The following is a 55,263-nucleotide window of genomic DNA, read 5'->3' as shown; positions in this document are numbered from 1 at the left end:
GTGGCCTCGTCCATCTCCGGGTGGTCAAACAAGTCGCGCATGCACTCAATGCCGGTGCGGCCGGTCGTGCGGCGCATCAGGTCATCAATGTCCACCTGCAACTGTTTGCGGCGCGCGAACTCCACCCAGCTGTGTTTGTGCGAGGGCATGGAGTCGATCATGGTGCCGTCCATATCGAAAATAAAGGCCCCCACGCTTGTCATATGCCCTGCTTCAACGACGCCTGGATGAACACATCCAAGTCACCGTCCAGCACCTTCTGGGTGGCAGACACTTCCACGTTGGTGCGCAAGTCCTTGATACGGCTGTTGTCCAGCACATAAGAGCGGATCTGGTGGCCCCAGCCCACGTCGGTCTTGGTGTCTTCCAGCTTTTGCTGTTCTTCCTGGCGCTTGCGCAACTCGAAGTCGTACAAGCGGCTGCGCAGGCGCTTCCAGGCTACGTCCCGGTTGCTGTGTTGGCTGCGTCCGTCCTGGCACTGCACCACGATGCCGGTAGGGATGTGCGTCAAGCGGACCGCAGAGTCAGTCTTGTTGATGTGCTGACCACCGGCGCCGGATGCGCGGAAAGTGTCGGTACGCACGTCGGCGGGGTTGATATCGATCTCGATCGAGTCGTCAATTTCCGGATACACAAACACCGACGCAAACGAGGTGTGGCGGCCGCCTGAGCTGTCGAACGGGCTCTTGCGCACCAGTCGGTGCACACCGGTTTCGGTCCGCAGGTGGCCGAAGGCGTACTCGCCGTCGATCTTGATGGTGGCGCTCTTGATGCCGGCGGTATCGCCGTCGGTCAGGTCTTCCACATTGGCGGTAAAGCCCTTGCGCTCGGCGTACTTCAGGTATTGGCGCAGCAACATGCTGGCCCAATCGCAGGCCTCGGTGCCGCCAGCGCCGGCCTGGATATCCAGGAAGCAGGGCAGGGGGTCGGCCGGGTTGTTGAACATGCGTCGGAACTCCAGGCCTTCAACGATTTCGGTGAGCTTGGCGGTTTCCGTTTCAATGGTGAGCAGGCTCTCTTCGTCGCCTTCTTCTTTGCTCATCTCGTACAACTCGGTGTTGTCAGAGAGGTTGCTGGTCAGGTCGTTCAGGGTGACGACCACGCCATCGAGCATCTTCTTTTCTTTGCCCAGTTCCTGGGCTTTCTTGGGGTCGTTCCAGACCGAAGGATCTTCTAGCGATGCATTGACGGTGCGCAGGCGCTCGGCTTTGGCATCGTAGTCAAAGATACCCCCTGAGTTCCTGGGTCCTGCTTGTCAGATCTGCCAGGGTGGTGCCGATGAGGTTGATGCGTTCTGCTTCCATGATGCGGGTCCTGCTTGCTGTGTATATGGTTAACCCGCTATTTTAGTTGCCATCACCCCGTTGGGCTTTCGCTGGCAAAGGTGACGACGTGGTCCACCTCCGGCCGGATGCCAATCCACTCGCCGATGCGGTGGTCGTGGTGGCTGGGCACATGGGCCATGACCAGCTCGCCGGTGCGCAGTTCCAGGGTGTACAGAAACTCGTTACCGCGGAAGGCCTTGCTGACGATCCGGGCCTGCACCTCCGCCGTATCGTCGTGCACGATGTCATCCGCCCGCAGCAGGATGTCGCAAGGGCCAAGGCTCAGCCGGTCCTGCTCGTGCTGGTGGATTCCGTGCAGTTCGCCCAAGGGCGTGATCACGTGTTTGTGAGTGATGCCGTGTTCCTCGTGCAACTCGACCCGGGCGGAGGTGAAAACGCCGTGGCCGATGAAGTCGGCCACAAAGCGCGTCGCCGGCCGGTGGTAGAGCGTGTAAGCATCGGCCCATTGGTGCAGGCGCCCCTGGTGCATCACACCGATGAGGTCTCCGATGGCGAAGGCCTCTAATTGATCATGGGTGACAAACAGCGCCGTGGCGCCAGCGGCCTTGAGAATGGTGCGCAACTCCTGGGCCAGGCGCTCGCGCAGGTCCACGTCCAGGTTGGAGAATGGTTCGTCTAGCAACAGCAATTGGGGCTGCGGTGCCAAGGCCCGTGCCAGCGCTACCCGTTGTTGCTGGCCGCCTGACAGCTCATGGGGGTAGCGCGCGGCGTGTTCTTCCAACCCGACCAGGCGCAGCACCTCCTGCACACGGTCCCGCCGTTGCACCACAGGCAGTGCGTGGATGCCGAAAGCAATGTTTTTGCTCACATCCATATGCGGGAACAGGGCGTAATCCTGAAACACCATGCCCATTTGGCGGCGCTCGGGCGGCAAGGCCTTTCCGTCGCCACTGACCGTGACGCCACCGAGCGAAATCCGACCGGCGTGGGTTGCCTCCAGGCCGGCAATTGCGCGCAGCAACGTGGTCTTGCCGCAGCCTGAAGGGCCGATCAGTACACCGATTTCCCCGGCGCGCAGGCCAAAGCTCACACTGTCCACCGCAAGGGGCTGGGATGGGCGGTAGCGCACGCTGAGGTCTTGGAGTTCGAGGTACATGGGGAAAATTGTAGATATTTACAATTCTCATTCAGAGCCGCAGGGTCCCTCCGGGCTGTTCATCTCTTCGATTGCCCGTCCGTGCTTGCTCTTTTTTCCGACAAACTAACCTTTGCTTTGCGTGCGGTGCCAGCCAGGTTGGCCTTGATCCTGATGGGGGCACTGGTATCCCTACCGGTGCTGGCGCTGGTGGCCGCGGTGCTGCAGTGGGATGCGGTAGCGCTGGGACTTTTGCGTGAGATGGCCGCCACGGTGCTGCCCGACTATGCGGGTACGACGCTGTTCCTGTGCGTCGCGGTAGCACTCGGTGTGGGTGTGGTCGGAACAGCCAGCGCCTGTGCCGTGACTTTGTTTGACTTCCAGGGGCGCCGCCATTGGGAATGGGCCTTGCTATTGCCCCTTGCGATGCCTGCTTACGTGGTCGCGTATGCCTACACTGACTTTCTGCAGTTCAGTGGCCCGGCCCAAACCTGGATGCGAGACACCTTAGGGCTGGAAGGGCGCTTATTCCCTGAAGTGCGCAGCCTTGGGGGCGCAGCCCTTGTCTTCGTTTTTACCCTTTATCCCTATGTGTATCTGCTCGTGCGGGTAGCCCTGCTGGAGCGCGCTGCACACCTGATGGATGCGGCCCGCCTCATGGGCGCATCCCTCGGGCGCCGGGTGACACTCGTAGCCATTCCGCTCGCGCGGCCCGCCATCATGGCGGGTGTCGCACTGGCACTGATGGAAACACTGGCGGACTACGGAGTCTCCAGCTACTTCGGCATTCAGACCTTTACCGCAGGCATCTACAAGGCCTGGCTGGTACTGGACAGCCGGATTGCGGCGGCCCAGTTGGCCACGGCCCTGCTGGTGCTGATGGCTCTATTGCTGCGCCTGGAACTGCACGCCCGCCGTAACCTGCGCTATGCCAATGCCAAGGGACGCAGGGTTGCGGCGCAACCGGTCGCTTTGCAAGGCAGACGCGCACTGCTGGCCACGCTGCTGTGTTGCCTGCCCGTAATGCTCGGCTTTGTTTTGCCGGTCGTGTTTATGTTGCGTCCCTTGTGGCAAGCCTGGGGGCTGGAAGACAGCCCTCTGCCCTGGAGCAGCTTTGTGGGCTGGAGCTTCAATAGCTTCAAGCTCGCCGCGTTGACCGCAGTGCTGGCGAGTGCACTGGCGCTAGCGTTGGCGTTTGCCGCAAGGCGTAGCCCGACCCGCTTGACCCGCACCGTGGTCAGCCTGGCCGGCATGGGGTATGCGGTGCCGGGTGCGGTCATCGTGGTGGGCCTGCTGATTCCGGTGGCTTGGCTACAGGCTGCACGGCCGGAGTGGCAGGTGGGTTTCTGGATCAGCACCACCGTGATCGGCGTTGTCTGGGCCTATCTGGTGCGCTTTACGGCGGTGGCCTTGCACACCGTCCAGAGTGGCTACAACCAACTGCCGGCCACTCTGGACGAAACAGCCCGCATGCTGGGCGTGACCGGCTGGAGCCTGTGGTGGCGTGTGCATCGGCCCTTGCTAGTGCGCAGCAGCCTGGTGGCCGGGTTGCTGGTGTTTGTGGATGTGATGAAAGAGCTGCCAGCCACCTTGGTGCTGCGGCCCTTTGATCACGACACCCTGGCCGTGGTGGCCTTTCAGCTGGCGAAAGACGAGCGCTTGGGTGAAGCGGCGTTACCGGCCCTGGTGCTGGTGCTGGTGGGCCTGATCCCGGTGATATTTTTGAGTCGCACGCTCAATAAAAAAGCGGCCTGACCGCATTGCGCAGTCAAGCCGCCTGAGCGAAGTGCTTTGAGGCTTATTTGTAGCCCACGCGGTCCAGCATCTGCTGCACTTTGACCTGGTTCATGCCGACGATGCTCACGGGAATGGTTTCCGCCTTGAAGTTGCCACCGCTCATGCTTTCCAGTGCCGGGTTGCTGATCTTGATGCCCTTGGCGACCGGCCATTCGTTGTTGCCGTTGGCGAAGTACTCCTGTGCCTGGGGACTGGCCAGAAACTCGAGGAACTGCTGGGCGTAGGCCGGGTTCTTGGAGTTTTTCGCCATGGCGCCACCGGCAATGTTCACATGGGTGCCCCAGCTGCTTTGGTTGGGGAATACCACGCCGACCTTGTCCATCACCGCACGGTCTTCCGGCTTGTCACTGCGCATCAGGCGGGCGAGGTAGTAGGTGTTGGTCAACGCCACGCCGCATTCGCCGGAGGCTGTTGCCTTGATCTGGTCGGTATCGCCACCCACGGGATTGCGGGCCATGTTGCTGACCAAGCCCTTGAGCCAGGTTTCAGTGGTGGCGCTGCCCAGGTGCTCGTTCATGGCTCCGAACAAGCTCAGGTTGTAGGGGTGCGAACCGGAGCGGGTGCACAGCAAGCCCTTATTTTTTGGGTCTGACAGTTCTTCGTAGGTGTCCACATTCTCTTTGGACACGCGGGCCTTGTTGTACACAATCACGCGAGCACGGGTACTGAATCCATACCAATAAGTACCTTCAGCACTGGTCTTGCCGCGCAACTGGGCAGGAATGGCGGTATCCAGCGCCTTGGACTTCACGGGGGCAAACAAGCCGTCCACCTCGGCACGCCACAGGCGCGAAGCATCCACCAGCAGGATCACGTCGGCGGGAGACGCAGTGCCTTCGGCTTTCAGGCGCTGCAGAATGCCCGCATCATCCGCATCCACGCGCTTGATCTGGATGCCCGTGGCCTGGGTGAATGCGGAGTAGAGCTGCACGTCACCGGGGTAGTGGCGGGCGGAATACACATTGAGCACCTTGTCTTGTGCCTGGATGGCGGGCGAACAAACGCCGAGAACGGCAGCGGCAAGCGCAAGGCGGCGGACAGAAAGCTTATTCATGTGGATGAAGCGAGGTAGTTGCGAATCAAAATGAGAGACGTTCTCATTTTAGGAGCCGCAATTCAGCCCCACAAAATCAACGGATAAAGCGTTCGATCAGGGCTGCCAGCACCTCCGGTTGGTCGTGGTGCATCATGTGGCCGGCGTCCTCGATGCGGGCGATTTCCACCTGCGGCACCACCTTCAGGCGCTCATGGTATTCGGCCAGGGTGAACTTGCCTTTCCACCACATTTCCAGGCTGTTGTCGGAGGCCTCCACGGCCAGCACCGGCATGCTCAGGCGCTGGTAAATGGCCAGCACTTCTTCCACGCGATAGAGCTGCGCGCTGGTGACCTTGTGGGCCGCATCGCCCAGGATGGACCAACTGCCATCGGCGTTTTCAGCGGCCCAATGGCGGGCCAGCCAAGCGGCTTTGTCGGCCCCCAAGCGCGGGTTGGTTTTCATGAGGCGGCGGGCTACCCCGTCTGCGCTGTCATACGCCTTGAGCTCCATATCGCCTGCATGCAGCTTTTTGAGTTCATCCATCCAGGTGGCAAAGCGGCCGGGTGCTTGGGCAGGAATGGTGGCCGGCATGCCGAAGCCTTCCAGGTTCACCAACCGGCGTATGCGCTGGGGCCGCACGCCCCCGTAAAGCATGACCACGTTACCGCCCATGCTGTGACCCACCAGGTTCACTGGTTGGTCAGGGGCGTAGTGGTCGAGCAAAAAATCCAAGTCGGCCAGGTAGTCGGGCACCCAATAGTTGTCCGTTCTCGGCACTTTGGTTTTGCCGTAGCCCCGCCAGTCGGGGGCAATGATGTAGTGGTCCTCGCTGAAGGCATCCACCACAAACTGGTAGCTCGCAGCCACGTCCATCCAGCCGTGCACCATCACCAAGGGCGTTTTATCCGGGCCGGGCTCTCCCCACACTTGCACGTGGTAATCCAGGTTGCGGATGGGAATGAATTCGCTTTGATGCGGGCGTCGGGCTTGGTACATTGTGCAAATCATAAGGACATAAGAGGAGACAAGGCATGGCCGTCAGTCAAGGCAGAGACACATCCAAGGGGTCACAACTTCCCGCAGGCTACGCAGCCTTGCACAGCCAATTTCGCTGGGAGGTACCGCAGCACTTCAACATGGCTCAGGTGTGCAGCCGGCGCTGGGCAGAGCTGCCGGATGCTACGAAAAGAGTAGCTGTCCGCGCATATTCCTCGGGCGCTAGCGATACTTTTTATACTTATTCGCAACTGCAGGAGCAGGCCAACCGTCTCTCCAACGCGCTGTCCAAGCTGGGCGTGCAGCGCGGGGACCGCGTGGGCATCGTGCTGCCCCAGCGGTTTGAGACCGCAGTGGCCTACATGGCGGTGCTGCAACTGGGGGCAGTGGCCATGCCCCTGTCCATGTTGTTCGGGCCGGAGGCGCTGGAGTTCCGCTTGCAGGACAGTGAAGCGGTCGTCGCCATTTGCGATGCCGGCTCACTGCCTGCGCTGGCCAGCGTGCGCCAGACTTGCCCGCAATTGCGCGCGGTCTTGGGTGTGGGCTTGCAGGAGGCAGACGCAGTTTTGTTGACCGGGCCTCAAGATGCCCGCTTTGAGGTTGTTTTGCAGGCAGAGCCCGCCATGTTTGAGCTGGTGAACACCTTGGCCGAGGAACCCGCAGTGCTCATCTACACCAGCGGCACCACCGGCAACCCCAAGGGTGCGCTGATTCCCCACCGCGCGCTCATCGGCAACCTGAGTGGTTTTGTGGCCAGCCAGAACTGGTTTGGCTTCGACGGCAAAAAGAACCGCAGCTCCAAGGCCGTGTTCTGGTCGCCGGCCGACTGGGCGTGGACAGGCGGGTTGATGGATGCCTTGCTGCCTACGTTGTACTTCGGCCGCCCCATCGTGGCTTACAACGGCCGCTTCAGCCCGCAAACCGCGTTGGAGCTGATGCGCGACTGTGGTGTGACCCACACCTTTTTGTTTCCCACTGCCCTCAAAGCCATGATGAAGGCCTACCCGGGAGCCAAGGGCAAGACGGTGCGCAGACAGTTCAAGCTTCAGCTCGACGCCATCATGAGCGCGGGGGAAGCGGTGGGCGACGCTGTTTTTGGCTATTGCGAGCAGCAGCTGGGTGTTACGCCGAACGAGATGTTCGGCCAGACAGAGATGAACTACATCGTCGGCAACTCCAGCCGCCACTGGCCTGCCAAGGGGGGCAGCATGGGCATGGGCTACCCCGGCCACCGCGTGGCGGTGATTGACGACGCCGGCAAGGAATGCCCCGTAGGCGTGCCCGGCGACGTGGCACTCCACCGATTCGATGTGCACGGCCAACCTGACCCCATCTTCTTTTTGGGCTATTGGAAGAACCAGAAAGCTACGGATGCCAAGTTCACCGGCGATTGGTGCCGCACCGGCGACCTCGCAGTGCGCGATGCCGAAGGCTATCTCTGGTACCAGGGCCGGAGTGATGATGTGTTCAAAGCGGCTGGCTACCGCATCGGCCCCGGCGAGATCGAGAACTGTCTGGTCAAACACCCTGCTGTCATCAACGCCGCCGTGGTGCCCAAGCCCGACCCAGAGCGGGGTGCGCTGGTCAAAGCCTATGTGGTCATTGCTACTGATTTCATAGCTGCTTGCGCAGAAGATACGGGGGCCAAGGCCCGTTTGCATGCCCAACTGACCCTGGACCTGCAAGCGCACGTCAAAGGCCAGTTGGCGCCCTACGAGTACCCCAAAGAGATCGAGTTTGTCGACGCTTTGCCAATGACCACCACTGGCAAAGTGCAGCGCCGCGTGCTGCGTCTGCAAGAGGAGGCACGCGCGAAGGCGCTTGCCGCTTAGAAGGTTTCCCAGTCGTCATCCCCTCCAGCCTTGGCGGTCACTGCCTTGGCTGGGGCGGGCGCAGCGGGCTTGGGCAAGGCTTGCGCTGCTTTGGGGCTTGCGGTAGGCGTTGGTTTTGGCGGAGTTTTCGCATGAAGTGCACGGCGCTCTTCACCCGCAAATGGCTGCTTGGCCGACTCCGGAGCACGTACCTGTACCTTGCGCGTGCTCTGCGCGCCGTCTAGCTTGAAAATGGAAACCGTGCTCACCAACTCGGCCGATTGCGACTTCAGGCTGCTCGCGGCGGCGGCAATTTGTTCCACCAAGGCAGCGTTCTGCTGGGTGGCACGGTCCATATGCGCAACCGCCTCGCCCACCTGTGCCACGCCCAGAGACTGCTCGTTGCTGGCGGAGCTGATCTCGCCCATCATGTCGGTCACACGTCGGATGGAGGTGACCACCTCGGTCATGGTGGCTCCCGCCTCATTGACAAGGGCGGAGCCTTGTTCCACCCGCTCCACACTGGCGTTGATGAGGGACTTGATTTCCTTAGCCGCCTCAGCGCTGCGGCCAGCCAATGCGCGTACTTCGGAAGCTACCACCGCGAATCCACGGCCTTGCTCCCCCGCGCGAGCAGCCTCGACGGCGGCATTCAGGGCCAGGATATTGGTCTGAAAGGCAATGCCGTCAATCACGGCGATGATGTCCGAGATCTTGCGTGAGGAGTCATTGATCTCTTTCATGGTGTCCACCACCCGACCCACCACATCGCCGCCGCGTGCGGCCACCGTAGAGGCGCTGGACGCCAGCTGATTCGCCTGGAGTGCGTTTTCTGCGTTGTGCTTGACCTGTGCGCTCAGCTCCTCCATGGACGCAGCAGTCTCTTCCAAGGAGCTCGCTTGCTGCTCAGTACGCGCACTCAGGTCATTGTTACCCTGGGCAATCTCTGAGCTGGCAGACTCCACACTTTCGGAACCTTGCCGCACTGTTTGCACCACTTTGGCGAGGCTCTGGCGCATGGACTCCAAGGACTGCAACAGCACTGCTATTTCATCCCGACCATTGGCGACGAGTGCGCGTGTCATGTCGCCGGTGGACATTTCCTGAGCTGCCTTCACTGCATCTTCAACAGGTTTGGTGATCGCACGGGAGATCAGGATGGCGAGGGCAGCACCAATGACCAGAGCAGTTACCAATGCACAGATCACTGTGATCTTGCCGGTTTTAACTACTGCCTGGGTCTCGCTCCAAACGGTCTCACCATCCTTGGCGTTGTAGGCCGAGACGATGTCCAGTTCCTTCATGGCCGCCTCAAATGCTTTGCCCACCTGTTCCCGGAACATCTCTTCGGCCATAGTGGCGTTGTTGACACTGGACAGCTCCAGCATCTTGGCGTCTGCCGCAGCCCAGTCGGCGAAATGCTTTTGAAAGTTGGTGAGTGCTTTGGCCTCTTCCTCAGAGTCCAGTACAGCACCGGCGCGCGCAACGACTGCTTCCACCGATTTGCGGGACTCTGCGATGCGTTTTTCCTGCTCTTTCTTGACGTTGGGGTCGGAGGTCAACAAATGGAGCGCCTCTGCACGCCGGATGGCGCCAAGCATGTTGTTCAAGTCAGACGTGTACTGGACGCTGGGCAGATTGTTGGTCGCAATCCGCTCCGTTTTGACCGAGAGGTTGGATAGCTGGAGCAATGCCATAACCCCCAGCAATGTGGTCAGAGCCAGCACACTGGCAAAACCCAGCATGAGCTTGGTACCGATTTTCAGATTTGAGAGATTCATGGATGCGAGGGCCTGCGAACTTCTTGGGCTGCAGGGGTTATTGTTTTCACGACGAACAAATGCTAGCGCGTTGCGACATCCCACACGCAAGGGTTATCCCTGCACCGAACGACGATGCGTGGGATACTGCGCGCGCTGGCATTTATCCAACCCTTTTTACTTCGGCATTTCCCATGAATCTTGTACCCCTCGGTCAAAGCGATCTGCGCGTAACGCCCATCTGCCTGGGCACCATGACATTCGGCGAGCAGGTGGATGAACCCACCTCACACGCCATCCTGAGCCGCTCGCTGGAGCGGGGCGTGAACTTCATCGATACGGCAGAGATGTACTCGGTGCCTCCGCGCGCTGAGACCTTTAACCTGACCGAAAAAATCATCGGCAATTGGCTCAAGGCCAACCCCGGTGTCCGCGAAAAGCTGGTGATCGCCACCAAAGTAGCCGGCCCCTCGCGCGGCATGCCCTGGGTGCGCAATGGCAGCAGCAACCTGACTGCAGAAGACATCGTGGCAGCTTGCGATGGCAGCCTGCAGCGCATGAATATCGACGTCATCGATCTGTATCAGATCCATTGGCCGGTGCGCCATGTGCCCATGTTCGGCGGCATGTACTACAACCCCGCCAACGAAAACGTAGGCGGCAGCGCTATCGAAGAGCAGTTGCGCGCTATGGATACTTTGGTCAAGGCTGGCAAGGTGCGCGCAATCGGTCTGTCGAACGAAACTTCGTATGGGGTGCATGAGTTTGTGCGCCTGGCAGAGCAGCATGGCCTGCCCCGCATTGCCACCGTGCAGAACAACTATGGCCTGCTCGCCCGCACGGCTGAGAACGGTCTGGACGAAACCATGCACCGTCTGGGTGTCTCTCTGTTGCCTTATTCGCCTTTGGCGTTTGGTTTGCTTACCGGCAAATACGACGAGGAAGGCCTGCTGGGCGAGAACGTGTCGCCCGATGTGCGCCTGCGCAAGTTCGAGTCCACCCGCAAGCAGCGATGGGGCCGCCCCGACGCGCTGAAGGCAGCCCGCAAGTACAACGCGCTGGCCCGCGAGTACGGCTTCACGCCCAGCCAGATGGCTTTGGCTTTCTGTTACACCAAGTGGCAGGTGGCCAGCACGATCATCGGTGTGCGCACCTTGGAGCAGCTTGATGAAAACATCGAGGCTTGGGGCACGGTGCTGCCCGAAGAGCTGCTCAAAAAGATCGACGAAGTCCGCTGGGAAATCCGCGATCCGGCGGTGTAACGCGAACAGAGGCGCAAGGCGTATGAAAATATGCCCCTATGGCCAAAAAAGACCACGTCTCTGAAACCCCTGCCACCCAGCTGCTCAAAGCGAACAAAGTGGCATTCACCGAGCACCCCTACGAATATCTGGAGCATGGCGGCGCTCAGCACAGCGCGGCGGTGCTGGGCTTCGATCCGTTTACCGTCGTCAAAACCCTGATCATGCAAGACCAGGACGCCAAGCCCCTGGTGGTGCTGATGCACGGCAACCGCAAGGTGTCCACCAAGAACCTGGCGCGCCAGATTGGCGCCAAGTCGGTAGAGCCTTGCGCGCCGGAGGTGGCCAATCGTCACAGCGGTTATCTGGTGGGCGGAACCTCCCCATTCGGCACGCGCAAAACCATGCCTGTGTTTATTGAGTCCACCATTCTGGAGTTGCCCCGCATCTGCATCAATGGCGGCCGGCGCGGGTACCTCGTAGGTATTGATCCCCAGGTTTGTAGGGAGTTACTGGGCGCCAAGCCTGTACAGTGCGCGCTGGAAGAGTGATTGGAGAACCTGTTTTGAATCCTGTTTTGTACCCCTTGTTGGCCACGGTAGCCTCTTACCTGATCGGCTCTTTGTCGTTTGCCGTCATCGTCAGCCGTCTGATGGGGCTGAACGACCCGCGCACCTACGGCAGCAAAAACCCCGGCGCCACCAATGTGCTGCGCTCCGGCTCCAAGGCAGCTGCAGTTGTTACGCTGCTGCTCGATGCCGTCAAAGGCTGGTTGCCCGTGGCTGCCATCCAGTGGTGGGGCCAGCCTTATGGCTTGGGCGAGGGCACCATGGCCTTGGCAGGTTTTGCTGCCTTCATCGGCCACCTGTACCCGGTGTTCTTCAGGTTTGTGGGTGGAAAAGGTGTGGCGACTGCACTGGGTGTGTTGGTCGCCACCAGCGGCTGGCTGGCGCTGGCGACAGGCCTCACTTGGCTCATCGTGGCGTATGCTTTCCGCTACTCGTCTTTGGCGTCTTTGGTGGCAGCATTGTTTGCGCCCGCGTATTACGCCTTTGGCGATGGCGTGGCGTGGGTAACGGACCGCAACCTATTGCTCTCCACTGCAGTGATGTCCATCTTTCTGATTTGGCGCCACTCGGAAAACATCTCCCGCCTGGTCAAAGGCACTGAGTCCAAACTGGGCAAGAAGAAAGAAGCGGCCAGGTAAGCCGCCGCAGCCGCGAGGCAGGTTCAGGCCATGCTCAGGGCTTGGCTACCCAGCTGCAGCAGAAAGAAGTGGTTGAGCGGCGTGCGCACCGCCACCGAAGGCAGGGCCGAACGGATGCGCGGTGGAGTGTCACCCGTGGCATGCAGGCGAGGGTTGTTGTGGAACTCGCCGTTTGCCTTGCCGATGATCACCACAAAAGGCTGATTGGCCTTGATGCTGCGCCGGACGACCACTGCCAGCTCGTCGTTGTCCAGCCGTACATAGGTTCCGGGCGGGCACAAGCCCACAGCACGTACAAGCGCCTGGCCGATTTCGTCAACCCCTGCAGTGGCACGTGCCATCACCGAACGGGCTGATTCAATGGCGCTGCGGCCGGTACGGGAGGCCCGTGGGGAGATCATCGCCGCGTACCGGTCCACCACTTTCAGGATACGCGTCAGCCGCAGTGTGCCGTTGGCGTTCTCCGGGGTGTCGCGGTCTACGGCATCGTCGTGATGGCTGGAGACAATGTCCAGCCAATCATCATCTGCCACCCCCAAATTGGCCAGCATCATGGCGCCTTTGATAGGGTGGGCACGAATGGCATCCTGCTGAACTTGGTTGGGGCGCTCCGTTTGCGTGGCCAACTGGTCTTGCAGCGCCGTCATGGCCACGTTCATCGTGAGCGCAGCATGCACCAGGCTGTTGCGCTCTTTGAGCGGCAACCGCAGTTCACCAGCTACCAGGTGGCACAGCACTGCGCATACCAGCGCGTGAGATGCGCTGTAGCCCACAGGCGAATTGCTTGCCAGCTGGAACAAGAGATAAAGGCCCACATCCGGGTCCCGTTGCAGCAGGCCTTGCATCCACCGGTCGTACTGGAGCACGCGGTGTGCAAACTGCTGCGTGGTGCCGGGGCTGCCCAGAATCACGCCAAGGCCAGACTCCAGGTCCGACCACTGGCCTAGCAAATCTTCGTAAGCGTTCTCGTCCTGCACGTCCATGCTGTTGGTCAAAAGCGTTTTTCCAGCACCATCTGGTCGTTGGTACGGTTCATTTGGAAGCGATTCAGGAAACTGTTGCCAAGCAATACGTAAGGCATAGGAGAGGGCGTGATAACAGCTTCCACGCCTCCTACGGTGATATCGCCTAAGCGGACGTTGTCCAATGTCATGCGCCAGCCTGGAACTACGCCATTGGCGGTGTTCATTTGCACCCGATCACCGTTTTGGTACTTCAGACCAATGCGATCTGCCTCTGAAATGCTCAGTGCAATGGAAGTAGCACCCGTGTCCACCATGAACCGAACGATACGGCCATTGATCTGGCCTTCACTGGTGAAGTGACCTCCGGGGCCCGCAGTCAACACGACCCGAGAACCGCTGGACTGTTGTCCAGCATTGCTACCCACGCTGGCCGGCGCATCGCCCACCCGCAGCGTCATGCGCTTGCCGGCAACTTCGACGACCACCGAGTCACCCTGCATGGAAACCACCTTCACACCCTTGTGCGTGGCGCCAATAGCCACGCTTTTGGGGAAACCGCCGTCCACAATCAGCAGCGCCTTGTCGCCCAGCGTTCCATTAATGGCTACCGTCTGGCCCCATACAGTGGGGGCCAGCAGCAGGGCGAACAGAAAGCGGGCGGCGGTGCGCATCAGTCGCGGAAGTTATTGAAATCCAGAGGCGTATCTTTGAGCGCGCCCTTGTCACCGGTCATCTCTTTCTTCATCAACGCGATGGCAGCTTGCAAGTCATCACGCTTTGCGCCAGTGACGCGCACTTTTTCTTCTTGGATAGCGGCTTGCACTTTGATTTTGCTATCTTTAATGAGGCGCTGGATCTTCTTGGCCAAATCGGCCTGAATGCCGTCTTTCACCTTGACGACCCGCTTGACCTTATCCCCGCCCATCTTCTGCATGTCACCAATGTCGAGGAACCGCACGTCCACGCTTTGTTTTGCGAGTTTGCTACGCAGCACATCCAGAATTTGCTCCAGCTGGAAATCGGCATCACCAATGATCGTGATTTCCTTGTCCTTGATTTCAATACTGGCAGAGGTGCCTTTAAAGTCAAAGCGGGTGCTAATTTCTTTGGCAGAGTTTTCTACGCCGTTCTTGACCTTGACCAAGTCGGCTTCGCATACGGTATCAAATGAGGGCATGGGCTCGCTCTAAAAAATGCAATGAGACAATCTGGGAATGGTAGTCGAGAAAAACATTCCCCTGCAGGCGTTTAACACGTTCCGTATCGTCGCCAAGGCCCATGCCCTGGCCCGAATCACCCACGAACAGGACGTCCGGGACCTGTTGGCCGACCCCGAATGGGCCGCCACGCCCAAGTTTGTGCTGGGCGGTGGCAGCAATATCGTGCTGACAGGCGACGTGAAGCCTTTGGTGCTCAAGGTCGAGGTGCCGGGCCTCAAAGTGGTGAGCGAAACCTCCAAAGCGGTGATTGTGGAAGCCGGCGCCGGCGAAAACTGGCACGACTTCGTGACCTGGACGCTGGACCAGAACCTGCCGGGCATGGAAAACATGGCCCTGATTCCCGGCACGGTGGGCGCCTCGCCAGTACAAAACGTGGGCGCCTATGGCGTGGAGCTGCAAGACCGCTTTGACTCGCTGGACGCCATCGACCTGCAAACCGGCCAGGTCTTCACCCTGAATGCCGCGCAATGCGCCTTTGGTTACCGCGACTCGGTGTTCAAGCACGCCAGCAGCGGGGAAATGGACATGCACCAACCCATGGGCCTGAAAGACCGCGCTTTGATTCTGCGGGTGCGCTTTGCCTTTCCCAAGGTGTGGAAGCCCGTGCTGGGCTATGCAGACATCGAGCGCAAGATGGTCGAACATGGCGTGACCGAGCCCACCCCGCGCCAGATTTATGACTGGGTGTGCGAAGTGCGGCGCGCCAAGCTGCCGGACCCGGCAGTCATCGGCAATGCCGGCAGCTTCTTCAAAAACCCGACCGTCACCGCCGAGCAGTGCGAAGACATCATCGCCCGCGACCCCAAGGTCGTGCACTACCGGCTGGACAACGGCTCAGTCAAGCTGGCCGCAGGCTGGCTCATCGACTCCTGTGGCTGGAAGGGCAAATCGGTGGGCCAAGCCGGCGTCTATGAAAAGCAGGCGCTGGTGCTGGTGAACCGCGGCGCCGGGGTGGACGGCAACGGTGCCACCGGCGGCGAAGTCATGACCCTGGCCAAGGCCATACAAACCAGCGTGTACGAACGTTTCGGCATCCTGCTGGAACCAGAACCGGTGGTCATCTAAACCCCTGCTTTGCAGTCAGAAGCCCGAAGGGGCTACCCTGTCTGCATGAAAAACATATTTGTTCTCGGTGGCACCGGCTTCGTCGGGCGCCACGTGGTCCAGAAACTGGTCAAGCAAGGCTACGCGGTGACTGTCGCCACCCGGCGCGCCGTCAATGCGCGCGACTTGCAAACCCTGCCCACGGTCACGGTGGCCGAGCTCAATGTCCATGAGCCCGTGGCCTTGCAGCAGGCGCTGGCCGGGCACGACGCGGTGGTGAACCTGGTCGCCATCCTCCATGGCTCCGAGGTCGCATTTCAGAAAGTGCATGTGGACCTGCCCGCCAAGCTGGCCCATGCTGCGGTGGCTGCCGGTGTGCCGCATGTAGTGCATGTCAGCGCACTGGGTGCCAACCCCCAGCAGCCGGACGCGGCGCCGTCGCGCTACCTGCGCAGCAAATCCCGCGGCGAGCTGGCCCTGAGTCATCCGGCCCTGGCTGTGTCGGTGCTGCGCCCCAGCGTCATCTTCGGGGCGGAAGACAAGTTTTTGAACATGTTTGCCAAGCTGCAGCATGTGTTTCCCTTCATGCCGCTCGCAGGTGCCCATGCGCGCTTTCAGCCGGTGTGGGTGGAAGACGTTGCCACCGCAGTAGTGCGTCTGGTGCAATCACGTGCTGCGGCAGGGGCCACCGGTGTGTGGGAGGCTTGCGGTCCGCAGGTCTACACCCTGGGCGCGCTGGTGCACGGCGCAGGGGTATGGGCCGGCATTGCCGAAGGACGTGGCCGCCCGGTGATTCCGCTGCCAGAGTGGGCAGGTCGATTGCAGGCCGCCTTGATGCAGCTCGCCCCCGGCGAGCCGCTCATGAGCGGTGACAACCTCGATTCGATGAAGGTGGACAACGTGGCCAGTGGCTCAGAGGCGGGGCTGATCGACTTGGGCATTCAAGCCGCAGCGCTGGAGCCCATTGCCATGGACTATCTGCAGCGCGGCCTGCCCGGCCACGGCTTGTTAGGCCTGCGCCGCCGCACCTGAAGGCGCTGCATTTGCAGCAGCCAGGCACTTTTGCATGGCTGCTTGCAGCTGGCCGATTTGCACCGGCTTGGTCACAAAGTCGTTCACGCCGGCGGCCAGCGCCTGCTCTTTGGCGTCATTCATGACATCCGCCGTCAGCACGATGATGGGCACCTGCGCAATCGGGCCCGCCATGGCGCGAATGGTGCGGGTCGCGGTCAACCCGTCCATGATGGGCATGTGCACGTCCATCAGCACGAGGTCAAACATTTCGCGCTCGGCGGCTTCCACCGCCAGCTGACCGTTTTCGCAGAAGGTGGCTTTGCAGCCCATCTTGTCCAACAAAATGCCCACAAACTTGCGGTTCACCGGGTGGTCTTCTGCCACCAGCACGCGCAGCGCGTTCAAAGGCGGCGGTGCATCGGTTGCTGGTGCGCTTGCCTCGCTTGCAGACGCATCGGTGGGCGCGGCCACGGGCGCGGGCTTGGTGAACGATTGAATGTTCACCGGCGCTACGGCCGCAGGTGGGGCAGGGCAGGTGGTAAAGGGCAGATGCAGGGTGAACACCGAGCCCTTGCCCAGCGTGCTTTCCACCTCAATCGCGCCCCCCATCATGCGGGCCAGGGTTTGCGAAATTTCCAGTCCCAGACCAGTGCCGCCAAACTTGCGGGCCAGCCCACCGTCCACCTGGTAAAAGCGCTGGAACAGGCGGGACAACACATGGTCATCCATGCCGATGCCGGTGTCTTCCACCAAAAAGGCCAAGCCGGTATTGCCATCAGTGCGGGGGCGGGAGACGATGGTCAGCGTCACACCCCCGTGGTCGGTGAACTTCAGCGCGTTGTTCACCAGGTTGAACAAAATCTGCTTCAGGCGGGTGGCGTCCGCCAGCACCCAGGCCGGCAGCTCTGCTTGCACCACGATGGAGAACTTCAGTTGCTTTTCCACCGCCAGTGGGTGCATCAGCGCGTTTACCTCGTTCAACAGGGCTGGCAGCTGCACTGGTTCGGGGTTCAGCGTCATCTTGCCGGATTCGAGGGCTGACACATCCAATATGTCGTTCAATAGTGTCAGCAAGTGGTTGGCCGAGCCTTTGGCGGTCTTGATGTAGTCGGTCTGCGCGGTGGTGAGCGGCGTGCTCTCCAACAGGCTCATCATGCCCAGCATGCCGTTGAAGGGGGTGCGCAGCTCGTGGCTCATGTTGGCCAGGAACTGGCTCTTGCCCCGGTTGGCGGCTTCAGCGCGGAAATGCGCTTCCCGCAGCTCGTGGGTCAGATCTTCCAGGGCCTGGCGTTCTTGCTCCTGGCGGCGTTGGCGCAATGCCAAAGCGCCTGCTGCCATCAACAGAAACACAAGCTGCGCCAGCGTGAGGCGGATGATCTGGTTGTTCTGCTCCAGCATGGTCTTGTCCTGGCTCTCCAGCAGGGCGGCAATCTCCGAGGTGGCTGCCAAGCTCAGCGCTTGTACATCCACCCCCACCGTATTGAATTCCTTGAGTAAATCGGCAAGGTCTTTTTTGTTCAAGGGGGTTGCCGCCATGACGCGGTCCGCCTGTTGCACCACCTCCTCCACATGGGGCATGGCCTTTTTGTACTCAGCCCGGTGGGTAATCAGGTCGGTGGTCGGGTTATCGCGCAGCAGGCTCAGGCGGCTCAAAAACAGGTCATAGCGCAGGGTCAGGTTGTCAGCGTCCGGGGCTCCAGGGCGGATGACATTGGCCTCCAGCGTCTGGCGGAAGCGCAAAAACTCCCGCTCAAACTGGAACACCAGCGCCGTGATGGAGTCTGCACGCAGATCGTTGGCCCGCTCGATAGCCCGCTTCTGGGTGATCTGCAAGGCCAGCAAAATGGCCATGGCCACCGCCAGCACGCCGGTGCCCACGGCGAGCCAAAGCAGGTAGCGCTTGTTTTTGCTGGAGCCGTTCAATGGAAGCCCTTATTCCACCGCAATCGACTTCAACTGCCAGGCCGAGCGCTCGTAGTACACGTTGGAGCGTAGCTCTGCCTTGGTATCAAAGGGGTAAACGATGAACAGCGGCCCCTTGGTGCGCACCGGAATGGCCTGGTCGTTCATCTGGTGGGCCACGATCACGTCGAACTTGGTGGCGTCGTCAAACGGAATACTGGTCTGGTAGTCGTTCAGTGCTGCGGCCTTGAGCGTGGTGCCGCTGGCCTTGGCTGCGGCCAAAACGTCGCGCAGCAAAGGGCCCTTGAATTTGATGGGGTTTTTGTCCCAGGGGGTCTTGGTACTGAAGGTCTGCTGCGGCAGCTTTTCCAGCATGGTCAGGTCAAAGGCGGCGCCGTCAGCGCTGTTTTTGTCAGCCACCTTGCCGGTGATGGTCAATATCACCTTGCCCTTGGCGGGCTCCAAAGCGAAGGCGCACGAGTGTGCTGCCATCCATACACAAGCTGCTGCAATGAGGGGGCGTCTGGCAATGATCATCCTGAAACTCCTAGTGTGTGAATGGGCTGGGCTAGTGTAGTCCACGAGCCCTCGGTTTAACAATTAAATCGGCATTTTTGGTGGATTCATAAATTGTGCTGCGGCTGTAGGGGCAATGCCTGCAATTCACTATTATTTTGATAGCTGCTTGCGCATATTTCACGGGCGCCAGGTGCCAATTTGATGGGTAAAGTCTGGGACAAACCAACCGGTAGCCAGAGTCGCAAACAGCGTGCCCTGCTCGGGTACAGTCGGGGCAGAAAATAGAAGGGTGGAGGGAGCATGCTGATCAAATCAGCCGACGACAAGAGCAAGCGGCTAGCGCTGCTGGAAGACTTGCAAAAGTCCAATTTGCTGGACAGCCGGCAGAAAGACTGGCTGCGCGACGAACTGCGCAACCTGCGGGCGGGCATCAAAGGCGAAAAAGCTGCCGCGTTTTATTTGGACGGCCACTACAAAGACGCTCAATTCAACGTGCTCCTCCACGACCTGCGCTTTGTTGTGGATGGCGAAGTGGCGCAGATCGACCACCTGGTCATCAACCGCACCGGCTACATGGTACTGATTGAGACCAAAAACTACTCGGGCGACTTGGAAGTCAACGCCCATGGCGAATTCACCGTGCGCTATGGGCGCGAGCGCTACGGCATCCCATCCCCCTACGAGCAAAGCCGTCGCCACGCGCGCATCCTGGGCAAGCTGCTGGAGCGGCTGGAGATCAGCACCCGCACCGACAAGCTGCCCGAGTTCCACAACGTGGTCATGATGCACCCCCAGGCCATCATTGAGCGGCCAGCCCCCAAGGTGTTTGACACCAGTTTTCTCATCAAGGCAGACCAGTTCCCCAGCTGGCACAACAAGCTGGGTGACAGCGTGAGCACCGGCGGCCTGTTTAAGGCGCTGCTCAACGTGCGCAGCTTGGACACCATCAAGGAATGGGGCGAAAAGCTCAAGCGCCAGCACCGTCCGGCGGACCAGCTTGCGCTGCCAGACTTCATGCAGCCCAAGCCGCATTTGGCGCAGGCTGCGCAAGCACCCAAACCCGCAGCGCCAAAGGCGGAACCTGCTGCGGTTGCGCCTGCTGAGGCCGATGCCTCATTGGCCAAAAAGCTCATTTGTGCCCACTGCCGTGAGAAGATCAGCTACCCCGAAGGCAAGTTCTGCTGGAACAACGTCAAGCGCTTTGGTGGGTTGCAGTATTGCCGGGAGCATCAGGGATTATTTGAATGAGTTCGCCTGTGGAAAATGGCAGGCACAGCGGATCACAGTTTATGCTCATAGTGTCCTGACCATGCAGTTCATATCCAATGGCCCCGACATTCCCGATGCGCTCTTGCAAGCGCACGAGGAAGGCAGCGTGGTGTTTTTCTGCGGTGCGGGCATTTCCTATCCAGCAGGGCTGAAGGGCTTCGATTGGCTAGTTGATGAGATTTATCGCCTGTGCGGTACGGGACGAAAGCGGCTGGAAGAAAAGGCATTCCAGAACAAGCAGTTCGACACCACATTGAACCTGCTTGAGGATCGCTTACCCGGCGGACGCCTTGGCTTGGCCATGCGTAAATCTTTGGTCAAGGCATTGAAACCCAATCTGCGCAAGAAGGGCGCTATCGATACCCATTCAGCGCTTCTCACCTTGGGACGCGGCAGGGATGGTGCGTTGCGCCTTGTTACCACCAACTTCGACCAGGTGTTTCACAAGGCGGCCAAACGCACGGGCCAGGTGCTCCAAGCATATGGAGCTCCAATGTTGCCGGTCCCTAAGAACAGTCGATGGAACGGGCTAGTCTTCCTGCACGGGCTGCTACCCGACAAACCGGACGACACTGCATTGAAGCGTCTCGTTGTCACGAGTGGTGACTTTGGCCTAGCCTACCTCACCGAACGTTGGGCAGCGCGCTTTGTGAGTGAATTGTTTCGCAACTATGTCGTTTGCTTCGTGGGCTACAGCATCAACGATCCGGTGCTTCGCTACATGATGGATGCATTAGCCGCTGACCGGATGCTTGGAGAAAGCACGCCACAAGCATGGGCATTTGGAGACTGCCAGCCCGGAGGCGAGGCGGAAGCCGCCGAAGAGTGGGAAGCTAAAGGGGTCTCGCCAATCCTTTACAGCAACTCGACGGGCTCCCATAGCGCATTGCATGAAACCTTATCTGCTTGGGCCGCAACCTACCGCGATGGCGTTCTTGGTAAAGAGCAAATCGTTGTCCGCCACGCTCTGGCGCGACCATCTGCCAGCACGAAACAAGATGATTTCGTCGGTCGAATGCTGTGGGCGCTGTCTCACAAATCAGGGCTTCCAGCCAAACGGTTCGCCGACATCAATCCTGTTCCTCCGCTAGATTGGCTGTTGGAAGCATTCTCGGATGAGCACTTTCAGCACAGCGATCTAGCACGGTTCGGAGTGCCCCCTCTCGGCGAGGTGGACATGAAATTGCGATTCAGCCTCGTCCGTCGACCAGCGTCCTATGACCGAGCACCACCGATGTTGCTAGCTTCTGGTGGCATCATCGGAAGCCAGTGGGATGACGTGATGTTCCATCTGGCCCGCTGGCTAGTGCGTCACCTAGATGACCCCAGGCTGATCATCTGGATTGCAGAACGAGGCGGGCAGCTACACGACCGTTGGCCGTGGCTGATCGAGCACGAACTGGATCGCTTTGCAGCGCAGGAGCGTGATGGCAAGACTTCCGAGCGGGATGAAATTCTCTTGCACGCCCCAAAGGCGATTCCCGGCCCCTTGATGCGTACCTTGTGGCGGCTTCTGCTCAGCGGGCGGGTGAAATCACCGTGGCACGATCCAGATTTGTATCGTTGGAAGGGTCGTCTTAAGCGCGAAGGCCTGACCGCCACATTGCGTCTTGAATTGCGGGAGTTGCTTGCCCCCAAGGTTGTCTTGAAGAAACCGTTACGCTGGGGTGACGACGATTCGAGCAGTACAGACGAGCCCACGCGGATCAAGCAATTGGTGGACTGGGAGCTCGCGCTGGCCGCTGATCATGTGCATTCAACCCTGCGCGACCTTGCCGACGAGCCATGGAAATCGGCTTTGCCGCACCTGTTGGAAGATTTCCAGCAGTTGTTGCGTGATGCGCTGGACCTGCTGCGCGAGTTGGGCGAAGCCAACGATCGTAGCGACCGCTCACACTGGGATCTGCCATCCATTACGCCCCACTGGCAGAACCGGGGTTTCCGCGACTGGATTAGCCTGATCGAATTACTGCGCGATGCGTGGTTGGCGATTCGTGTCAACGACAATGCGCGTGCAACACGCATCGCGCAGAACTGGTTCGAGTTGCCTTACCCCACCTTTAAACGTCTGGCCCTGTTTGCTGCGAGCCACGACGATTGCATCCAGCCCGAGCAGTGGGTGGATTGGTTGCTGGCCGAAGGTGCGTGGTGGTTGTGGTCTACAGATACGGGGCGGGAGGCGTTCAGACTGCTCGTTCTGCAGGGGCGGCATTTGTCAGGAGCTGCACAGGATCGCCTGGAAGCAGCCATCTTGGCTGGTCCACCACAAGAGATGTTGAATGGCCAACCGGAACCGGACTGGTGGGCGCAACATGTCTTATCTTCCACCTGGTTGCGACTTGCAAAGTTGGATACGTCAGGTCTAGCGCTGGGAAAGCCCGCAGCGGCACGCATGGCGGAAATATCCACGTTCTACCCTCAATGGCGGTTAGCGACTAACGAGCGTGACGAGTTCTCGCACTGGATGAGCGGCACAGGTGACCCAGACTACCAGGATAGCCGGGACGTCGACATTGCGCCCCGTAAGCGGCAAGAACTGGTGCAGTGGCTCGCCAAGCCGATGCCCGAGCGTCGGCCTTTCTACATAGACACGTGGCGCGAAGTTTGCTGCTCGCGTTTCTTTCACAGTTTGTTCGCGTTAGCTGATCTCGCACAAGATGGAGTGTGGCCCGCTGGCCGATGGCGCGAAGCTCTGCAGGCCTGGGCCGAAGAAGGGATGGTGTTGCGATCCTGGCGGTACGCCGCACCGCTGGTGCAGACCATGCCGGATGCTGTCCTGCTGGAGGTTGATCACGCCGTGACTTGGTGGATCGAGGCAGCCTCCAAGGCTATCAGCCGCCATGAGGACATCCTGCTGAACCTGTGCCGCCGTGTTCTGGCCTTGCCGCTAGAAGCAGGCTCAGGCTCTCGCATTATTCGGAACGGTGTCGAGACCTATGACCTTGTCGGCTCGGCGATCAATCATCCCATCGGGCACGCCACGCAGGCATTGATCAACCTGTGGTTCAAGCAGAACCCGAACGACAATGACCGACTTCCTGCTGAATTGAAGCCCATCTTCTCCACACTGTGCGACGTCCAGGTAGATCGATTCCGCCACGGTCGGGTGCTGATGGGTTCGCGGCTGATCGCATTTTTCCGTGTGGATCGCCCTTGGACTGAACAGCACCTGCTGCCGCTGTTCGGCTGGAGCAATCCAATTGAAGCCAAGGCCGTGTGGGAAGGCTTCCTTTGGTCGCCGCGCTTGTACCAGCCATTGCTGACTGCCTTCAAGTCACAGTTTCTGGACAGTGCAATCCACTATGCCGATCTTGGCGAGCACCGCCAGCAATTCGCGACCTTCCTCACCTACGCAGCATTGGGTCCGACCGAGGGATACACCGTAGAAGAATTCCGCACTGCGATAAGTGTGCTTCCACAAGAGGGGTTGGGGGAATCCGCGCAGGCGCTGTCCCAGGCACTCGAAGGTGCAGCCGATCAGCGTGAGGACTACTGGATAAATCGCGTGCAACCGTTCTGGCAACAGATCTGGCCAAAATCCCGCGACTTGGCCACGCGACGAATCGCAGAGTCTCTGGCTCGTCTGGTGATTGCCGCCCGAGGTGAATTGCCAGCCGCCTTGGCCGCGGTGCAAGATTGGCTGCAACCGATTGAACACCCGGACTACGTTGTGCATCTGCTGCACGATTCCGGTTTGTGCAGCAGATATCCTGCGGATGCATTGAGCCTGCTGAATGCAGTGATTGCTGATCAGCAATGGGCGCCGCGTGAGCTGGGGAAATGCCTCGATCAAATTGTGCAGTCAGCACCAAACCTTGCCCAAGATGTCCGTTACTTGAAGTTGCGCGAGTACTTTCGACGTAGAGGGATGTAATGCCAATTAAGAAAGAAAGCCCGCCAAGCTTTCACTTGGCGGGCTTTCTCTTTTGGGCCTCGAAGAGACTTACTTGCCCAGCTTCAAGAAGTCATCCCCCTTGCCCAGCTCCAGCAACCCGGCGTTGCTGTAGATGCCCAGCTTAGCGCGGGTGTCGGTGATATCCAGGTTGCGCATGGTGAGTTGGCCGATGCGGTCCAGCGGGCTGAAAGGCGCGTCTTCCACCTTCTCCATGCTCAGGCGCTCGGGCGCGTAGGTCAGGTTGGGGGATTCGGTGTTCAGCAGGCTGTAGTCGTTGCCGCGGCGCAGTTCCAGGGTCACGGTGCCGGTCACTGCCTTGGCCACCCAGCGCTGGGCGGTTTCGCGCAGCATGATGGCCTGGCTGTCGAACCAGCGGCCCTGGTACAGCAGACGGCCCAGTTTGCGGCCGTTTTCGCGGTATTGCTCGATGGTGTCTTCGTTGTGGATGCCGGTCACCAAACGCTCGTAGGCAATAAACAGCAGTGCCAGGCCAGGGGCTTCGTAGATGCCGCGGCTCTTGGCTTCGATGATGCGGTTTTCGATCTGGTCGCTCATGCCCAGGCCGTGGCGGCCGCCGATTTCGTTGGCCTTGAGGATCAGGCTCACCAGGTCGTCAAAGCGCTGGCCGTTCAGGGCGACGGGGCGGCCTTCTTCAAAGGTGACGCTCACTTCTTCAGCCTTGATGGCGCAATCTTCGCGCCAGAAGGGCACGCCCATGATGGGGTTGACGATTTTGATGCCGGAGTTCAAAAACTCCAGGTCTTTGGCTTCGTGGGTGGCGCCCAGCATGTTGCTGTCGGTGGAGTAGGCCTTTTCGGCGCTCATCTTGTAGCCAAAGCCGTTGGCGGTGATGAAGGCGCTCATCTCGGCGCGGCCGCCCAGTTCGTCAATGAACTGCTGGTCCAGCCAGGGCTTGTAGATTTTGAGGGACGGGTTGGTCAACAGGCCGTAGCGGTAAAAGCGCTCGATGTCGTTACCCTTGAAGGTGGAGCCGTCGCCCCAGATGTTCACGTCGTCCTGCTTCATGGCGGTCACCAGCATGGTGCCTGTGACGGCGCGGCCCAGGGGGGTGGTGTTGAAGTAGGTTTGGCCGGCGGTGGTGATGTGGAAGGCGCCGGCCTGCAGCGCGGCGATGCCTTCAGCAGCCAGCTGGGGGCGGCAGTCGATCAAACGGGCCTTGATGGCGCCGTATTCCATGGCCTTACGGGGGATTTCGTCGTAGTCCGCTTCGTCGGGTTGGCCCAGGTTGGCGGTGTAAGCGTAGGGCTGGGCGCCCTTTTGCTTCATCCACAGCAGCGCGGCGCTGGTGTCCAGGCCGCCGGAGAATGCGATGCCGACCTTTTGGCCGACGGGGATGTTTTGAAGGATGGTGTTAGACATGGTTTTGGCCTTAATCGGGCTGTAGCGCCCGCCGAATGTGCGCGAGCAGCTATGAAATTAGGAGTAAATCGCTCTGCGGATGAACCGGTAAGGAAGCCGCTACTCAACCAAAGTGGCAGATGTAGTGGTAAGCCTCAAAGCCTTCAGTCACGCGGATCTGGAACTTGGCGTTGCCGGGCACGTTGAACTTGTCGCCTTCGCCGCTGGTGACCCACACGTCAGAGCCGTCGAGCTTGTAGTCGCAGCTGCCGCCCACGCATTCCATGATTTCTGGTGCGCCGGTGTTGAAGGTCAGAGTGGCGGGCAGGATGACGCCGACCGACTTTTTGGTGCCGTCAGCCAGGGTGAAGCCGTGGCTCACGCACTTGCCGTCGAAGTACACATTGGCTTTGGTGGTGACGGAAACGTTGTCAAAGTGGGTCGTGGTCATGGTCAAACGTGGAAAAGTAAAGAGAAGAGGGCGGCGCCCCGCGCGGCACAGCGCAGCAGGGCAAAGGCGAGATTTTAGGCCACCCGGGTTTGGAAGGCCGCGTCCGAGAAGCCCACGGTCACGGTGCCATCGGCCCACACCACCACCGGCCGCTTGATGACGCTGGCATTGGCCAGCATGAGCTGGGCGGCCGAGGTGGCGTCCACCACGGCGGCTTGGGTAGCTTCGTCCAGCTTGCGCCAGGTAGTGCCTTTGCGGTTTACCAGCGTTTCCCAGCCCACGGCGCGTATCCAGCCGGGCAGCAGGTCGGCGGGCACGCCCTGCTTTTTGAAATCATGAAACTCGTGGGTGACATGGTGCTCGGTCAGCCAGGTGCGGGCCTTTTTCACCGTGTCGCAGTTGGGGATGCCGTAAAGAATGGTCATCCCTCTATTGTGGCAGTGCATTGCCGGTGGGCGACAATGGCGCCCGCTATGGAACACACACCCGCAACCTCCCCGTCTTTGCTTCACCCCACCGTGCAATCCTCTCTGGCTGACTGGCTGGCCTACATTGAGTCCATGCACCCCAAGGGCATTAATGGCATTGAGCTGGGGCTGGGCAAGGTGCAAGAGGTAGCCCAGCGCCTGGGCCTGCGGTTTGACTGCCCGGTGTTCACCGTGGCGGGCACCAACGGCAAGGGCTCCACCTGCGCCATGCTGGAAAGCATTCTGGGGCAGGCCGGGTACAAGACAGGCGTGTACACCTCGCCCCACTTGGTGCACTTTGAAGAGCGCATGCGTTTGCTGGGCGAGGCGGCGCCTGCTACTAAATTTGTAGCTGCTTTCGCAGAGGTGGAGGGCGCCAGGTGCCAAAAGGGCTCTGAAATCGCGCTCACCTACTTTGAATTCACCACGCTGGCCATTCTGTGGGCGCTGTCCCAAGAGGAGCTGGATGCTGTCATTCTGGAAGTGGGCCTGGGCGGGCGGCTGGACGCGGTCAACATCATCGACACTGACTGCGCCATCATCACTAGCATCGACTTGGACCACATGGAGCTGCTGGGCAACGACAGAGAGACCATTGGTTTTGAGAAAGCCGGCATCATGCGCACCGGCCGGGCTGTGGTGGTGAGCGACCCGGTGCCGCCGCAAAGCGTGCTGGACCGTGCGCTGGAGATCGGCGCAGACCTGTGGCAGGTGGGCACGGACTTCAATGTGTCGGGCGACAAGCAGCAGTGGGGCTGGGCCGGGCGCGGGCGCCGCTACAGCGGGCTGGCCTACCCGGCGCTGCGGGGTGCGAACCAGCTGGTCAACGCCGCGGGCGTGCTGGCCGCACTGACGGCCATGCGCGAGCGCCTGCCGGTCACCGCGCAGGCGGTACGCAACGGGCTGGCTTTTGTGGAGCTGCCCGGGCGCTTCCAGATCATTCCCGGTCAACCCAGCCTGGTGCTGGACGTGGCGCACAACCCGCATTCGGTGGCAGCGCTGGCGGCCAATCTGGACGCCATGGGCTTTTTCCCCACCACCCACGCCATTTTTGGCGCCATGGCCGACAAGGATTTGGCGCCCATGCTGGCCAAGGTCGGCCCGATGATCGACCGCTGGTATTTCACCGACCTGCCCAGCCCGCGCGCCGCAAGCGGCGCCAGCCTGCAGGCCCAGTGGCAAGCCCAAAACATCCGCAAAGACGCATCGGCCACCACCCATGCCGACCCCATGCAGGCGCTGGACGCCGCCATCGCCGCGGCAGACCCGGCTGATAGAATCGTGGTCTTTGGGTCGTTCTACACCGTGGGCGGCGTTCTGCAACAGGGCACACCACGCCTGCAAGCCAAACATCTGAACCCTTAAGTCTTCCGCTCATGGCTTTTTTCAAGTTCCGCAAAGGTGGCGACGATCAGCCCACCCCACCCACCGCGTCAGAGAGCGTAGAAGCCATGCGCAGGCGCGCACGCCACCGTCTGGTGGGTGCTGCCGTGCTGGTGCTGATCGGCGTGGTCGGCTTCCCGCTGCTGTTTGACAGCCAGCCGCGCCCGATTGCGGTGGACATTCCGATCGAAATTCCGGACAAAGGCAAAGTGCGTCCCTTGGGTGCGCCCCCCTTGCCTGCAGCCACCCAGGCCGGCGGCGCCATCATTGAGGAGCGCGAAGAGCCCGCAGCCCCTGCCGCCAGCGCACCGGCCCCCAAAGTGGCCTTGGCGGAAACCAAGACCGCTGTCGTCAAGCCCGAGGCCAAACCCGAATCAAAGCCAGAAGCCAAGCCTGAGGCCAAGAAGCCCGAGGCCAAGCCCGCCGAGAAGGTGGCAGAGAAGCCTGCCGAGAAACCCGCAGCTGCCAAACCCGAGGCCAAAGCTGCAGACGCTGCCAAAGCGCAGGCCCTGCTCGAAGGTAAATCGACCGCAGATGCCAAACATGCCGAGCACAAGGCCGATAAAAAGCCCGCAGCCGATGCAGGCCGCTTCGTGGTGCAGGTAGGCGCGTACACCGAGGCAGGCAAGCTGCAGGAAGCCCGCTCCAAGGTAGAGAAAGCCGGCTTCAAGACCTACACCCAAGTGGTGGGCACCAAAGACAGCCAGCGCACACGGGTGCGCATAGGCCCCTTTGCCACCAAGGCGGATGCCGAGAAAGCGGCAGACAAGATCAAAAAGCTGAGCCTGCCTGCGGCCATCCTGGAACTCTAAAGCGAGCCCGGCATGCCCACCGTGGACTGGATTTTTCTGGCCGTTTTGCTGGTGTCCCTGGTAGTCGGGGCGTGGCGCGGGCTGGTGTTTGAGGTGCTGTCGGTGTTGAGTTGGGCGGTGGCCTTTGTGCTGGCCCAGTGGTTTGCGCCCGATGTGGCGGCCCACCTCTCGATGTCGGGGGCGGGCGAAGCAATCCGCTATGCAGCGGGCTTCGTGATCGTGTTTGTGGCGTCCATTTTTGCGGGCGGCCTGGTGGCTTTCCTGATGAAAAAGTTGATCGCGGCGGTGGGCCTGCGGCCTGCGGACCGGTTGTTGGGGGCCGGGTTCGGCCTGGTGCGCGGGGTGCTGCTGCTATTGGCAGTGACCGTGGTGGTCGGCATGACGCCTTTGCACACCAGCGCGTGGTGGACGGAAGCTACCGGGCCCCACATCACCGGCGCCGCGCTCAAGGGCTTGAAGCCCCTGTTACCGCAAGATTTTGGCAAGTATTTACCTGAGTGAGTGAAACCCTATGTGTGGAATTGTTGGCGTTGTCAGTAACGCACCCGTAAACCAGTTGATCTACGACGCGCTCTTGCTCTTGCAGCACCGCGGGCAGGACGCGGCCGGCATCGTCACCCAGCAGGACCGCAAGTTCTTCATGCACAAGGCCAAGGGCATGGTGAAGGACGTATTCCGCACCCGCAATATGCGCGCTTTGCTGGGCAACTCCGGCTTGGGCCAGGTGCGCTATCCCACCGCAGGCAATGCCTTCAGCGAAGAAGAGGCGCAGCCCTTCTACGTGAACGCGCCGTTCGGCATTGTGCTGGTGCACAACGGCAATCTGACTAACGCCAAAGCCCTGAAGGCCGAGCTGTTCAATCTGGACCACCGCCATATCAACACTGAGAGCGACTCCGAAGTGCTGCTCAACGTGCTGGCCCACGAAATCGAAGTCTCCACCCGCGGCCTGCCTTTGCAGCCACAGGACATTTTTGCTGCCGTGTCCCGTGTGCACCAACGCATCAAGGGTTCGTATGCGGTGATCTGCCACATCGCCGGCCACGGCTTGCTGGCCTTCCGCGATCCTTTCGGCATTCGCCCGCTGTGTATCGGCAAGGGTGCAGACGGCACCCACATGGTGGCCAGCGAATCCGTGGTGCTGGAAGGCACCAGCCACCAGTTTGTGCGTGATGTGCAGCCCGGCGAAGCCGTGTTCATTGCGCTGGATGGCACGGTGCACAGCCAGCAGTGCGCGGTGAACCCACAGCTCATGCCTTGCATATTTGAGTTTGTGTACCTGGCTCGCCCGGACTCGGTGATGGACGGCATCTCGGTGTACCAAGCGCGTTTGAACCTGGGCGAGACGCTGGCCAAGCGCGTGATCTCCACCGTGCCACCAAACGAAATCGATGTGGTAATTCCCATCCCCGAATCCAGCCGCCCTAGTGCCGCCCAACTGGCCCAGTTGCTGGGCTTGCCCTACCGCGAAGGCTTTGTGAAAAACCGCTACGTCGGCCGGACCTTCATCATGCCTGGCCAAGGCGTGCGCAAGAAGTCGGTGCGCCAGAAGCTCAACGTGATTGCCAGTGAGTTCAGGGGCCGCAATGTGCTGCTGGTGGACGACTCCATCGTCCGCGGCACGACTTCCAAGGAAATCGTGCAGATGGCGCGCGACGCCGGTGCCCGCAAGGTCTACATGGCCAGCGCAGCACCGCCTGTGCGTTACCCCAATGTATACGGTATCGACATGCCTACCAGCAGCGAGCTGGTAGCGCACAACCGCACCGTCGAAGAAGTGCGCGAAATCATCGGTTGTGATGCGCTGATCTACCAGGATGTGGATGGCATGAAAAAAGCCATCGGTGCGCTGGGCAAGAACCTGGCGGGCTTTGATGCCTCCTGCTTTGACGGTGTGTACGTTACCGGGGACATTTCCTCCGACGATATTGCCCGCCTGAACGAAAACCGCGTGGGCGCTGAAGAAGGCCAGGAGGACACCTCCCGCCTGGCGCTGCCCAACCACGCTGACTAACCCTATGAAGCTAACCCACTTGCCCGAAGGCCTGCACAACGACACCCTGGCGGTGCGTGCGGCCCTGGAGCGCAGCCAGTATGGCGAAAACTCTGAAGCTCTGTACTTGACCAGCGGTTATGTGCAAAACAGCGCGGCCTCCAGCGCCGCGCGCTTTGCCATGGAGGAAGAAGGCTTTACCTACTCCCGCGTAAGCAACCCCACAGTCACCAGCATGGAAATCCGTCTGGCGGCACTTGAGGGCACCGAAGCAGCGATTGCCACCTCGTCCGGCATGTCGGCCATTCTGTTGCTGGGCATGGCGCTGCTGAAAGCGGGCGACCACGTCATTTGTTCGCAATCGGTGTTCGGCTCGGTCATTCCGATGTTCAGCCGCGAGTTCGCCAAATTTGGTGTGGAAACCTCCTTCGTGTCGCAAACCGATGTTGAAGCTTGGAAGGCCGCTGTTCGCCCCACCACCAAGTTGCTGTTCGCCGAGACGCCGACCAACCCGCTCACGGAGGTGTGCGACATCCAGGCCTTGGCCGATATCGCACATGGCGCAGGCGCCTTCCTGGCCGTGGACAACTGTTTTGCCACACCGGTGTTGCAGCGTCCGGCCGACTTGGGGGCTGATTTCATCATCCATTCCGGCACCAAGTTTTTGGATGGCCAGGGCCGCGTGATGGCGGGTGCCATTTGCTGTACCCAGAAGCAACGCGACGACATGTTTTTGCCCGTGATCCGCACCTGCGGCATGGTGCTCGCACCCTTCAATGCCTGGGTGTTGCTCAAGGGCATGGAAACGCTGGCCTTGCGCGTGAAAGCGCAGTCAGATACGACCTTGGCCTTGGCCCATTGGCTGGAAGCCCAGCCGCAAGTCGCGCGGGTGTATTACCCCGGCTTGACCAGCCACCCGCAACACGAGTTGGCCATGCGCCAGCAGTCCGGCTGCGGTGGCGCCGTGTTGTCTTTTGAGGTGAAGGCACCGGACGTGGAGACTGCGCGGAAAAACGCATTCCATGTGCTCGACAGCATGCAGGTGCTCTCGCTGTGCACCAACCTCGGCGATACCAAAACGCTGGCGGCGCATCCTGCCAGCACCTCACACGGCCGCTTGTCGGAAGTGCAGCGCCAAGCGGCCGGCATTGGCCAAGGCCTGATTCGCGTGGCCGTGGGCCTGGACCATATCAATGACATCACCGCCGATCTGGCGCGTGGTTTGCAAACTATCTGACATGAGCAAAATCCGCACTCGTATTGCCCCTTCGCCCACCGGCTTTCTGCACCTGGGCACCGCCCGCACTGCTTTGTATTCCTGGGCTTATGCCCGCCACTTCGGTGGTGAGTTTGTGCTGCGCATTGAAGATACCGACGTGGCCCGCTCCACTCAAGATTCGGTGGATCAGATTCTGGAATCCATGCGCTGGCTGGGGCTGGAGTACGACGAAGGCCCGGTGTACCAGATGCAGCGCCTGGATCGCTACAAGGCCGTGGTGGAGCAGCTGATTGCAGAAGGCAAGGCCTACTACTGCTACAGCACACCTGAAGAACTGGATGCCGTGCGCGAAGCCAAGAAGGCCCGTGGCGAAAAGGCGCTGTATGACGGCACCTGGCGCCCCGCACCCGGCAAAACCTTGCCGGCCATTCCCGATGGCGTCAAACCTGTGGTGCGCTTTTGCAATCCGCCGGACGGCGACGTGACCTGGAATGACTTGGTCAAAGGCCCCATCACCATCAGCAACCGCGAGATTGACGACCTCATCATCGTGCGCACCGATGGCATTCCGACCTACAACTTTGCGGTGGTAGTGGATGATTGGGATATGCAAATCAGCCATGTGTTTCGTGGCGATGAGCACATCAACAACACACCGTGGCAGATCAACATCTTCCACGCGCTGGGTGCGCCACTGCCCGAGTTCGGCCACTGCCCGGTGATTCTGGGCGATGACGGCCAGAAGCTGTCCAAGCGCCGTGGCGCAGTGAGCGTGACTGCCTATGAAGAGGGCGGCTACCTGCCCGAAGCCATGTTGAACTACCTGGCCCGCTTGGGCTGGAGCCATGGTGACGAAGAGCTGTTCAGCCGCGAGCAGCTGGTGAGCTGGTTCGACGGTACCCACCTGAACAAGAGCCCCGCGCAATGGGACCCCGCCAAGTTGCTGTGGGTCAATGCCCATTACATCAAGCAGGCGGACAACACCCGCCTCGCCCAGTTGGTGGCAGTGCAACTGGCCAAGCTGGGCGTGGAACTGCCCGCAGAGACGGTCAACACCCACTTGCCCCAACTGTGCGCCTTGCTGAAGGACCGTTGCGACACCACCGTGGCTTTGGCCCAGTGGGCGTCGAAGTTCTATGCCGAAGTGCAGGTCGACGCTGCAGAACGGGCCCAGCATGTAACCGATGCCGTGAAGCCGGCCATTGCCACGCTGGCTGAAAAGCTGGCGGCGTGCGCATGGGACAAAGCGTCCATTGCTGGGGTCATCAAGGAAGTGTTGGCTGCACACAGCTTGAAGATGCCGCAACTGGCCATGCCGGTGCGAGTGCTGGTCATGGGTACTGCGCAAACGCCTTCGCTGGATGCAGTGCTGGAACTCAGCGGCAGAACAAAAGTTTTGGATCGGCTTGCTAAAGCCTGAAAAACTTGTATATAATTTGAGGCTCGGAAGTTGAATGCAAAGCCAAACAAAATTTGGCGGTGTGTTCAGGAAATTGGGGGTATAGCTCAGCTGGGAGAGCGCTTGCATGGCATGCAAGAGGTCAGCGGTTCGATCCCGCTTACCTCCACCAATTCTTCTGAAACGGATACGTTCCAAGGTTTTGACCCTATCGTCTAGAGGCCTAGGACATCACCCTTTCACGGTGAGTACCGGGGTTCGAATCCCCGTAGGGTCGCCAAGTTTTACCGCAAGGTAAACGGCAACAAGTCGGTAACAGCTTCTGCAAGGAGGCGACTTGGCTCCGAGTCGAAAGACACAGAGCGAATGGTTACCGCTACCAGGAGTGGTAGTTCAGTTGGTTAGAATACCGGCCTGTCACGCCGGGGGTCGCGGGTTCGAGTCCCGTCCACTCCGCCAAATTTGATAAAAAGCCGTTGAGCATTCAACGGCTTTTTTCTTGAAGAGTTTTCTAGGTTTTGACCCTATCGTCTAGAGGCCTAGGACATCACCCTTTCACGGTGAGTACCGGGGTTCGAATCCCCGTAGGGTCGCCAAGTTTTACCGCAAGGTAAACGGCAACAAGTCGGTAACAGCTTCTGCAAGGAAGCGACTTGGCTCCGAGTCGAAAGACACAGAGCGAATGGTTACCGCTACCAGGAGTGGTAGTTCAGTTGGTTAGAATACCGGCCTGTCACGCCGGGGGTCGCGGGTTCGAGTCCCGTCCACTCCGCCACATTCCGAAAGCCGTTGCATGCAGATGCAACGGCTTTTTTGTTTTCTGCCTCAGATCTTCTTCGCGTTGCACAATCAAGCCATGTGGATCCACCGACTTTCCCGCACAACCGGTCATCAACGCCTCGTAGTGGGTGCCTGCGTCGGCGCAGGTGTGGCTGTGATCCCAAGTCCTTGGACCTTGGAACTTCAAGTACTCGTGGCTTGGATCGCAGGCGCCACGGCCTACCTGGTGTTGGCGTGGCGCTTGGCCATGGTGTTTGATGCGGACAGCACGCGCTCACGTGCTCAGTCACAGGACCAGCCCAGCGTGATCTGGTTCAGCCTCTTGCTCTTGTCTGCGTTTGCGAGTGTGGCGGCGATTGCCATGCTTTTGTCCAACAGCCGCGAGATGGCTTTGCTGGCCCGTGTGGGTCATGTGCTGGTGTCTCTGCTGGCGCTGGTGAGCTCCTGGTTGTTGATGCAATGCATCTTTGCCTTCCGCTATGCGCATCTGTATTACCAGACCGAGCTCAAAGGCCACCCCGCGGGTGGTGGGCTGCAGTTTCCGGGTGTTCTGCCACCGGACTATTTCGATTTTTTGTACTACGCCCACGTGGTGGGCATGACGTCCCAGGTGTCTGATGTGGTGGTGACCTCCCGGCCCATGCGCCACCTCACCCTGTTGCACAGTCTGGCGGCCTTTGCCTTCAACATGATGGTCTTGGCCTTGAGTGTGAACGTCATGGCCGGACTGCTTTAGTCCCCCGACGGCAAGGGCGCTTTACCCCACGACAACAAGCCCGTGGAGAGCGAAGTGCCCAGCATGATGACCGCCCCGCACAGGCCCATCCACAGGGTGACCGATTCACCAAGCAGCACGACGCCGTACAGGATGGCGAACACCGGAATGGCATAGGTGACGGACAGTGCGCGCGAGGGGCCAGTGCGCTCGATCAGCCTGAAGAAAATCACATAGGCCAAGCCGGTGCACACCACGCCCAGCGCAATCACTGCGCCCCAAGCCTGCAAGGGCGCGGGGTCCGTAGGCCACGCCCAAAGGGTCAAAGGCAACAAGGCCAAAGAAGCCCCCAACTGGCTGCCAGTTGCAAGGACCAAAGACGGCACGCCCGGCAAAAAGCGGCGGGTGAAGCTGGCTGAAATGCCATAGAACAGGCAGGCCGTTAAACAGGCGATCACGGCCAAGGCGCTGGAGCCTGCCCCGGAAGCGCCGGCGGCGTCACGGTTCAGTGCCAACAGGGCCACTCCCACAAAGCCGACCACCAGACCCAGCACGCGGGAGCCCTGCAATTTGTCTCCCAACCACCACCATGCGATAGCGGCACCGAACAAGGGCACGGTGGCGTTGAGCAGGGCCGACAAGCCGGTGGAAATGGACAGCAGCGCCCACGACAGGCAGGCAAAAGGTATGGCGGAGTTCAGCACCCCCACGGTAAAGCATAACTTCCAATGGCGGCGCAGAGCGGGCAACTGGCCTCGCAGCGTGAGCAAGGGCAGAAGAAACAGGCTGGCAATACACACACGCAAACCCGCAGTGGGCAATGCACCAAACGCCTTGCCGCTGGTGCGCATGAACAAGAAGGACGCGCCCCAAATGGCGGCCAGCAGCACAAAATCGAAAACCCACGTCTTGGCGGCGGGCGAGGGTGGGGTGGTGGGGTTGACGCTCACTCAGGGCTTTCGTTGTTCGAGGTTCAGTAATGCTGCCTTGCGGTCCAGGCCACCGGCATACCCGGTCAGGCTGCCGTTGCTGCCCAGCACGCGGTGGCAGGGCACCACGATGCTCAAGGGGTTACGCCCCACCGCAGCAGCCACCGCACGTACAGCGGCAGGCTTGCCGATCTGCTGGCTCAAGGTGGAGTAGCTGATGGTAACGCCGCAGGGAATTGCCAACAGCGCTTCCCAGACCGATTGCTGAAATGAAGTTCCGCTGCTGAAGTCTAGCGTCATTGAAAAACGGGTTTGCTCACCGGCGAAGTAGGCGGCCAGTTGCGCCTGCGCTTCCTTGGTACTCGGGTGAGGGGCGAATGGTAGTCCGGCGATGTCCGGGTAGTGCTTCTGCGCATCGAACCAGACGCCGAGCAGTCCGGCATCATGGCCCGCGAGCAGCATGGGGCCCAAGGGGCTGATCCAGCGGGACAGGCGTGCGGTAGTGGGGATTTTCATGAAATAGGCCTCTGGCGCTCGTGGAATATGCGCGAATAGCTATGTTTTTGATAGTGACTGCCACGCCCGTACGGTGGCATAACCCCGCCAGGGGCGCCAGCGCTGTGAGAGCGCATCTGCCGCAGCGGCCGGGTTGATGGTTTCTCGCACGCCCAATGCGGACTGCAGCGCCACATCACCTGAAGGAAAAGCATCCGGCCAGCGCAGCGCACGCAAGGCGATGTAGTGCGTGGTCCATGCGCCAATACCGGGCAGAGACTGAAGCTTCGTCATGGTGGCCGGTACATCACTACCTGGCTGTAAGTTCAGGGCGCCCGACTGCACCGCCTGCGCCAGAGAGAGGATGGCTTGCTGACGTTGTTTGACGATCCCTAAGCTGCCCAAGGCATCGGGCGACATGGCGACGAGCGAGGCAGCGTCGGGGAAGCAGAGCGCCAAACCTTGGGGCGCATTCGTTAAGGTGGCGCCGCAATGCGACACCAGCCGTTCGGTCAAGGTGCGGGCTGCTTTGACGGTGATCTGTTGGCCCAGGATGGCGCGCACCGCCAGTTCCAGGCCGTCCATGGTGCCGGGTACCCGCATGCCTTCGGTGTGGGGGAAGTCCGCGCACAGCAGCGCGTCCACCGCAGCCGGGTCGGCATCCAGATCCAGCCAGGCGTGCATGCGCTGGAGCACCACCGGCAAGGCGCTGGCCAGTGACTCGCTGATGAGTAGCTGCACGCGATGCTGATCAGGCATCCACTGCGCTTCGACCCAACCGCGAAGCGTGGTGCTTTTGTGTTGGAGGCTGACAGTGCGCCGGATCAAGCCCTGTTCCGGATCCACCCACTCCATGCCTGCGATGGCACGTTGCGCGAAAAAATTCAGCAGGTGCTGGACGTTGAAGGGCGGGCGGTAGGCCGCTTGGAAACGGAAAACTGCAGCCTCAGTCGCCAGACCATGCTGCGCATCGGAACCTTTTCGGGTTTTAAGTTGGGCGGCGTGGGAGTCGGAACGCATCGCCTTGCGCAGTGCCGTGGGTTGCAAGCGGTAGTGCTGCACAAAGGCCGCATTGAAGCGGCGCACGCTGGCAAATCCGCTGAGGGCGGCCACATCGGCCACGGGTAGCTGCGTGTCGGTGAGCAGCTGCTTGGCAGTCAAAAGGCGGCGCGTTTGCAGGTAGCTCAGCGGTGTGAGGCCCCAGTGCGCCTCGAAGATGCGGCGCAAATGCCGGTCGCTGATACCCAGCCTGTCCGCTATGGCAACGATGCCGGGGCTGTCGTCAGCTTGCGTGGCGTGCTCGATCAGGTCCGCCGCTTGCAGGGCGAGCAGGGCACTGGCGTCGTGCGTGGTCCAGTGCAGGGCAGCACTCTGCGCAGGTGCAAGTTCGGGGCGGCAGCGCAGGCAGGGGCGAAAGCCTGCAGCTTCGGCCTGGGCCGCACGCTCAAAAAAGCGGCAGTTTTCGACCTTGGGGGTGCGCACCCGGCACACCGGCCTGCAGTAAATGCCCGTGCTCGTCACCCCGGTGAAAAAGCGCCCGTCAAACCGTGCATCCCGCGCCTGCAGTGCCAGATAGCGGCCGGCGTCGTCGGCGGTCGTCGCGGACACGGGTTTGGCGGTGGGCAAGGCGGAGGGCATGAGGGGGATGATACGCAGCGAAGCGTGCCGGAGTAGCCGTTTCCGGACATGTGCCTGCCGCCTACAATCCAGCCCACCCGCCAGAAGGCGGTGTTGGCTTCTTCCCTAACCTTGCGCTGCATGCACCTGTCCCACCGAATTTTCAAAGCCTACGACATCCGCGGTACCGTGCCTTCCACGCTGTCGCCGGAGGTGGCGCATTTGCTGGGCCGTGCCTTCGGTGCGCTGGTGCGCGAGCAGGGTGGCGGTGCCGTGGCGGTGGGCCGCGATGGGCGCTTGAGCAGCCCTGCTTTGGCAGAGGCGCTGATATCTGGCCTGTCAGCGGCAGGCATGCAGGTCATTGACATCGGCCTGAGCACCACGCCCCAGCTGTATTTCGCGACTCACACCCTGTGCCCGCACGGCATCCAGGTGACCGGCAGCCACAATCCCAAGGACGACAACGGTTTCAAGATGGTGCTGGGCCACCAGGCTTTGTATGGCGATGCCGTGCAGGACTTGCGCGAACGCATGGAATCTTTGCTGGCGAGCGCGCAGGACAGCGAGACAAGCTGCCCAGCACAGCCTCAGCAGACGACCGATGTGCTGCCCTCGTACCTTCAACGCATAGTCCAAGACATTCAACTGGCCCGCCCCATGAAGGTGGTGCTGGACAGTGGCAACGGCGTGGCCGGTGCCAGCGCGCCTGCGGTGCTGCGCGCCATCGGCTGCGAGGTGCAGGAACTGCACAGCGCGGTAGACGGGCATTTTCCTCACCACCACCCTGACCCCAGCCGCCCGGAAAACCTGGCGGATCTGGTGCGCGCTTTGCGCGAAGGCGATGCCGAGCTGGGTTTGGCCTTGGATGGCGATGGCGACCGCGTGGCCGTGGTCACCCGCGATGGAAAAACCATCCACACCGACCGGCAGCTGATGCTGCTCGCCCCGGATGTGCTGACGCGCCACCCCGGTGGGGCCATCGTGTTCGATGCCAAATGCAGCCAGGGCCTGGCGCCAGTGATAGAGGCTGCGGGCGGCGTGCCGGTGATGGACCGCACCGGCCACTCGCTGATCAAAGCCAAGATGCGCATCTTGAATTCGCCCCTGGGCGGCGAGATCAGCGGCCACCTGTTTTTTGGCGACCGCTGGTTCGGCTTTGATGACGGTACTTACGCCGCTTGTCGCTTGCTGGAAATCTTGAGCCGCAGTGCAGACGCCAACGCCGTGCTGCACGCGCTGCCGGACAGCCACATCACCCCCGAGCTGCACATCGCCTGCCAGGAGGGCGAAGCCCATGCGCTGGTGGAGCAGTTACTGGCCACACTCACATTCGATGCAGATGCCCGCCTCAATACCGTGGACGGCCTGCGCGTGGACTGGTCTGACGGTTTCGGCCTGCTGCGCGCGTCCAACACTACCCCGGTGCTGGTGATGCGCTGCGAAGGCCGCACGCCCGAAGCGCTGGCCCGCATTCAGACCCTGCTGATGGAATGGGTGCGACGCATCCAGCCCCATGCCGCATTGGTGGAGGCTTCGCATTGAAAGCGCCTCAAAAGATTCTGATCGTCAAGCTCTCGTCCCTGGGCGATGTGGTGCACACCATGCCTGCAGTACAAGACCTGCGCGCGGCCTTTCCCCGTGCCCGCATCGACTGGGTGGTGGAGCGCGGCTTTGCGCCCTTGGTGGCGCGCTGCGAAGGCGTGGCTCGTGTGATTCCCTGTGACATACGCATCTGGAGCAAAAAGCCCTTCGCCGCTGCGACCCGTGCCGCCTGGCGCAGCTTCAGGGCCGACCTGCAGCAAGACGCCTATGACGCGGTGATTGACCTGCAAGGCCTGAGCAAATCCGCGTTGGTGGCCTGGCTGGCCCGCACCACGCCGGACGGGCGCCGCTATGCCATGGCCAACCAGACCGAAGGCTCGGGCTACGAGGCGCCCACGCGCTGGGTGGCAGACACGGCCATCGCGCTGGAACCGCATGTGCATGCGGTGCAGCGCGGCCGTTTGCTGTGTGCCAAGGCGCTGGGCTACACACCCGCGGATGCACTGCGCTTCGGGCTGGTAGGCCAATCCAAGGCCTTGAGCGCGCCGCTGCCCAAACACCTGGGTCATGCCGACAATCCCTTCGTGCCCCGCAGGCCGCTGGTGGCGCTGGTGCACGGCACCTCGCGGGTTGACAAGGAGTGGCCGCTGGAGCACTGGATTGCATTGGGCCGCCGATTGAATGATGCCGGCTTTGGTGTGGCCTTGCCCCATGCGGGCGCCCGCGAGCTGGCCACCAGCCAAGCCATTGCAGCCGGGCTCGACGAGGCCTGGGTGCTGCCCGCCGTGGGGCTGGATGTGCTGACCGACACCTTGGCCCACTGCGCGGGCGTGGTGGGTGTGGACAGCGGGGTGAGCCATATCGCTGTGGCGCTGGACTTGCCCCACGTGCAGATCTACAACTTTGATACCGCCTGGCGTACCGGTCCGGCGGCGCTGGATGCACGCGGCAAGCCCGCGCGGCAATGCAGCGTGTACGCAGAGCCCTGCCCCGACGTGGAGTCCGTGTGGAAGGCTTGGGAAGCACTGGCGACACCGGTGCTCAGCCGCTGAATCTGCACCAACCCGCCATGATCACGCGAGCCCTCTATTCCCTCTTGACCTATGCCGCCCAACCCTGGGTACGGCGCAAACTGGCCCGCCGTGCCCAGGTAGAGCCGCTGTATGGCCAATGGGTGGAAGAGCGATTTGGCTGTTACGGCGATGCGGTTCACTTTGCCCCGCAACCGGCATCCGCTGCGGGTGGCGCACCGGTAGTCTGGCTCCACGCCGTGTCGCTGGGCGAAACCCGCGCCGCTGCCGTGCTGCTGGCTCGCTTGCGCGAAACCTTGCCCGGCATGCGCTTGGTGCTCACCCACGGCACCGCCACAGGCCGCGAGGCCGGCAAGGCTTTGCTGCAGCCGGGCGACGTGCAGGTCTGGCAGCCCTGGGACACGCCTGCGGCGGTAGGTCGTTTTTTGGCGCGGTTCCGGCCCGACGTGGCCCTGCTGATGGAAACCGAAGTTTGGCCCAATCTGGTGGCCGGCTGCGCACAGCGCGGCGTGCCTCTGTGTTTGGTCAACGCCCGCATGAGCGACAAAACCTACCAAGAGTCCTTACGCCTGCGCTGGCTGGCTGGCCCCGCGTATCGTGGCCTGCACGCGGTGTGGGCCCAAAGCGAGTCAGATGCGCAGCGCCTTCGCTCCTTGGGTGCGACTGTGCGGGGGGTGCTGGGCAATTTCAAGTTCGATGCCACCCCCGATGCCGCGTTGCTGGCCCGGGGCCGCGTCTGGCGCGCTGGCGCGGGTCGCCCAGTGCTGATGTTTGCCAGCTCACGGGAAGGCGAGGAGCAGATGCTGCTCGATGCTTTGAAGCAAAAATGGCCCCTGGCGCCCGCAAAATATGCGCGAGCAGCTCCTGAAACCATAGCAAATCAATCGGGCCAAAGAACCGGCTTGCCGTTCCAGCTGCTGGTGGTGCCACGCCATCCGCAGCGCTTTGTCGAAGTTGCGCAGCTGTTTGCCGATGCCGGTTACTCCGTGTCCCGCCGCAGCCAATGGAGCGAAGCGCCAGAGACAGCGGATGTGTGGGTGGGCGACTCGCTGGGCGAAATGGCGCTCTACTTCGGCTTGGCCCATGTGGCTTTGCTGGGCGGCAGCTTTGCACCACTGGGCGGGCAGAACCTGATCGAGGCGGCGGCCTGCGGTGTGCCGGTTTTCATGGGCCCGCACCTTTTTAACTTCACCGAAGCCTCCACGCTGGCGGCAGAGGCAGGCGCCGCGCTGCGGTGCGAAGACATTGCCCATGCGGTGGCTGAAGCAGCTGCAACGGCGGGTGATACCGCCCGCTTGCAAGGCATGCAGGACGCCGCCTTGGGTTTGGGTGCTGCGCACCGGGGCGCGGCAGTGAAAACGGCCACCGAAGTGGCCGCTGTGCTTACGCGCACACGGCGCTGAGCTTCTCCGCGAAGTACTTGAAGTCCGGGGTCGCTTTGCCGGGCACCTTGGCCAGGTCGTCATAGCGGCGCAGGCGCACCGCCTCTTCGGCAAAGGGTTGGGCGATAAAACTTTGCAACTCCGCTTCGCTGAACGGGCCACCTTGGAGTTCCAGGCTGCGCTGGGAGCCTTCGGAGAGTGCGGCCCAGTAGCTGGGCTCGGTGGCGCACAGGTAGCGTTTGGCATCCACATGCAGGCGTATGGGCTCCAGCACGGCATCGGGCAACAGGGCACGCAAAAACGGCAGCGCCACGTACTGGTGCAGGTCGTCTTTCTCTTGGGTGTCGTCCATGACGCCGTCACGCTCGGCTGCTATCAGGTGGCCGATGTCGTGCAGTAGCGCGGCGACTACGGTTTCATCGTTCTCCCCGGCCTGCTCCGCCAGCAGTGCGCATTGCAGGGCGTGCTCCATCTGGTTCACAGGCTCGCGGCCGTATTGGCTGCCCGCACGCTTGTCAAACAAGGCGGCGATGTCTTCCATGTCCAATGCCATATCAGTCTCCTCAGACCAGGGCTTTGCGGATACGGGCGGACACCAGATCGATGATGCTTACCGTAGCCACGATGATGATCATGACGGCGCAGGTTTCTGCGTACTGGAAGCCGCGGATGATTTCCCACAGCACCACGCCGATGCCACCGGCCCCGACCATGCCCACCACAGACGCTGAGCGCACATTGCTCTCAAAGCGGTACAGCGTGAAGGAAATCCACAAGGGCATGACTTGCGGAATGACGCCGTAGATGATTTCGTGCAGCGCGGTAGCCCCTGTAGAGCGAATGCCTTCCACCGGTTGGGGGTCTATGGCTTCGACTGCCTCCGAGAACAGCTTGGCCAGCACGCCGCTGGTATGAATCCACAGCGCCAGCACACCGGCAAAAGGGCCCAGGCCTACGGCCACCACAAACAGCATCGCAAACACCATCTCATTGATGGCACGGGTGGCATCCATGAGGCGGCGCATGGGTTGGTAGACCCACCAGGGCACGAGGTTGGCCGAGGCCAGCAGGGCCATGGGAACCGCGGTGACGACCGCCAGGGCGGTGCCCCAGAGGGCGATTTGCAGGGTGACCAGCATTTCCTGCACGTAGTTGCGCCAGTCACCGAACTTGGGCGGGAAAAAGTCTGCCAGGTAAGTGGCCATGTTGCCGGAGTCGCGGACCAGGTCGGCGGGGCGCATGTCTGCGCCCTTCCATGAGACAGCGAGCAGGGCCAGCAACAAGGCCCAAGAGAGGTGCCACCCCAGACCTTGCTTCGAGGCAGCGGCGCCGACCGTAGCGGGCAGGCGGGGCGTCACAGTGGGGGCCGGGGTGGTGGACATCACTTCAGCTCAGCGAGTTTCTTGTCCAGCTCAGCCAGCTGGCGCTTCTTGTCGTCTTCAGCCAGGGTGGTGTCGGCTTCCACCTTGGTGCGCTTGCTGAACATGTCGAGCTGGCGGATCGGCAGCAACTGGCTGTTGTTGGATTCCTTGAAAGTGGACCAATTCAACTTGGCCATGACTTCGCGCTCGGCAGGGCTGGTCTTGCCGTAGCCGGTGAAGAAGGCCTTGAGCTTGGCCTTGGTAGCGTCGGGCAGGTCCTTGCGCCACACCAAGGGGTCGGAGGCAATCAGTGGAGAAGTCCAGACCACGCGCAATTCTTTGACCTTTTCGGGCATGGTTTTTTCCAGCTTGGCCAGGGTCTCGCTGTTGTTGGTGGCCACGTCCACTTGCTTGTTGGCCACAGCCATGGCGTTGGTTTCGTGGTTGGCAGAGCGGGCGACCTTGAAGGCGCTCTTGGTGTCCACATTGTTCTTGGCGAACACGTAGTAACCGGGCACCAGGAAGCCGGAGGTGGAGTTCGGGTCACCGTTGCCGAAGTTCAGGTTCTTGGCGTTCTTGAGCACGTCGTCCACCGACTTGAGGGCGCTGTCGCGGTGCACGATCAGGTGGGAGTAGTAGCCTTCGGTGCCGTCGATGTTGACGACTTTGGCAAACACTTCACCGTTGGCACGGTCCACCGCTTCCATGGCGGACTTGTTGCCGAACCAGGCGAACTGCACTTTGTTAAAGCGCATGCCTTCGATCACGCCGGCATAGTCCGGGGCAAAAAATGCATTGACCTTGAGGCCGGTTTGCTGGGTCAGTGCGTCCAGCACCGGTTGCCATTGCTGCTTGAGCTGTTGGGACGATTCGGTCGAGATGATGCCGAAGTTCAATTCCTGTGCGCCGGCTGCGGGTGCCAGCAGGCCGAGGCTGATGGCGGCGACCGAGGTCGCCCAGATTTTTTTCAACATGGAAAGCTCCTGAAAAGGTTGGCAGGGAAGGTCAAGCGGTCTGCGCCACCGGGCTGCCCCAAGGGGCAGACGGCACGAGGACCGGGGAAGTGGCAGGACGTTGCGCATCCGCCAGAATTTCGTCGGCCTGTACGCCATAGAGTTCGCGCAGCAGGTCGGGGGTGAGGGCACTGGCGGGGCCGTCATAGACCACACAGCCCTGGTTCAGGGCTACCACGCGAGGGCAGTACTTGAGTGCCATATCGACCTGATGCAGCGACACGATCACGGTGCAGCGGTCTTCACGGTTGATGCGGGCCAGAATCTCCATCACCTTGCGGGAGGACTCCGGGTCCAGCGAAGCAATCGGCTCGTCCGCGAGCACCACTTTCGCGCCTTGCACCAGCGTGCGGGCAATGGCGGCGCGTTGCTGCTGGCCGCCCGACAAGGTGGAGGCACGCTGGGCGTGGCATTCGGCAATGCCCACACGTTGCAGCGCCTCGATGGCCTGTGCGCGTTCCTGTTCGGTGAACCAGCGCAGCAGCCCGCGCCACAGTGGCATGCGGTGCAGCAAACCCACCAACACATTGACCTGGACCGGCAGTCGGTCCACCAGGTTGAATTGCTGGAACACAAAGCCGATACGGGCCCGCACCTGGCGGATGTTGCGGTGCACCCGGCCGCCTTGCTGCACGCAGCAGCCATCTACCTCGATCAAGGAGCCCGGACCCGCGTCCGCCGACACCAAGCCGGCCATGTGGCGCATGAGCGTGGATTTGCCGGACCCCGAAGCACCGATCAAAGCCACCATCTCACCCTGTGCCACGGTGAGGTTGATGTTGTTCAGCGCGTGCTTGCCGTTGGCAAAGTGTTTGTTGAGTTGTTCAATACGGAGTGCGTGGTGCATGGCTTCTCCTCAATTTGTCTAGACAGATTCAGTGTCCGGCGGTGGGGTGACGTTTTGATGAAACTTCAGGGAAATTTGTATGACGCCAGGCGCCTTTACAGCACCCGCCGGCCTTCACGCCAGACGGCGCGCACGACAGGGTGTTCCTGCCCGCCCGGCAGGGTCGCCATGCGCACCTGGATCAGGTCGGCACGCAAGCCCGCAGCGATAGCTCCCCGGTCGCTCAGGCCTGTGGCCAGGGCCGGCGTACGGCTGACGGTGGCCACGGCTTGTGGCAGGGTCATCAGGCCATCGCGCACCAGGCGCATCGCCCCACTCAACATGCTGCCCGGCACATAGTCGGAAGACAAAATGTCCAGCAACCCCAGCTTGGCCAGCTCTGAGGCAGCCACGTTGCCGGAGTGGGAGCCGCCGCGCACCACATTGGGCCCGCCCATGACGGTGCGCAAGCCGCGCGCACGCGCTTCCTGGGCTGCCGCCACGGTAGTGGGGAACTCCGACATGCTGGCACCCTCGGCATGCGCCTGCTCTACGTGTGCCACGGTGGTGTCATCGTGGCTGGCCAGCGCAATGCCGTTGCTGCGGCAGTAGTCCACAAAGTAGGCGCGGTGTGGCTCGGCGTATCGGGCCTGCAGCTCGTTGGCCTGCGCAACTTGCTGCTCAAACTTCTGCTGGCTCCATCCCTTTTTGCCTGTGTAGTAGGTGCGAGCCTGCTCAATGTCTTCCCACTGCCGCTGGCCCGGTGTGTGGTCCATGAGCGAGATCAGGGACAGGCGCGGGTGACCCAGAAACGGCGCAAAGAGTTCAATGGTGTTGGGGGCCGGAAGTTCGCAGCGCACATGCAAGTGGTGGTCTGCCCGCAACAGGCCTTGGGTATGGCAGGCATCAATAGTTTGCAGAACACCGCCCCAGGCGCTACCGCGCAGGCTTTCCGTGTCGGCCTCGCCCACGCCCAGTGCGTCAAACACGGTGGTAATGCCCGCGGCGGCCACTTCGGCGTCATGTGCCATGAGCGCCGGCAGTTCCGCCCAATAGACTTTGGGCCTTGGCATCAAGTGACGCTCGAAGTTGTCAGTGTGCATTTCCACCAGACCGGGCAGCAGGTAGTCGCCTTCCAGGTCGATGGCATCTGCTGCTTGCGAGCGACCAGATTGCACTTCGGCAATGTGGCCGTCCTGTGCCAGAAGGCTGCCGTTCAGCACCTCATCGGCCAGCACGAGGCGTGCGTTGGTGAACAAGGTTGAAGTGCTCATGCGGCCTGGCTCCGGAACTGGGTGACGTCGATATGGCGGGTGGCTACGGCGCGGCCTACCTCGGCATCGTGAAATATTCCTACCACCGCAGCGCCATGGGCAATGGCCTCGCGGATCAGGGTGATGACGGTGTCGGTATTGGCAGCATCCAGCGACGCAGTGGGTTCGTCCAGCAGCAGCAAAGGCCTCGGTTTGATCATGTTGCGGGCGATGTTGATGCGCTGCTGCTCACCGCCGGAAAAGGTCGCCGGGGGCAGATGCCACAGCCGCTCAGGAATGCGCAGACGGGTCAGCCAGCGGCCGGCTTCCTCCCGCGCTGCCGCTACGGCCTGCGGGTCGTTGGCGGTGTCCTCTAGCAGGGACTCTGCCACCACATCGATGGCCGGTACCCGTGGGATCACGCGCAGGAACTGGCTTACATAGCCAATGGTCTCCTTGCGCATGCGCACCAGCTCACGCGGTGTGGCGCTGGTCATGTCGATGGTGTGGCCACGCGCGTCGGTCACGGCAATGTGACCGGTGCTGGCGCGGTAGTTGGCGTAGATCATTTTCAGCAGCGTGCTTTTGCCCATACCAGAGGGGCCGTCCAGCACCACGCATTCGCCGGCGTGCACCGCAAAACTGGCGTCCGACATGACTGCCAGCTCCGCGCCGGATTGGTGGTGCAGGGTAAAGCGCTTGGCTACCCCCTGGAGTTGCAACAAGGGTGTGCTCATGGCTGTAGTACCGAGGAAACGAGGAGTTGGGTGTAAGGGTGCTGGGGGTCGTCCAGCAGCTGGTCGGTCAGGCCGGACTCCACCACGCGGCCACGCTGCATCACCATCATGCGGTGGGCCAGCAGGCGAGCCACGGCGAGGTCGTGTGTCACGATGATGGCGGCGAGCTGCATGCCTTGGGTGAGCTGGCGCAGCATGTCCAGCAGGCGGGCCTGCACCGACACATCCAGCCCGGAGGTCGGCTCATCCATGAACACCAGGCGCGGTTCAGTGACCAGGTTGCGGGCGATCTGCAAGCGCTGGCGCATGCCGCCCGAAAAAGTGCGGGGCGTGTCGTCCATGCGGGCGGGGTCGATCTCGACGCGGCTCAGCCACTGTGCTGCGGTGGCACGCAGGTGCGCGTAGTTGCGCTCCCTCAGGCCCATGAGGCGCTCGCCCACATTGGCACCCGCCGACACATCCATGCGCAAACCGTCAGCGGCGTTCTGGTGCACAAAGCCCCAGTCGGTGCGGGCCAGCAGGCGCTGCTGCGCTTCGGTCATCAAAAACACTTCCTGTAGGCCCGCTTCACGGGTGCAGTACTGCACGCTGCCGGCGTCCGGCTTGGCGCGGGCGGCGATGGCATTGAGAAGGGTGGACTTGCCCGAGCCGGACTCGCCCACCACGGCCAGCACTTCGCCGGGCCAGAGGTCAAAGGACACATCGTGCAGGGCCACGCGGTCGCCATAGCGCTTGCTGATGCCGCGCACCTGCAGCAGAGGGGTAGAGGGGTCGGTGTGCATGTCAGGGCTCCATCACAAAGCTCAGGCCGTGCTGTTGAAAGCCCAGCGATTCGTAAAACGCATGCGCGTCTTTGCGCTTGCGGTTGGAAGACAGGGCCAGCTTGTAGCAACCCGCCTCTTTGGCCAGTTGCAGGGCATGGGCCATCATCTGGCGACCTATGCCCTGACCCTGGTAGGCTCTATCGACCACCACGTCTTCGGCAATGGCGGAAGGCGCGCCCCGATGCGCCAGGTTGTGCATGACCAGCAGCGCATAAGTGCCCACTACCCTGTCGTCCCGCAGGGCGACGAACAGGCGGTAGTTCGGGTAGCGCGCAAACTGCGCGAACACGGCGCGGGCCTCGTGCTCACTCAACACATGCCCGTTGTCCAGGTCGGGCTGGGCATACAGGGCCAGCACGCTCGGCAAATCGGCTTCGATAGCCTGGCGGATGTGGGCGCTCATGCGGCCTCTCCAGCTGGCGCCTGCTCTGTTTGCGCAGCCTGGCGTGACTGGCAGTAGTCCGAGTCTGAGCACACGTGCATGCGGGCACCGGCGTCGTCGGTGATCACTTCATCCAAGAAGCTGTCGGTCGCGCCACACAAAGCGCAAGCGCTGTCCCACTTCTGCACTTCAAAGGGGTGGTCTTCAAAGCCCAGGCTTTCTACGGCGGTGTAGGGCGGCACTGCGTAGATGCGCTTTTCGCGGCCTGCGCCAAAGAGCTGCAAGGCCGGGTTCATGTGCATCTTGGGGTTGTCGAACTTGGGGATGGGCGAGGGCGCCATCAGGTAGCGCTGGTTCACCATCACCGGATAGTCGTAGGTGGTGGCAATGTGGCCGTAGCGCGCAATGTCTTCGTAGAGCTTCACATGCATGAGGCCGTACTCCGCCAGCGCATGCAGGGTGCGGGTCTCGGTTTCACGCGGCTCCAGCCGTTGCAGCGGCTCGGGCACTGGCACCTGATACACGATGACCTGGCCTTCAGTGAGCGGCGTCTCGGGGATGCGATGGCGGGTCTGGATCAGCGTGGCCTCTGCGGTGCGGGTGGTGGTTCGCACGCCGGCCGTGCGCTGGAAGAAGCGGCGGATGTTGACCGCGTTGACGGTGTCGTCCGAACCCTGGTCAATGATCTTGAGGACTTCATCCGGGCCGATGACTGCGGCGGTGACCTGAATGCCGCCGGTCCCCCAGCCATAGGGCAAGGGCATTTCGCGGGAACCGAAGGGCACCTGGTAGCCGGGGATGGCTACCGCCTTCAGGATGGTGCGGCGGATCATGCGCTTGGTGCGCTCATCCAAGTACGCGAAGTTGAAGTGCTGCTGCACCTCGTCCGCGGTGTGGCCGGTATCCGGCAAGGTGGTTTCCAGGCGGGCGTTCATGGGGTCGTGTCCTCCACAGCGGCGGCGCGCATTTTGCGGATCAACTCCAGCTCGGACTGGAAGTCCACGTAGTGCGGCAATTTCAGGTGTTGCACAAAGCCGGAAGCCTCCAGGCTGTCGCTGTGCGACAGCACAAATTCCTGCATTTGTGCGGGTGACTCAATGGCCTCGCCCAGCTCATCCGCGCGCAACGCACGGTCCACCAGACTCATGGCCATGGCCTTGCGCTCGCAGTGGCCGAAAGACAGGCCGTAGCCACGCGTGAACTGCGGTGGTTCGGTCTTGCTGCCGGCGAATTGGTTGACCATTTCGCATTCGGTGATTTCGATGTCGCCGATGGAGATGGCAAAGCCCAGCTCTTCCGGCTCAATCTCCACTGCCACGCTGCCGAGTCGCACTTCGCCTACGAAGGGGTGGCTGTGGGCGTAGCCGCGCTGGGTCGAGTACGCCATGGAGAGCAAAAAGCCTTCGTCCGCGCGGGCCAGGTTTTGCAAGCGGGTCGCCCGCGCCGCTGGGAAGCGCAGGGGCTCGCGGGTCAGGTCCACGGGCGCCGGGTCACCCGGCGGAATGGGGCGGGTTTCGATCAGCTCTTCGTCGTTGAGCAGATCCACCACACGCGGGGTGATGGACGCTTGCGTGCCAGCCACGGGCGCCGCAGGCGCGCTGCTTACCGGCGTGCGGCCTTCGGCCAGCAAGGTGAAGTCCAGCAGGCGCTGGGTGTAGTCATAGGTGGGGCCCAGTATCTGTCCCCCGGGCAAGTCTTTGAAGGTGGCCGAGATGCGGCGGTCCAGCTGCATGCGCTCAGTTTTCAGAGGCACGGTGTTGCCCAAGCGGGGGAGCGTCGCACGGTAGGCGCGCAGCAAAAAGATGGCCTCCACCAGATCACCGCTAGCTTGCTTGATCGCGAGGGCCGCGAGCTCGGGGTCGTGCACCGAGCCTTCGTTCATCACCCGGTCCACGGCCAGTTTGAGCTGCTCCCGGATTTGCGCAATGCTGAGCTCCGGCAACGCCGGGTCACCACGGCGCTGGTCAGCCAGCAGCCCGTAACTATTGAGGATGGCGGTCTCTCCGCCCTTGACGGCTACGTACATCTTCAACGCCCTCCTGGAGTTGCTATGCGCGTGGTGCGCGGCAGGCCTGCCAGATGGTTTTCGCTGGCCAGAAATACATCCACTCCACGGGGGAATCGCGCTTGGTTGGCGGCCCACTGACTGGTGAAGTCAGGCGGCAGGCCCTGCACGCTGAGTGCTTGGGTGCTTTGGATGCCGGGGCCACTGAGCTCCCAAGCAACGTCCTCATGCGCAGAAGTCAGATTGGCCACATCGATCACGCAGGTGGCGGACTGGTCGGGGTAGGCGTCAGAGCCTTGCTCCAGTTCGTGCAGGGCGGGCATGGCATCGCCTTGCGCAACCCAGACGAAGGCCGCATCCGCAGCCGATGGCACCACGGTGCAGCCGGTATGGAATTGCAACCAGATCGCGGCAGGGCCGGCGGCCAGGCGGGGTGAGAGCCAGACGCGGCAATCCGAGTCCAGCATGGCGAGCAGAAAGGCGGCTGAGGCGGGGTGGGCACCTTCAGGCACCTGCGCATCGCTGGGCACTGCGATGCAGCGGCCGGGGTGCGACAGGGCTTGCAGGGCCTGGCGGAACACGGCCTGGCTGCCCAGTGCTTCGTGGCTAAAGCCGGCACCCAGGGTGCTGAGGTCGGGGGTGTTCATTCCTGGTCTCCTTCGTCATCTTCGCCGCCGGATTCACGGGCCACGGTGAAGAATTCCACCTTGGTGCTTTGTGCTTTGGCGTGGCGTTGCGCGCTGTGCAGAGCCAGGTGGCGGCGCACCGGTTGGAGCAACTGCTCGTTCAGCGCGTCGTGGTGGGCAGGGTCTTGCAGCAGGGCATCGGCCGCAGCGGCGAGGTGGGCCTTGCGGCGTGAGCGACCCAGCACATAAGCCACGCCCACGGTGTGGCCGGAAGCCGCAGAGGCGGAGGGAAGACGCAGCGCGCAGCGGGTGACGGTGACTTCACCGAGGTTAAAGCGTTCACCAGTAGCGCCTGCACGTCCCTCCACCATGTAGAGCCCCGTTTCGGGCTGGCGCAGCCATTGCGGGGCTTGCGTTGCATACGGGGCGAGTGCGGATTCGAGAAGGTCCAGCGGGGCTCTGGCCAGCAGCGCCATCCAGTCCGGGCGGGTGGTGTGCCGGGGCGGTCCGTCATTGTCAAATGCGTGAAACATCGCAGTGGTACCCTGAAAGTTGTATAGACAAATTTAGAATCTGTCCGCAGCTTATCCAGCGGGTATGTAGGTTTCATGACAAGCATTACTTCCATCGACGCAGCCGTTGAGAGCGGCACCAAAGAGAGCTTCTGGACGCGCATCGCCTCCGACATTGCCGATGCCATCGGACGCGGTGCCTACCGCCCGGGGCAGCGCCTGCCGTCGGAACACGCATTGGCCGAACAGTTCGGAGTCAACCGGCACACCATCCGCCGTTCGCTGGCGAGCCTGTCCAGCCAAGGGCTGGTGCGCATCGCTCAGGGCAGCGGCACCTACGTGGAAGACTTCGCAGTTGACCTGATGCTGGCCAAGCGCACGCGCCATCAGCAGAACCTGGCACATGCCGGGCTCAAAGGCGGCTTGCAGGTGCTGTCGGTGCGCACCGAGCGGGCCACCAAATCACAAGCCACGGCCTTGGCCCTGCCTGCGCGCAGCAAGGTGCTGGTGCTGGAGGTGTTGGGCGAGGCCCAAGGCCTGCCGCTGCATGTGAGTGAACGGGCTTTTCCTTTGCCCCGCTTTGAAGGGCTGGATATGGTGGTCGCGCAGACTGGCTCCATCACCGCGGCCTTTCAGGCGGCCGGCGTGGCGGACTACACCCGGCAGGAAAGCCGCATCACCGCCCAAATGCCGGAGGCGGACGTAGCCGCCCACTTGCGCCAGCCGGTGAACCGGCCGGTGCTGCGCGTGGAAAGTGTGAACGTGGACACGGCCGGCGTACCGATCGAATTCGCACTGACCTGGTTTGCCGGGGACCGCGTCAACCTGATGGTGAACCACCATGACTGAGACCCACTACCACCGCTATGCGGTGTATTTCGCCCCCGCCATAGGCAGCGATGCATGGCAAGCCGGCAGCCAGTGGCTGGGGCGCTGTGCGCATGATGGGTTGTTGCGGGTGCAGCCGGAGGTGAACGGCATGTCGCCCTTGGCCCTTGCAGAGCTGACCGCCGCACCGCGCCGCTACGGCTGGCACGCCACTTTGAAAGCGCCCTTTAGCCTGGCAGCTGGCGCGAGTTTGCCGCAGCTGCGCGAGCGCATGGCGCTTTTGGCGGGGAGCCTGAGCACCATTCCCATGCCCCGCTTGCAGGTGAGCCATCTGGATGACTTTCTGGCACTGACTCCCGTGGGTGACACCACCGGTCTGGACCACATTGCAGCCGCTTGTGTGCGTGAGCTGCATGCCTTGGTAGCCCCGCTGTCGGAGGCCGAGTTGCAGCGCCGCCGCAAAGCGCCGCTGACCGCTGCCGAAGACGCGATGCTGGTGGCTTGGGGTTACCCGTATGTGTTCGAGCACTTCCGGTTTCACATGTCGCTCACTGGGAGCTTGCACGGTCGTGTGCCCCAAGAAGTGCAGGCGTTGCAGACCGCGGCGCAGCGGCATTTTGATGGCAAGACGCCCGACCAGATGGACAGCCTGACCTTGTTCGCCGAGCCTCATCTGGGCGCAGACTTTGTGGTGCTGGATCAGTTCCCGCTGGCGTCATGAGTCCGGTGCTCATCTATGTGCTGGGTCCGTCAGGCGCGGGCAAAGACAGCGTGTTGGAGTGGCTGAAAGCGCATCTGCCACCGGACGCCGGAGTGCACTTTGCCCGGCGTTGCATCACCCGTGCAGCGCACCCGGGTGCAGAGCAGCACGAGCCGATGAACCGCGAAACATTTGCAGACGCCCGCGATGCTGGCAGCTTCGGGCTGTGCTGGTCCGCCAATGGTCTGGACTATGGGGTGCGCCACGCTGAGTTGCAGGGCCCCCCCGGCACCGGCTGGGTGTTCGTGACAGGCTCACGTGCTTACTTGCCGCAAGCCATAGCCCTTTTCCCCGGGTTGGTAGTGCTGCATGTCACTGCGTCCCCGGAGGTGTTGCTGGAACGCCTGGTGGCACGCGGTCGCGAGAGTGCATCAGACATCCGGGCGCGGCTGGAGCGCGCACCACCTTTGGAGCGCCCATCAGGCACGACGGTGCTGGAAATCCACAACAACGCGCGCCTGCAGGATGCCGGGCACCAGCTGGAGTTGGCTTTGGGCTTTCTGCCGGGATGGTCAGCCCGGGCACAAAAAAGCCTCCGCTAGGGAGGCTTGCTATTGTTTTTATAGCTGCTCGCGCATATCCGGCGGGCACCAGAGGCACTTTCTATATCAAAGTGCCTCCGGGGGGCATCACGGTACCAGCTGGCTGTTGATAGGCGCCAGGTCTTCGGCCTTCAGGGTGCCGGCGGCTTGCTTGAGCTTCAATCCACCCACCAGCACATCGTAACGCGCTTTGGCCAGGGTGGCCTTGGTGCTGTAGAGCTGGCTCTGGCTATTGAGCACATCGATGTTGATGCGCACACCCACTTGGTAGCCCAGCTTGTTGGCGTCCAGCGCGCTCTGGCTGGAGGCTTCGGCAGCCTCGTAGGCCTTGACCTGGGCCTGACCGCTTTGTACGCCGAAGTAGGCGGTGCGGGTGGCCTGCGCGATGGTGCGGCGGCTGGCTTCCAGATCGGTGCGGGCTTTCTCTTCCAGCGCCAGGGTTTCCTTGATGCGGTTCTGGGTCGCAAAACCGGCGAATACCGGCAGGTTGAAGCTCACACCGATGGTGGCCACGTTCACACGGCTATCGGCAACAGCGGTGGACGTGCCGTTGTTGTTGACTGCGGAATAGCTGCCTGTCAGGTCCAGGGTGGGTTTGTGGCCGGCTTCTGCTTTGGCCGTTTCCAGCTTGGCCACTTCCAGGGCCACCTTCAACTGCGCCAGTGCGGGATGCTGGTCTTCAGACTGTTGCACCCAGGCTTCCGGGTCCGCGGGTTCCACCGGTGCCAGCACGATGGGGGCGGCCAGTGGCTTGGGCGAGGCATTGCTCACGCCCACCAGCTGGTTCAGGGCGATGGATTTGACGCGCAGGTCGTTCTCAGCAGCCAGTTCCTGGGCGACTACCAGGTCAAAGCGGGCCTGGGCTTCGCGGGTATCGGTGATGGTGGAGGTACCGACCTCGAAGTTGCGCTTGGCAGAGGCCAGTTGCTCGGCTACTGCAGCCTTTTGGGCTTTGACAAAGGTCAGGCTGTCGGTCGAGGCCAGCACATCAAAGTAGGCCTGGCTCACCCGCACGATCAGATCTTGCTCAGAGGCCAACAACTGGGCCTTGGCGGCTTCCACGCTCTTCATGCCCTGGTCGTAGCTGGCCTTGTTGGCGGGGCGGTACAGGGGCTGGGAAGCGCTGATGGTGGCCGTTTGTGCGCCGAAGCTGCGGTCCGGGTTGGGCAGAATTTCCTGGTTGGAGCGGCTGGCACCCAATGCAAAGTTGGCGCTGGGCAGCAGCAGGGCCCGGGCCTGCTCGGCTTTGGCCAGATTGGCCTCATACAGGCTCTTGGCGGACTGGTAACTGGCGTCATAGCCACGTGCTGCGGTGTACAGGTCCTGCAGGCTTTGGGCAGACGCGTGGGATGCGGCAAACACGCCGGCCAGGGCCCATGCGAGGGGCAAGAGGCGCTGTCGGAAGGTGGTGGGGCTGTGCATGGATGGCTTTCTCAGTCAGGGTGTCAAAAGGGGATGAATTCGGTGCCTGGTCACTCTGGTGCTAGTAGCGCGGGACATGGACGTCCCGTTCTGCAGACCATGCGTCGATGCCGCCTGCAATGTTGGCCAGGTCCTCAAAGCCGCGGCTTTGCAAAAACAGGGCCACTTGCATGCTGCGCGCGCCGTGGTGGCAGAGGCAGGCAATCGGCCGGTCGGCAGGCAGTTCCTGCAAGCGGACCGGAACCACCCCCATGGGAATGCTGAGCACGTCGAATCCGTCCGGCACCACGCTGGCCAAGGCCAGTTCGTGGGGCTCGCGTACGTCCAGCACCAGGGGCTGGCCGAGGCCTTCCACACTGGAGTACCAGGCTTCAAGGTCGGTGGGACGGATTTGACTGATCATGCCAATTGCACAGGGAGGGTTTTAAAACTGGAATCGCTCGGGTTCCGCAAAACCTTGCAGGCGCTGGACCACGGTTTCCCAGGTGGCCACGGTGCGA

54 protein-coding genes and 5 tRNA genes (2 of these 59 running past the window's edge) are annotated in these 55,263 nt (G+C 61.7%); 27 read left to right on the top strand and 32 right to left on the bottom strand.

Annotated elements, in window-relative coordinates:
• The 3 genes from ACOAP0_RS04740 to ACOAP0_RS04730 all read right to left on the bottom strand — a co-directional run.
• Positions 1-203 carry the beginning of an HAD family hydrolase gene (locus ACOAP0_RS04740; protein ID WP_498375370.1) on the bottom strand. The gene continues 478 nt to the left of window position 1, outside the view, so only the first 203 of its 681 coding nucleotides appear in the window; it begins with the start codon at positions 201-203; the stop codon falls past the left edge of the window.
• Positions 200-1,304 (bottom strand): peptide chain release factor 2 gene (gene prfB / locus ACOAP0_RS04735; protein WP_157673072.1). Its coding sequence is split into 2 segments (ribosomal slippage): positions 200-1,222 and positions 1,224-1,304, totalling 1,104 coding nucleotides; the frame shifts between segments, so codons are not numbered across the junction. Before prfB ends, ACOAP0_RS04740 begins: the two co-directional genes overlap by 4 nt.
• Before the next feature lie 52 nt (positions 1,305-1,356).
• A complete protein-coding gene (locus tag ACOAP0_RS04730) occupies positions 1,357-2,442 on the bottom strand; it encodes an ABC transporter ATP-binding protein (protein WP_498375371.1) in 1,086 nt (361 codons plus the stop codon).
• Positions 2,443-2,595: 153 nt separating this feature from the next.
• Between ACOAP0_RS04730 and ACOAP0_RS04725 the strand changes: the two genes are divergently transcribed.
• Complete coding sequence (locus ACOAP0_RS04725) at positions 2,596-4,176, top strand: ABC transporter permease (protein ID WP_498376094.1); 1,581 nt, start codon at positions 2,596-2,598, stop codon at positions 4,174-4,176.
• 43 nt (positions 4,177-4,219) lie between these two features.
• Here ACOAP0_RS04725 and ACOAP0_RS04720 read toward each other — a convergent pair whose 3' ends face one another.
• Complete coding sequence (locus ACOAP0_RS04720) at positions 4,220-5,272, bottom strand: extracellular solute-binding protein (RefSeq protein WP_498375372.1); 1,053 nt, start codon at positions 5,270-5,272, stop codon at positions 4,220-4,222.
• 76 nt (positions 5,273-5,348) lie between these two features.
• Complete coding sequence (locus ACOAP0_RS04715) at positions 5,349-6,251, bottom strand: alpha/beta fold hydrolase (RefSeq protein WP_498375373.1); 903 nt, start codon at positions 6,249-6,251, stop codon at positions 5,349-5,351.
• A 35-nt stretch (positions 6,252-6,286) separates the two neighbouring features.
• On the opposite strand from ACOAP0_RS04715, the gene ACOAP0_RS04710 reads away from it, so the two are divergent.
• Positions 6,287-8,083 (top strand): acetate--CoA ligase, encoded by a 1,797-nt coding sequence (locus ACOAP0_RS04710; RefSeq protein ID WP_498375374.1) that lies wholly within the window; start codon positions 6,287-6,289, stop codon positions 8,081-8,083.
• Here the strand turns inward: ACOAP0_RS04710 and ACOAP0_RS04705 are convergent.
• Positions 8,080-9,843, bottom strand: a complete 1,764-nt coding sequence (locus ACOAP0_RS04705; protein ID WP_498375375.1) for a methyl-accepting chemotaxis protein — start codon at positions 9,841-9,843, stop codon at positions 8,080-8,082. The two genes, ACOAP0_RS04710 and ACOAP0_RS04705, sit on opposite strands and share 4 nt — an antisense overlap.
• Positions 9,844-10,016: 173 nt before the next feature.
• Here ACOAP0_RS04705 and ACOAP0_RS04700 point away from each other — a divergent pair, with 173 nt between their 5' ends.
• Genes ACOAP0_RS04700 through plsY form a run of 3 tightly spaced genes read left to right on the top strand, consistent with a single transcriptional unit; the run spans position 10,017 to position 12,270 of the window.
• Positions 10,017-11,084: an aldo/keto reductase gene (locus tag ACOAP0_RS04700; protein WP_498375377.1), complete on the top strand. Its 1,068-nt coding sequence runs from the start codon at positions 10,017-10,019 to the stop codon at positions 11,082-11,084.
• 38 nt (positions 11,085-11,122) lie between these two features.
• On the top strand, positions 11,123-11,614 hold the full coding sequence (locus ACOAP0_RS04695) for an aminoacyl-tRNA deacylase (protein ID WP_498375378.1): 492 nt from the start codon (positions 11,123-11,125) through the stop codon (positions 11,612-11,614).
• A gap of 14 nt (positions 11,615-11,628) precedes the next feature.
• Positions 11,629-12,270, top strand: coding sequence for a glycerol-3-phosphate 1-O-acyltransferase PlsY (gene plsY / locus ACOAP0_RS04690; RefSeq protein WP_498375379.1), 642 nt, complete (start codon positions 11,629-11,631; stop codon positions 12,268-12,270).
• A gap of 23 nt (positions 12,271-12,293) precedes the next feature.
• Here the strand turns inward: plsY and ACOAP0_RS04685 are convergent, their stop codons facing one another.
• From ACOAP0_RS04685 to ACOAP0_RS04675, 3 genes are read right to left on the bottom strand one after another with little or no spacing between them, the layout of a single operon-like run.
• Complete coding sequence (locus ACOAP0_RS04685; protein ID WP_481875043.1) at positions 12,294-13,265, bottom strand: HD-GYP domain-containing protein; 972 nt, start codon at positions 13,263-13,265, stop codon at positions 12,294-12,296.
• On the bottom strand, positions 13,262-13,906 hold the full coding sequence (locus ACOAP0_RS04680) for a retropepsin-like aspartic protease family protein (protein ID WP_498375380.1): 645 nt from the start codon (positions 13,904-13,906) through the stop codon (positions 13,262-13,264). The genes ACOAP0_RS04685 and ACOAP0_RS04680 overlap by 4 nt, the downstream gene beginning before the upstream one ends.
• Positions 13,906-14,412: a YajQ family cyclic di-GMP-binding protein gene (locus ACOAP0_RS04675; protein ID WP_498375381.1), complete on the bottom strand. Its 507-nt coding sequence runs from the start codon at positions 14,410-14,412 to the stop codon at positions 13,906-13,908. The genes ACOAP0_RS04680 and ACOAP0_RS04675 overlap by 1 nt, the downstream gene beginning before the upstream one ends.
• Before the next feature lie 37 nt (positions 14,413-14,449).
• On the opposite strand from ACOAP0_RS04675, the gene murB reads away from it, so the two are divergent.
• On the top strand, positions 14,450-15,520 hold the full coding sequence (murB, locus tag ACOAP0_RS04670) for a UDP-N-acetylmuramate dehydrogenase (RefSeq protein WP_498375382.1): 1,071 nt from the start codon (positions 14,450-14,452) through the stop codon (positions 15,518-15,520).
• Between the two features lie 45 nt (positions 15,521-15,565).
• Positions 15,566-16,531, top strand: coding sequence for a complex I NDUFA9 subunit family protein (locus ACOAP0_RS04665; RefSeq protein ID WP_498375383.1), 966 nt, complete (start codon positions 15,566-15,568; stop codon positions 16,529-16,531).
• Here ACOAP0_RS04665 and ACOAP0_RS04660 read toward each other — a convergent pair.
• Positions 16,508-18,436: an ATP-binding protein gene (locus ACOAP0_RS04660; protein WP_498375384.1), complete on the bottom strand. Its 1,929-nt coding sequence runs from the start codon at positions 18,434-18,436 to the stop codon at positions 16,508-16,510. The two genes, ACOAP0_RS04665 and ACOAP0_RS04660, sit on opposite strands and share 24 nt — an antisense overlap.
• 9 nt (positions 18,437-18,445) lie before the next feature.
• Positions 18,446-18,907 carry a putative pterin-binding protein gene (locus ACOAP0_RS04655; RefSeq protein ID WP_498391327.1) on the bottom strand — a complete coding sequence of 154 codons (462 nt, stop codon included), beginning with the start codon at positions 18,905-18,907 and terminating at the stop codon, positions 18,446-18,448.
• A gap of 327 nt (positions 18,908-19,234) precedes the next feature.
• Between ACOAP0_RS04655 and ACOAP0_RS04650 the strand changes: the two genes are divergently transcribed.
• Complete coding sequence (locus ACOAP0_RS04650; protein WP_498391326.1) at positions 19,235-20,182, top strand: nuclease-related domain-containing protein; 948 nt, start codon at positions 19,235-19,237, stop codon at positions 20,180-20,182.
• A gap of 61 nt (positions 20,183-20,243) precedes the next feature.
• Complete coding sequence (dsr1, locus tag ACOAP0_RS04645) at positions 20,244-24,077, top strand: anti-phage defense-associated sirtuin Dsr1 (RefSeq protein WP_498375387.1); 3,834 nt, start codon at positions 20,244-20,246, stop codon at positions 24,075-24,077.
• 69 nt (positions 24,078-24,146) lie between these two features.
• Here the strand turns inward: dsr1 and argG are convergent, their stop codons facing one another.
• The 3 genes from argG to ACOAP0_RS04630 form a co-directional block, all read right to left on the bottom strand.
• Positions 24,147-25,478, bottom strand: a complete 1,332-nt coding sequence (gene argG, locus ACOAP0_RS04640; protein WP_498375388.1) for an argininosuccinate synthase — start codon at positions 25,476-25,478, stop codon at positions 24,147-24,149.
• Between the two features lie 103 nt (positions 25,479-25,581).
• On the bottom strand, positions 25,582-25,908 hold the full coding sequence (gene ppnP / locus ACOAP0_RS04635; RefSeq protein ID WP_087494712.1) for a pyrimidine/purine nucleoside phosphorylase: 327 nt from the start codon (positions 25,906-25,908) through the stop codon (positions 25,582-25,584).
• A 74-nt stretch (positions 25,909-25,982) separates the two neighbouring features.
• The gene (locus ACOAP0_RS04630) at positions 25,983-26,333 is read right to left on the bottom strand and encodes an ArsC family reductase (RefSeq protein WP_498375389.1); all 351 of its coding nucleotides are present in this window, start codon (positions 26,331-26,333) and stop codon (positions 25,983-25,985) included.
• Positions 26,334-26,381: 48 nt separating this feature from the next.
• On the opposite strand from ACOAP0_RS04630, the gene folC reads away from it, so the two are divergent.
• The 12 genes from folC to ACOAP0_RS04570 all read left to right on the top strand — a co-directional run bounded on the left by folC (position 26,382) and on the right by ACOAP0_RS04570 (position 34,697).
• On the top strand, positions 26,382-27,740 hold the full coding sequence (gene folC, locus ACOAP0_RS04625; protein WP_498375390.1) for a bifunctional tetrahydrofolate synthase/dihydrofolate synthase: 1,359 nt from the start codon (positions 26,382-26,384) through the stop codon (positions 27,738-27,740).
• An 11-nt stretch (positions 27,741-27,751) separates the two neighbouring features.
• Positions 27,752-28,570, top strand: coding sequence for an SPOR domain-containing protein (locus ACOAP0_RS04620; protein WP_498375392.1), 819 nt, complete (start codon positions 27,752-27,754; stop codon positions 28,568-28,570).
• A 12-nt stretch (positions 28,571-28,582) separates the two neighbouring features.
• Positions 28,583-29,071 carry a CvpA family protein gene (locus ACOAP0_RS04615; protein WP_498375393.1) on the top strand — a complete coding sequence of 163 codons (489 nt, stop codon included), beginning with the start codon at positions 28,583-28,585 and terminating at the stop codon, positions 29,069-29,071.
• Positions 29,072-29,081: 10 nt separating this feature from the next.
• Positions 29,082-30,584 carry an amidophosphoribosyltransferase gene (purF, locus tag ACOAP0_RS04610; RefSeq protein ID WP_498375394.1) on the top strand — a complete coding sequence of 501 codons (1,503 nt, stop codon included), beginning with the start codon at positions 29,082-29,084 and terminating at the stop codon, positions 30,582-30,584.
• A 4-nt stretch (positions 30,585-30,588) separates the two neighbouring features.
• Positions 30,589-31,800 carry an O-succinylhomoserine sulfhydrylase gene (locus ACOAP0_RS04605; RefSeq protein WP_498375395.1) on the top strand — a complete coding sequence of 404 codons (1,212 nt, stop codon included), beginning with the start codon at positions 30,589-30,591 and terminating at the stop codon, positions 31,798-31,800.
• A gap of 1 nt (position 31,801) precedes the next feature.
• Positions 31,802-33,202: a glutamate--tRNA ligase gene (gltX, locus tag ACOAP0_RS04600; protein ID WP_498375396.1), complete on the top strand. Its 1,401-nt coding sequence runs from the start codon at positions 31,802-31,804 to the stop codon at positions 33,200-33,202.
• Between the two features lie 75 nt (positions 33,203-33,277).
• A tRNA-Ala gene (locus ACOAP0_RS04595) sits at positions 33,278-33,353 on the top strand.
• A gap of 32 nt (positions 33,354-33,385) precedes the next feature.
• Positions 33,386-33,461, top strand: a tRNA-Glu gene (locus tag ACOAP0_RS04590).
• A gap of 102 nt (positions 33,462-33,563) precedes the next feature.
• A tRNA-Asp gene (locus ACOAP0_RS04585) sits at positions 33,564-33,640 on the top strand.
• Positions 33,641-33,701: 61 nt separating this feature from the next.
• Positions 33,702-33,777: transfer RNA gene (locus tag ACOAP0_RS04580), tRNA-Glu, on the top strand.
• Positions 33,778-33,879: 102 nt separating this feature from the next.
• A tRNA-Asp gene (locus ACOAP0_RS04575) sits at positions 33,880-33,956 on the top strand.
• A gap of 81 nt (positions 33,957-34,037) precedes the next feature.
• Positions 34,038-34,697 (top strand): DUF1345 domain-containing protein, encoded by a 660-nt coding sequence (locus ACOAP0_RS04570; RefSeq protein ID WP_498375397.1) that lies wholly within the window; start codon positions 34,038-34,040, stop codon positions 34,695-34,697.
• Here ACOAP0_RS04570 and ACOAP0_RS04565 read toward each other — a convergent pair.
• The 3 genes from ACOAP0_RS04565 to ACOAP0_RS04555 are packed head-to-tail and all read right to left on the bottom strand — an operon-like array spanning position 34,694 to position 37,738.
• Positions 34,694-35,626, bottom strand: coding sequence for a DMT family transporter (locus ACOAP0_RS04565; protein ID WP_498375399.1), 933 nt, complete (start codon positions 35,624-35,626; stop codon positions 34,694-34,696). The genes ACOAP0_RS04570 and ACOAP0_RS04565 overlap by 4 nt on opposite strands.
• On the bottom strand, positions 35,627-36,121 hold the full coding sequence (locus ACOAP0_RS04560; protein ID WP_498375400.1) for a methylated-DNA--[protein]-cysteine S-methyltransferase: 495 nt from the start codon (positions 36,119-36,121) through the stop codon (positions 35,627-35,629).
• Positions 36,122-36,160: 39 nt separating this feature from the next.
• Positions 36,161-37,738 carry a DNA-3-methyladenine glycosylase 2 family protein gene (locus tag ACOAP0_RS04555; protein WP_498375401.1) on the bottom strand — a complete coding sequence of 526 codons (1,578 nt, stop codon included), beginning with the start codon at positions 37,736-37,738 and terminating at the stop codon, positions 36,161-36,163.
• 120 nt (positions 37,739-37,858) lie between these two features.
• Here ACOAP0_RS04555 and ACOAP0_RS04550 point away from each other — a divergent pair, with 120 nt between their 5' ends.
• The 3 genes from ACOAP0_RS04550 to ACOAP0_RS04540 are packed head-to-tail and all read left to right on the top strand — an operon-like array spanning position 37,859 to position 41,693.
• Positions 37,859-39,259, top strand: a complete 1,401-nt coding sequence (locus ACOAP0_RS04550) for a phosphomannomutase/phosphoglucomutase (protein ID WP_498376095.1) — start codon at positions 37,859-37,861, stop codon at positions 39,257-39,259.
• On the top strand, positions 39,256-40,311 hold the full coding sequence (gene waaC / locus ACOAP0_RS04545) for a lipopolysaccharide heptosyltransferase I (protein ID WP_498375402.1): 1,056 nt from the start codon (positions 39,256-39,258) through the stop codon (positions 40,309-40,311). Before ACOAP0_RS04550 ends, waaC begins: the two co-directional genes overlap by 4 nt.
• A gap of 17 nt (positions 40,312-40,328) precedes the next feature.
• On the top strand, positions 40,329-41,693 hold the full coding sequence (locus ACOAP0_RS04540; RefSeq protein WP_498376096.1) for a 3-deoxy-D-manno-octulosonic acid transferase: 1,365 nt from the start codon (positions 40,329-40,331) through the stop codon (positions 41,691-41,693).
• On the opposite strand, the gene ACOAP0_RS04535 is transcribed toward ACOAP0_RS04540, so the two are convergent.
• From ACOAP0_RS04535 to phnG, 12 genes are all read right to left on the bottom strand, one after another.
• Positions 41,674-42,225 carry a phosphonate degradation HD-domain oxygenase gene (locus tag ACOAP0_RS04535; RefSeq protein ID WP_498375403.1) on the bottom strand — a complete coding sequence of 184 codons (552 nt, stop codon included), beginning with the start codon at positions 42,223-42,225 and terminating at the stop codon, positions 41,674-41,676. The genes ACOAP0_RS04540 and ACOAP0_RS04535 overlap by 20 nt on opposite strands.
• A 10-nt stretch (positions 42,226-42,235) precedes the next feature.
• On the bottom strand, positions 42,236-43,054 hold the full coding sequence (gene phnE / locus ACOAP0_RS04530; RefSeq protein ID WP_498375404.1) for a phosphonate ABC transporter, permease protein PhnE: 819 nt from the start codon (positions 43,052-43,054) through the stop codon (positions 42,236-42,238).
• The gene (phnD, locus tag ACOAP0_RS04525; protein WP_498375405.1) at positions 43,054-44,007 is read right to left on the bottom strand and encodes a phosphonate ABC transporter substrate-binding protein; all 954 of its coding nucleotides are present in this window, start codon (positions 44,005-44,007) and stop codon (positions 43,054-43,056) included. Before phnD ends, phnE begins: the two co-directional genes overlap by 1 nt.
• A 31-nt stretch (positions 44,008-44,038) precedes the next feature.
• Entirely contained in the window at positions 44,039-44,893 is an 855-nt protein-coding gene (gene phnC / locus ACOAP0_RS04520) for a phosphonate ABC transporter ATP-binding protein (RefSeq protein WP_087494697.1), read from the bottom strand.
• A 95-nt stretch (positions 44,894-44,988) separates the two neighbouring features.
• Complete coding sequence (locus tag ACOAP0_RS04515; RefSeq protein ID WP_498391325.1) at positions 44,989-46,146, bottom strand: alpha-D-ribose 1-methylphosphonate 5-triphosphate diphosphatase; 1,158 nt, start codon at positions 46,144-46,146, stop codon at positions 44,989-44,991.
• Positions 46,143-46,862 (bottom strand): phosphonate C-P lyase system protein PhnL, encoded by a 720-nt coding sequence (gene phnL / locus ACOAP0_RS04510; protein ID WP_498375407.1) that lies wholly within the window; start codon positions 46,860-46,862, stop codon positions 46,143-46,145. The genes ACOAP0_RS04515 and phnL overlap by 4 nt, the downstream gene beginning before the upstream one ends.
• Positions 46,859-47,644, bottom strand: coding sequence for a phosphonate C-P lyase system protein PhnK (gene phnK / locus ACOAP0_RS04505; protein ID WP_498375408.1), 786 nt, complete (start codon positions 47,642-47,644; stop codon positions 46,859-46,861). Before phnK ends, phnL begins: the two co-directional genes overlap by 4 nt.
• A gap of 1 nt (position 47,645) precedes the next feature.
• A complete protein-coding gene (locus tag ACOAP0_RS04500) occupies positions 47,646-48,089 on the bottom strand; it encodes a GNAT family N-acetyltransferase (protein ID WP_498375409.1) in 444 nt (147 codons plus the stop codon).
• On the bottom strand, positions 48,086-49,003 hold the full coding sequence (locus ACOAP0_RS04495) for an alpha-D-ribose 1-methylphosphonate 5-phosphate C-P-lyase PhnJ (protein ID WP_498375410.1): 918 nt from the start codon (positions 49,001-49,003) through the stop codon (positions 48,086-48,088). Before ACOAP0_RS04495 ends, ACOAP0_RS04500 begins: the two co-directional genes overlap by 4 nt.
• Positions 49,000-50,094 (bottom strand): carbon-phosphorus lyase complex subunit, encoded by a 1,095-nt coding sequence (locus ACOAP0_RS04490; protein ID WP_498375411.1) that lies wholly within the window; start codon positions 50,092-50,094, stop codon positions 49,000-49,002. Before ACOAP0_RS04490 ends, ACOAP0_RS04495 begins: the two co-directional genes overlap by 4 nt.
• Before the next feature lie 2 nt (positions 50,095-50,096).
• Complete coding sequence (gene phnH, locus ACOAP0_RS04485) at positions 50,097-50,720, bottom strand: phosphonate C-P lyase system protein PhnH (RefSeq protein WP_498375412.1); 624 nt, start codon at positions 50,718-50,720, stop codon at positions 50,097-50,099.
• Positions 50,717-51,232, bottom strand: a complete 516-nt coding sequence (gene phnG, locus ACOAP0_RS04480) for a phosphonate C-P lyase system protein PhnG (protein WP_498375413.1) — start codon at positions 51,230-51,232, stop codon at positions 50,717-50,719. The genes phnH and phnG overlap by 4 nt, the downstream gene beginning before the upstream one ends.
• A gap of 75 nt (positions 51,233-51,307) precedes the next feature.
• Here phnG and phnF point away from each other — a divergent pair, with 75 nt between their 5' ends.
• Genes phnF through phnN form a run of 3 tightly spaced genes read left to right on the top strand, consistent with a single transcriptional unit; the run spans position 51,308 to position 53,341 of the window.
• Entirely contained in the window at positions 51,308-52,060 is a 753-nt protein-coding gene (gene phnF, locus ACOAP0_RS04475; protein ID WP_498375414.1) for a phosphonate metabolism transcriptional regulator PhnF, read from the top strand.
• Positions 52,053-52,760 carry a DUF1045 domain-containing protein gene (locus ACOAP0_RS04470; protein ID WP_498375415.1) on the top strand — a complete coding sequence of 236 codons (708 nt, stop codon included), beginning with the start codon at positions 52,053-52,055 and terminating at the stop codon, positions 52,758-52,760. Before phnF ends, ACOAP0_RS04470 begins: the two co-directional genes overlap by 8 nt.
• On the top strand, positions 52,757-53,341 hold the full coding sequence (gene phnN, locus ACOAP0_RS04465) for a phosphonate metabolism protein/1,5-bisphosphokinase (PRPP-forming) PhnN (protein ID WP_498375416.1): 585 nt from the start codon (positions 52,757-52,759) through the stop codon (positions 53,339-53,341). Before ACOAP0_RS04470 ends, phnN begins: the two co-directional genes overlap by 4 nt.
• A gap of 87 nt (positions 53,342-53,428) precedes the next feature.
• Here the strand turns inward: phnN and ACOAP0_RS04460 are convergent, their stop codons facing one another.
• From ACOAP0_RS04460 to ACOAP0_RS04450, 3 genes are all read right to left on the bottom strand, one after another.
• Positions 53,429-54,763 (bottom strand): TolC family outer membrane protein, encoded by a 1,335-nt coding sequence (locus tag ACOAP0_RS04460; RefSeq protein ID WP_498375417.1) that lies wholly within the window; start codon positions 54,761-54,763, stop codon positions 53,429-53,431.
• A gap of 61 nt (positions 54,764-54,824) precedes the next feature.
• Positions 54,825-55,166 carry a rhodanese-like domain-containing protein gene (locus ACOAP0_RS04455; RefSeq protein ID WP_498375418.1) on the bottom strand — a complete coding sequence of 114 codons (342 nt, stop codon included), beginning with the start codon at positions 55,164-55,166 and terminating at the stop codon, positions 54,825-54,827.
• A gap of 21 nt (positions 55,167-55,187) precedes the next feature.
• On the bottom strand, positions 55,188-55,263 hold the 3' portion of the coding sequence (locus ACOAP0_RS04450; RefSeq protein ID WP_498375419.1) for a protein-L-isoaspartate O-methyltransferase family protein. It continues 578 nt past the right edge of the window; 76 of the gene's 654 nt are visible here — the last part of the coding sequence; its start codon lies beyond the right edge, outside the window; its stop codon occupies positions 55,188-55,190.

It is taken from the genome of Curvibacter sp. Hmag1.1 (assembly GCF_059769165.1).
The sequence above is the reverse complement of the archived record's forward strand: the minus strand, read 5'-3'. Positions and strand labels throughout refer to the sequence as shown.

Bases quoted from the DNA above. Each gene is read 5' to 3' on its own strand.
- ACOAP0_RS04655 (WP_498391327.1), bottom strand. From the start codon at position 18,907: ATGGCAGCACACTCGTGCGCCTTCGCTTTGGAGCCCGCCAAGGGCAAG.
- ACOAP0_RS04535 (WP_498375403.1), bottom strand. From the start codon at position 42,225: ATGGCATTGGACATGGAAGACATCGCCGCCTTGTTTGACAAGCGTGCG.
- ACOAP0_RS04710 (WP_498375374.1), top strand. From the start codon at position 6,287: ATGGCCGTCAGTCAAGGCAGAGACACATCCAAGGGGTCACAACTTCCC.
- ACOAP0_RS04570 (WP_498375397.1), top strand. From the start codon at position 34,038: ATGTGGATCCACCGACTTTCCCGCACAACCGGTCATCAACGCCTCGTA.
- ACOAP0_RS04490 (WP_498375411.1), bottom strand. From the start codon at position 50,094: ATGTACGTAGCCGTCAAGGGCGGAGAGACCGCCATCCTCAATAGTTAC.
- phnG (WP_498375413.1), bottom strand. From the start codon at position 51,232: ATGTTTCACGCATTTGACAATGACGGACCGCCCCGGCACACCACCCGC.
- ACOAP0_RS04630 (WP_498375389.1), bottom strand. From the start codon at position 26,333: ATGACCATTCTTTACGGCATCCCCAACTGCGACACGGTGAAAAAGGCC.
- ACOAP0_RS04705 (WP_498375375.1), bottom strand. From the start codon at position 9,843: ATGAATCTCTCAAATCTGAAAATCGGTACCAAGCTCATGCTGGGTTTT.
- ACOAP0_RS04615 (WP_498375393.1), top strand. From the start codon at position 28,583: ATGCCCACCGTGGACTGGATTTTTCTGGCCGTTTTGCTGGTGTCCCTG.
- phnE (WP_498375404.1), bottom strand. From the start codon at position 43,054: ATGTCCACCACCCCGGCCCCCACTGTGACGCCCCGCCTGCCCGCTACG.
- ACOAP0_RS04605 (WP_498375395.1), top strand. From the start codon at position 30,589: ATGAAGCTAACCCACTTGCCCGAAGGCCTGCACAACGACACCCTGGCG.
- ACOAP0_RS04680 (WP_498375380.1), bottom strand. From the start codon at position 13,906: ATGCGCACCGCCGCCCGCTTTCTGTTCGCCCTGCTGCTGGCCCCCACT.
- phnF (WP_498375414.1), top strand. From the start codon at position 51,308: ATGACAAGCATTACTTCCATCGACGCAGCCGTTGAGAGCGGCACCAAA.
- dsr1 (WP_498375387.1), top strand. From the start codon at position 20,244: ATGCAGTTCATATCCAATGGCCCCGACATTCCCGATGCGCTCTTGCAA.
- ACOAP0_RS04675 (WP_498375381.1), bottom strand. From the start codon at position 14,412: ATGCCCTCATTTGATACCGTATGCGAAGCCGACTTGGTCAAGGTCAAG.
- phnH (WP_498375412.1), bottom strand. From the start codon at position 50,720: ATGAACACCCCCGACCTCAGCACCCTGGGTGCCGGCTTTAGCCACGAA.
- phnK (WP_498375408.1), bottom strand. From the start codon at position 47,644: ATGCACACCGACCCCTCTACCCCTCTGCTGCAGGTGCGCGGCATCAGC.
- ACOAP0_RS04470 (WP_498375415.1), top strand. From the start codon at position 52,053: ATGACTGAGACCCACTACCACCGCTATGCGGTGTATTTCGCCCCCGCC.
- folC (WP_498375390.1), top strand. From the start codon at position 26,382: ATGGAACACACACCCGCAACCTCCCCGTCTTTGCTTCACCCCACCGTG.
- ACOAP0_RS04550 (WP_498376095.1), top strand. From the start codon at position 37,859: ATGCACCTGTCCCACCGAATTTTCAAAGCCTACGACATCCGCGGTACC.
- ppnP (WP_087494712.1), bottom strand. From the start codon at position 25,908: ATGACCACGACCCACTTTGACAACGTTTCCGTCACCACCAAAGCCAAT.
- ACOAP0_RS04455 (WP_498375418.1), bottom strand. From the start codon at position 55,166: ATGATCAGTCAAATCCGTCCCACCGACCTTGAAGCCTGGTACTCCAGT.
- phnD (WP_498375405.1), bottom strand. From the start codon at position 44,007: ATGTTGAAAAAAATCTGGGCGACCTCGGTCGCCGCCATCAGCCTCGGC.
- ACOAP0_RS04700 (WP_498375377.1), top strand. From the start codon at position 10,017: ATGAATCTTGTACCCCTCGGTCAAAGCGATCTGCGCGTAACGCCCATC.
- phnL (WP_498375407.1), bottom strand. From the start codon at position 46,862: ATGAGCACACCCTTGTTGCAACTCCAGGGGGTAGCCAAGCGCTTTACC.
- ACOAP0_RS04540 (WP_498376096.1), top strand. From the start codon at position 40,329: ATGATCACGCGAGCCCTCTATTCCCTCTTGACCTATGCCGCCCAACCC.
- ACOAP0_RS04730 (WP_498375371.1), bottom strand. From the start codon at position 2,442: ATGTACCTCGAACTCCAAGACCTCAGCGTGCGCTACCGCCCATCCCAG.
- phnN (WP_498375416.1), top strand. From the start codon at position 52,757: ATGAGTCCGGTGCTCATCTATGTGCTGGGTCCGTCAGGCGCGGGCAAA.
- ACOAP0_RS04460 (WP_498375417.1), bottom strand. From the start codon at position 54,763: ATGCACAGCCCCACCACCTTCCGACAGCGCCTCTTGCCCCTCGCATGG.
- phnC (WP_087494697.1), bottom strand. From the start codon at position 44,893: ATGCACCACGCACTCCGTATTGAACAACTCAACAAACACTTTGCCAAC.
- ACOAP0_RS04695 (WP_498375378.1), top strand. From the start codon at position 11,123: ATGGCCAAAAAAGACCACGTCTCTGAAACCCCTGCCACCCAGCTGCTC.
- purF (WP_498375394.1), top strand. From the start codon at position 29,082: ATGTGTGGAATTGTTGGCGTTGTCAGTAACGCACCCGTAAACCAGTTG.
- murB (WP_498375382.1), top strand. From the start codon at position 14,450: ATGGTAGTCGAGAAAAACATTCCCCTGCAGGCGTTTAACACGTTCCGT.
- ACOAP0_RS04725 (WP_498376094.1), top strand. From the start codon at position 2,596: ATGGGGGCACTGGTATCCCTACCGGTGCTGGCGCTGGTGGCCGCGGTG.
- ACOAP0_RS04515 (WP_498391325.1), bottom strand. From the start codon at position 46,146: ATGAGCACTTCAACCTTGTTCACCAACGCACGCCTCGTGCTGGCCGAT.
- ACOAP0_RS04715 (WP_498375373.1), bottom strand. From the start codon at position 6,251: ATGTACCAAGCCCGACGCCCGCATCAAAGCGAATTCATTCCCATCCGC.
- ACOAP0_RS04560 (WP_498375400.1), bottom strand. From the start codon at position 36,121: ATGAAAATCCCCACTACCGCACGCCTGTCCCGCTGGATCAGCCCCTTG.
- ACOAP0_RS04495 (WP_498375410.1), bottom strand. From the start codon at position 49,003: ATGAACGCCCGCCTGGAAACCACCTTGCCGGATACCGGCCACACCGCG.
- ACOAP0_RS04555 (WP_498375401.1), bottom strand. From the start codon at position 37,738: ATGCCCTCCGCCTTGCCCACCGCCAAACCCGTGTCCGCGACGACCGCC.
- argG (WP_498375388.1), bottom strand. From the start codon at position 25,478: ATGTCTAACACCATCCTTCAAAACATCCCCGTCGGCCAAAAGGTCGGC.
- ACOAP0_RS04650 (WP_498391326.1), top strand. From the start codon at position 19,235: ATGCTGATCAAATCAGCCGACGACAAGAGCAAGCGGCTAGCGCTGCTG.
- ACOAP0_RS04720 (WP_498375372.1), bottom strand. From the start codon at position 5,272: ATGAATAAGCTTTCTGTCCGCCGCCTTGCGCTTGCCGCTGCCGTTCTC.
- ACOAP0_RS04620 (WP_498375392.1), top strand. From the start codon at position 27,752: ATGGCTTTTTTCAAGTTCCGCAAAGGTGGCGACGATCAGCCCACCCCA.
- ACOAP0_RS04500 (WP_498375409.1), bottom strand. From the start codon at position 48,089: ATGAGCGCCCACATCCGCCAGGCTATCGAAGCCGATTTGCCGAGCGTG.
- gltX (WP_498375396.1), top strand. From the start codon at position 31,802: ATGAGCAAAATCCGCACTCGTATTGCCCCTTCGCCCACCGGCTTTCTG.
- ACOAP0_RS04665 (WP_498375383.1), top strand. From the start codon at position 15,566: ATGAAAAACATATTTGTTCTCGGTGGCACCGGCTTCGTCGGGCGCCAC.